The sequence below is a fragment of the Amycolatopsis sp. NPDC031561 genome (assembly GCF_055580625.1).
On sequence record NZ_JBVILA010000038.1, the window covers coordinates 1 to 56,363 of the forward strand.

Sequence of the window (56,363 nt, forward strand, 5' to 3'; positions counted from 1 at the left end):
CCAAGACTGCCCGATCCTCGCTGCTGACCACCAAACCCGACGAAGGCATAACCCATCATCGCAAACCCACGCCCGTAAACTAATTAACGACGCGCGACACTAGAGGACTAATTGCGGTGGGGTACAGGGGTCAGACGCCCAGCGGGTGCCAGACGGTCTTCGCCTCCAGGTACCGGCGCAGTCGCGCCATGTCGGCGTCGGCCGTCCAGTCCGGTTCGGTGTCCGGCACGGTCAGGACCCGCTTGACGGTGCCCGCGGCGTCGCGCGCCAGGTCCGCCCGCGCGGAGGGCTCCGTGCCGGTCGGGTCGAGGGCGTTGACGTCGCCGTGCGAGGCGAGCCACGAACCCAGCTCCGACGCCCGTCCGGTCAGGATGTTCGCCACCCCGCCGGGCAGGTCGGACGTCGCCAGGACCTCCGAAAGCGTGATCGCGGGCAGCGGCCGGTCCGCGCTGGAGACGACCACCGCGGTCGAGCCGGTCGCCAGCACCGGGGCCAGCACGCTCACCAGGCCCAGCAGCGACGACTGCTGCGGCGCGAGCACGCCGACGACGCCGGTCGGCTCGGGCACGGTGAAGGAGAAGTACGGGCCCGCGACGGGGTTGGCCGCGCCGAGCACGGTCGCGATCTTGTCCGTCCAGCCCGCGTACCAGACCCAGCGGTCGATCGAGGCGTCCACAAGGGACTGAGCCTTCTTCGCCGCCACGCCCTCGGACGCGGAAACCTCCGCGACGAACTGTTCGCGGCGGCCTTCCAGCATCTCCGCCACGCGGTACAGCACCTGGCCGCGGTTGTACGCCGTCGCCGACGACCAGCCACCGAAAGCCTTGCGGGCAGCGGAAACCGCGTCGCGGACGTCCTTGCGGGACGCGTGCGAGGCGTTCGCCAGGAACTTGCCCTTGCTGTCGGTGACCGGGTACACCCGGCCGGACTCCGAACGCGGGAACTTGCCGCCGATGTAGAGCTTGTAGGTCTTCGCCACCGAAATACGGTCAGACATCGAGGTAGGCCTCCAGTCCGGTGCGTCCGCCTTCGCGGCCGAAACCCGACTCCTGGTAGCCGCCGAACGGCGCGGCGGGATCGAAGCGGTTGAACGTGTTGGCCCAGACGACGCCGGCGCGGAGCTGGTTCGCCATCCACAGGATGCGCGAGCCCTTCTCGGTCCAGATACCGGCGGAGAGCCCGTACGGCGTGTTGTTCGCCTTCGTCACGGCCTCATCCGGCGTGCGGAAGGTCAGCACCGAAAGCACCGGCCCGAAGATCTCTTCGCGGGCGATACGCATCGACTGCTGGACATCCGAGAACACCGTGGGAGCGAAGAAGAAACCGCGTTCCGGCACCGGGCACGGGCTGGTCCAGCGCTGCGCGCCCTCGGCGTCGCCGGATTCCACCAGGCCCTTGATCTTCGCGAGCTGCTCGGCGGAGTTGATCGCGCCGATGTCGGTGTTCTTGTCCAGCGGGTCGCCCAGCCGCAGCGTCGAGACGCGGTAGCGGAGCTTTTCGAGCAGCTCCTCGGCGATGGACTCCTGCACCAGCAGACGCGAGCCCGCGCAGCAGACGTGGCCCTGGTTGAAGAAGATCCCGTTGACGATCCCCTCGACGGCCTGGTCGAGCGCGGCGTCGTCGAAGACGATGTTCGCGGCCTTGCCGCCCAGTTCCAGCGTGAGCTTCTTCGAAGTGCCCGCGACCTGGCGCTGAATGGCCTTGCCGACGTCGGTGGATCCGGTGAAGGCGACCTTGTTGACGTCGTTGTGACCCACCAGCGCGGCACCGATGTCCCCGGCGCCGGGCAGGATGTTGACCACGCCGGGCGGGAGCTCGGCCTGCTGGCAGATCTCGGCGAACACCAGCGCGGTCAGCGGCGTGGTCTCCGCGGGCTTGAGCACCACGGTGTTGCCGGTGGCCAGCGCGGGCGCGATCTTCCACGCCAGCATCAGCAGCGGGAAGTTCCACGGGATGACCTGGCCCGCGACGCCGAGCGGCCGCGGGTTCGGGCCGTAGCCCGCGTAGTCGAGCTTGTCGGCCCAGCCCGCGTGGTAGAAGAAGTGCGCGGCGGCCGTCGGCACGTCGGAATCGCGCGATTCCTTGATCGGCTTGCCGTTGTCGAGGCTCTCCAGCACCGCCAGCTCCCGCGAGCGCTCCTGGATCAGGCGCGCGATGCGGAACAGGTACTTGGCGCGCTCCGAGCCCGGCATCTTGGACCAGACGTTGTTGTAGGCCCTGCGCGCGGCCTTGACCGCGATGTCCACATCGGACACCGACGCGGTGCCGACCTCGGCGAGCACCTCTTCGGTGGCCGGGTTGATCGTCTTGAGCGGCTCACCGGAGCCGTCGACGAACTCGCCGTTCACGAACGGCCGGTAGTGCGGTTTGAGGTTCGCGAGGTCGCGCGATTCGGGCGCGGGCGCGTACTCGAAGATGCCCATGGATCAGTCCACCGTGACGTAGTCGGGGCCGCTGTAGTGGCCGTCGGCCTGGGTGCGGCGCTGCAGCAGGAGGTCGTTGAGCAGGCTGGACGCGCCGAACCGGAACAGATCCGGGGTCAGCCACTGCTCGCCGGCGACCTCGTGCACCGCGACCAGGTACTTGATCGCGTCCTTGGTCGTCCGGATGCCACCGGCGGGTTTGACGCCGCGCAGTTCACCGGTCTGGGCGAACCAGTCGTGGACGGCCTGCAGCATCACGTGGGTGACCGGCAGCGTCGCGGCGGGCGAGACCTTGCCGGTGGAGGTCTTGATGAAGTCGCCGCCCGCCAGCAGTGCGAGCCAGGAGGCGCGGCGGACGTTGTCGTAGGTGGCCAGCTCACCGGTCTCGAGGATGACCTTGAGGTGCGCGCTGCCACAGGCGGCCTTGATCGCCTGGATCTCCTCGAAGACCGCCAGGTAGCGACCCTCCAGGAACGCGCCCCTGTCGATCACCATGTCGATCTCGGCGGCACCGGCGTCGACGGCGATCTTGGTGTCGGCCAGCTTGATCTCACGGCTGGTGCGGCCCGCCGGGAACCCGGTGGCCACACTCGCGACGTGGATGCCGGTACCGCGCAGGGCCTCGACAGCCGTCTCGACCATGTCCGGGTACACGCAGACGGCCGCGACCTGCGGCGTGTCCGGCCGTTCCGGGTCCGGCCGCTTGGCCTTCGCGGCGAGCGCGCGGACCTTCCCCTGCGTGTCGGCGCCTTCGAGGGTCGTCAAGTCGACCATCGAGATGGCGGTGTCGATCGCCCAGAGCTTGGCGGCCTTCTTGATGCTGCGCGTGCCGAGGCCCGCTGCCCGCTGCTCGACGCCGACCTGGTCGACGCCGGGCAGCCCGTGCAGGAACCGGCGCAGGCTCGCCTCGTCGCGAGTCGCGTCCGTCAGCGGCGCCGGGGTAGCCGTCGCCGCTGACGAGCTGGTCGTAGCTGTCATACGGGTGAGTGTAGGCGGCCTACAAGCTGGGCACCGGGGCCTGGGCGGCGGCCCTGGCCGGGATCACCGGCGAGCAGAACTCGTTGATCATCGGCAGCTGACGCTTGAGCGAGGCGTCCGGCGACGCGGTGAGGTCCACAGTGGCCATCGTGGAGATGTTCTTGCCGGATTCGTCGTGGAAGCTGAGGGTGTTGTAGCCCGGCAAGTCGCCGCCGTGACCCCAGAGGGTGATGTCCTCCGCGCAGGCGCCGAGTTCCTTGAGGTTCAGCTTCATCAGGCCGAGGCCGTACTCCATGCCGCCCGCCGGGACCGTCTTCTTCATCTGCGCGAGTAGATCCGCGGGCAGCAGACGGCCGCCGAACAGGGCCTCGAAGAAGCGGTTGAGGTCGGCGCCCGAGGACACCATGCCGCCCGCGCCGTAGTAGCGCGAGTAGTTGTAGGTGGTGACGTCGGTGAGGCCGCGAGGCGCGTCGTACAGCTGCTCGTAGCCGCGGGCGGCCGCGCCGATCAGGAACGGGAAGTCACGGGGGAGCGAGGTGTCGCGCAGGTGCAGCGGCCTGGTGATGCGCTCGGCCAGCACCCGTTCGAGCGGCTTGCGGGTGGTCTTCTCGACCAGCAGGGCGAGGACGTTGTAGCCGGTGTTGGAGTACGCCCAGCTCGTTCCGGGCTTGAACTGCAGCGGCTGCTTCGACGTGCTCAGGCGGATCTCGTCGTCGCTGTCGAAATGCTCGAAGCGCTCGGTGTCGATCTCCGGCCCCGTCGCCCAGGAGTCCTCGGGGAGCAGGTCACGCGGGAGGCCGCTGGTGTGCTGGAGCACCTGGCGGACGGTGATCGGTTCCGGGTACGGCAGCAGCCCCGGCAGGTAGCGCTGCACGGGCTCGTCCAGCCCGACGCGCTTTTCGGCCACGAGCTGCAGGACCAGGGTCGCGACGAACACCTTGGAAACACTGGCGATCCGCCAGCGTCCCGACGCGGTGGGCTTACCGGGCCGGGTGATGTTCGCGACGCCGCTGACCCCGCGGAAATCGTCGGCGACGGCGACCATGCCCGGGATGCCCGCGGCGACCGCCGCGTCCATCGCGGCCTGGCGCGGATCGGTCTTCCCGGCGGCCGCCGCCGGGAGGGCGGTGACGGAAAGCAGTGCGGCGCAAGCGATCGCTACGAAACTTCGGCGCATCAGACGGTCCCCTGGTTCGGCTCAGCCTTCGAGTTCGGGTGCGTCCTTCTTACGTGGCTTCCGTACGACGGTGACGGCGCCCCAGAACGCCAGTCCGGTGATCTTCACCGTCGGGGCGGTCGGCGGTGCGGCGGGCGTACCCGCGCGGTCCTCCAGCTCGAAAGCGCCCATGAAGCCGATTCCGGTGACGTCCACGTTGATGTCGTCGGGCACGATGATGTCGACCCCGCCCATGATCGCGACCGCGGTGATCGTCGTGTTCTTCTCGGCGAAGCGCGCGTACCGCAGGTCGATGTCGGTCCCGCCCCAGAACGCGAAACTGTTGTGCTGCGGCGGGACGACCCAGCTGCCCTTGCGCGACGCGCCGGACATGACGGCGATCGAGGCGCCGGAGCCCGGATGCCCGCCGATGCGGTCGTCGGGCAGGCCGAGCGCGCGCGACGTCGCCGGCTGGATCGCCGAGCGGGTCTGCGGCAGGTCCGCGGTGACCGGTTTGAGGTCGCCGACGGTCTTGGCCGCGTAGACGATCGTGAGCCGTTCTTCCAGCTCGTTGATGGTGATGCGCCCCTCGGACATCGCCGCGTGCAGCACCTGCGCGACCTGCTCACGGTCGGCGTCGGAGATGCGCATCTGTTCGGGTCCTGGCAGGGCTGGCTCTTCGCTCACGCGCAGGAGCCTAGCGCCGGTGGGAGGGCCGGGCGTCCATCTTATGGCCGACAGTGGGATTCTGCCGTGATGGGGAACTCACTACTTGGTGCGATCGCACTGCCGGACGGTGTCAAGGTACGAGGGCGGGGACTGGGTCGTCCCTGGCCCGAGGGGCCTTCGCCGGACTTCGGCCTGTATCTGGGCGGCGCGAAGCTGCGCCGGAAGCACGACCACAAAATGGACTGGGAGCGGGAATGGATCCGCTGGCCGGACTTCCTGCTGCCGACGGACTGGGCGGACGCGCGGCGGCGGATCGTGACGCTGCACGAGCGGGCCGCGGCCGGAGAAGGCGTCGAGGTCGCCTGTTACGGCGGAGTCGGCCGGACCGGCACGGTCATGTCGTGCTTGGCCACCCTTTCGGGGCTCTCCGCCGACGAGGCCGTGGCGTGGGCGCGGGCGAATCACCACGCGCGTTCGGTGGAGACACCGTGGCAGCGCCGCTGGGTCGGCTGGTTCGCGCGACAGGGCTGACGAGCTAAATTGACCGGCATGGATGTGCACGTCGTTGATCACCCACTGGCCAAGGCCAGGCTTTCCACCATGCGCGACGCGCGCACCGACAGCGCCGCCTTCCGCGCGGCGCTGCACGAACTGACCGTCATGCTGGTCTACGAAGCCACGCGGGACATGCCCGTGCGCATCGACCGGATCCACACGCCGGTGGCGCGCACCGACGGTTACGCGCTGGCGAGTCCGCCGCTGCTCGTGCCGGTGCTGCGGGCCGGGCTGGGGATGGCGGATCAGGCGCACAAGCTGATCCCCGACGCCCAGATGGGCTTCGTCGGGCTCGCCCGCGACGAGGAGACGCTCAAGCCGACGCCGTACCTGGAGTCGCTGCCCGAATCGCTCGCCGACCGGCCGGTGCTGGTGCTCGACCCGATGCTGGCGACCGGCGGGTCGATGGAGTACACGATCCGGCTGCTCACCGACCGGGGCGCCACCGACGTCACCGCGATCTGCGCGCTGGCGGCACCCGAGGGGATCGCGCATCTGGAGAAGACCGGGCTGCCGCTGCGGGTGGTGACCGCGAGCATCGACGAGCGGCTGAACGACTCCGGCTTCATCGTGCCGGGTCTCGGGGACGCGGGTGACCGGCAGTACGGGGCCGTCTGAGCGCGTCACCGCGTCGCGATTAGCCCGCTAAACGCGACGCGGTGACGCGGGTTCGCAACATCTTCGCCGTCGCCGGTCACTGATGGATGTGACCAGAACAGTGACCGGAACGGCGGGGGTGCCGGTGGACTCGTGCGGATCGCCTCCCGACAAGAGCGACACGGAGCTTTGGCGTGCGGCGGCGGGCGGTGACCACGGGGCGTTCACCGAGCTCTTCGAACGGCACGCCCAGTCGGTGTGGAACCACGCCTACCGGCTGACGGGGTCTTGGGCGTCGGCCGAAGACCTGACATCGACGACCTTTCTCACCGCCTGGCGGCGCAAGGCGGACCTCACGCTCATCCGAGACAGCGCGCTGCCGTGGCTGTACGCCGTCACGGGGAACCTCGCGCGCGCCGAACACCGCAGCACCGGGCGGCGGCTCCGGCTCGTCCGGCGGCTGCCGGAACCCCGGTCGGTGTCCGACCACGCCGACACCGTCGTCGACCAGCTCGACGGCGAAGACCGTCTCCGGCAAGTGCTCGCCTTGGTCGCGAAACTGCCGAAGTCGCAGCGCCAGGCCGTCGAACTCTGCCTGCTCGGCGATCTCTCCCTTCCGGACGCCGCCGAACTGCTCGGCGTCGCCGAGGTGACCGTCCGCGCCCACATCTCGCGGGCCCGCGCGCAGCTGCGGGCCGCCCTGGAGGAGAAATGACCGACGACCTCGGCCTGCCCGACAGGCGTGAACTCCCTCCGGAAGTACTCGACAACCTGCGGATGTCCTTGCGGGAGGGGATGGGAAAACCCGCGCGGCGTCGATGGCCGATCGTCGCCGCGGCGGCCGCCGTCGTCCTGGTCCTCGTGGGCGCCCTGGTGACGACCGTGATCATCCGGGACCCGGACGGCACGGGACCCGACGTCGCGAACCCTGACTTCTCCCTCGACCGGCCGAAGGCGGTGGACGCCATGAACCGGTGCTGGGCGGTCGTCCAGTCCGAGAGCAGGAGCGCGAACTTCCCCGACCGGAACGAATGGGTGCCGCAATTCACCGTCGCCGGAGAGGCGGCCGTCACCGTCGTGGCGGTGATGGCGCGTGACAAGCCCTTCTTCTGCGAGACCACGCGGACGACCGCGACCGTTTCCGATCCGGACGACAAGCCGATCTACACCGACGGTGGGAAGACCGCGGCCCTGTTGATGACCGACGGCGGGACTGTCGCCGGCGTCGCCGACCCCAGCTGGCCAAAAGTGGAGATAACCGGGCAGAACGACGCCTCGTCGTCCTTCAGGGACATCCCGGTCTTCCGGCGGGGGAACCTGTTCGTGTACCTGGGGCAGATGAAGCCGATGAAGACCGCCTACTCGGTCGGGCCCACGCCCGGTGAGCAATCCCGGCCTCTTCACTACCAGGCGCCATACCTCCTGCCGCCGGCGTCACTGCCCGCCGCGTCGGCGATCGACCGGCCGGTGACGCCGGAGCGGGAATCGCCGGCGAGTGGGTTCTTCAAGGTCTGCACGGAGGGAGCGTCCGAAGCGGTGCCCGACGTGGATGCCTACCAGGCCGGCGCACTGCTCGAAGGCGACGACGTCGCGGTGGTCGTCGCCCGCCTCGGCGACGAGGTCGTCCTGTGCCAAGGCGGACTCGGATACCGGGACGGGAAGACCGCGTACTACCGGGCCTTTCCTCAGCGGCGGGACCCGTCGTCGATTCGCGCGCTGCGGACCGAGACGGTCGGCAGGGTGGACCGGAACGGCAGAGAGGTGAAGCCCGGGAACGCCTACCCGGGGACCGTTCCCGAGGCCGCGGCCGCCGTGAAGCTCGACTTCGGGACCGGCAAGACGATCGACGCGACGGTCGCGAACGGGACTTTCGCGGCTTGGATTCCGGACGGCGTCAGTCAGGACTACGCGAACGCGAAGGTGGGGATCACCGTCCTGGACGCGGCGGGAAACGTCCTGCACCAGGGCACCCTGCCGCTCTACTGACCGCCGGATCGCGTTTAGCCCGCTAAACGCGCTCTGGGGGTGGGAGCGCGCGTGAAGGCCCCCTTCCCTCGGCTGAGCCGAGGGAAGGGGGCCTTCACGCGGGTCAGGGAAGTACATGAAGGGGGCCTTCATGTACTTGAGCTGGGGTGCCTGGCCACCGGATCGCGTTTAGCGGGCTAAACGCGATCTGTCACCGGCGCAGCCAGCCGGTGGCGTTCGCCCGCAGCGCGATCTCGTAAGCCGGGCTCACGGTGTACGCCTCCGGCAGGTTCCCGTTCAGCTCCAGCGACACGAGGCCGTGCACGGTGCCCCAGCAGCTCACGACGATGACCTCGGGCGGCGCGCCGATGAAGACGCCGTCCGCGACGGCCCTGCGGATCGTCTCCTCCAGCGGCGCCATCGTGGCGCGAGCCTGCTCGGACGTCTCCTCCGCCGGCTCGAAACCCGGCACCGACTTCGTGAACATGATCGCGTAGAGATGCGGGTCGGCCAGCGCGCTTTTCCGGTACGCGACGCCGAGCCGCACCAGGTCTTCGACCGGGTCGCCGCTCAGCGAGACCCTGGACATCCGCTGGCCGAAGCGGCGGAAGCCTTCGGAGAACAGGGCGCTGACCAGGTCCGTCTTCCCGCCGAAGAGTGAATAGACCGCCGTGGTGGACGTGCCGACGTCGGAGGCCAGCTTGCGGAGGCTGAGGGCCTTCGGGCCGTCGGCCGAGATGAGCTCACCGGCGCGGTCCAGCAGTTTCAGCCGAAGGTTCTCGTCGTGCGTCCTGGGGCGGGGCATGAAGCAGAGCGTAACGCAACGCTGTTATCAATCGCGGGAATTCGGAGTTGACCTGGAGCGCACTCCAGGTCGTACTGTCGTTCACATGAGCTACTCGATAGCGGAAGCCGCGCGACGTAGCGGGTTGTCCATCGACACTCTCCGGTACTACGAGCGCATCAAACTCGTCGAGCCCCCGGCGCGGGACGCCGCGGGGCGCCGCGCCTACACCGACGACGACCTCGGGTGGCTGGGGTTCCTGACCAAGCTGCGCCTGACCGGCATGCCCATCAAGCGCATGCGGGAGTACGCCTCCCTCCGTCACCACGGCGCGTCGAGCGCGGGACGGCGCAAGGCGATCCTCGTCGACCAGCGCACGTCGGTCGCCGACCGGATCGCCGAGCTGCAGGCCTGCCTCGACATCCTCGACTACAAGATCGACCACTACGACCAGGTGGAACGCAAGGTGCTCGGCACCGGCACCACCGTGGAGGGAATTTCAGCGTGATCAGCACCAGGAGGCTCGGCGGTCTGGAAGTCGGGGCGCAGGGGCTCGGCTGCATGGGGATGAGCCAGGCCTACGGCGTCCGGGACGACGACGCGGAGTCGATCGCCACCGTCCACCGCGCGCTCGAACTCGGCGTGACGATGCTCGACACCGCGAACGTCTACGGCGCCGGGGCGAACGAAGAGCTGGTCGGCCGCGCGATCGCGGGCAAGCGGGACCAGGTCGTGCTGGCGACCAAGTTCGGCATCATCTGGACCGAAGACGGCGGGATGGCCGCACGGGGCGACGCGGCCTACGTCAAGCAGAGCTGCGAAGAGTCGCTGCGACGGCTGAACGTCGATCACATCGACCTCTACTACCAGCACCGCGTCGACCCGGACACGCCGGTCGAAGAGACCTGGGGCGCGCTCGCGGAGCTGGTGGACGAGGGCAAGATCCGGTTCGCCGGGATCTCCGAGGCCAGTGCCGAGACGATCCGCCGCGCGCACGCCGTCCACCCCGTGACGGCTCTCCAGAGCGAGTGGTCCCTGTGGACCCGCGGCATAGAAGGCGAGATCCGCTCGACCACTCGCGAGCTGGGGATCGGTGTCGTGCCGTTCTCGCCGCTCGGCCGCGGTTTCCTCACCGGCAGCGTGACCTCGATGAAGGACCTGCCGGCGGACGACATGCGCCGCGGGCTGCCCCGGTTCGCCGAGGGCAACTTCGAGCGCAACATGGCGATCGTCGAAGCCCTGCGCGCGTTGGCGGCGGAAAAGGGTGTCACCGCCGGACAGCTGGCGCTCGCGTGGGTGCAGTCGCGGGGCGACGACGTCGTGCCGATCCCGGGCACCAAGCGTCGCAAGTACTTGGAAGAGAACGCCGCCGCGGCGGAACTGGAACTGTCCGAAGTGGATATCGAGGCCATCGAAAAGGCCGCACCCGTCGAGGCGATCGCCGGTGAGCGTTACCCGGAGCGGCTCGCCCGCGCCGCCGGCAAGTAAACCGAAAGAATTGCGAGAGAAATCATGACGGGTTCCACCCTGCCCGCACGCAGGCTCGGCACGCTGGAAGTCGGCGCGCAAGGGCTCGGCTGCATGGGCATGAGCGAGTTCTACGGCCAGGGCGACGACACCGAATCGATCGCGACCATCCACCGCGCCATCGAGCTGGGCGTGACGCTGATCGACACGGCCGACATGTACGGCTTCGGCCGCAACGAGGAACTGGTCGGCCGCGCGCTGGCGGGCAAACGGGATCAGGTCGTGCTGGCCACCAAGTTCGGCATCGTGCGCGACGAGGCCGATCCCGGCAAGCGCGGGATCCGCGGCGACGAATTCTATGTGCGGCAACAGGTCGAGGCCTCGCTGCGACGGCTGAACGTCGATCACATCGACCTCTACTACCAGCACCGCGTCGACCCGGACGTGCCGATCGAGGAGACCGCGGGCACGCTGTCCTCCCTGGTCGAGCAGGGGAAGATCCGCCACATCGGGTTGTCCGAGGCAGGTCCGGAGACGATCCGGCGGGCGCACGCCGTGCACCCGGTGACGGCGGTGCAGACGGAATGGTCGCTGTGGTCGCGCGACATCGAGGACGAGGTCGTCCCGGTCTGCCGTGAGCTCGGTATCGGGCTGGTGCCGTATTCCCCGCTGGGGCGCGGTTTCCTCACCGGCCGCTTCAAGTCCAAAGAGGACTTCGCGGACGGCGACTTCCGTCAGACGACCCAGCCGCGTTTCGCCGACGGCAACCTGGAACGGAACCTGGCGATGGTCGAAGCGCTCCGCGCGTTGGCCGGGCAGAAGGGTGTGACGGCGGGTCAGCTGGCGCTGGCGTGGGTGCAGGCCCGAGGCGAGGACGTCGTGCCGATTCCGGGTACGAAGCGGCGCAAGTACCTCGAAGAGAACGTCGCGTCCGTCGGCTTGAACCTGACCGCCGAGGACATCGCCGCGATCGAGGAGGCCGTCCCGGCCGACGCGGTCGCGGGGGAGCGGTACCCCGAAGCGTCCATGAAGACCCTGTCGCGCTGACAACGAAAAGCCGGCGCCCACTCGAGGGCGCCGGCTTTTCGTCGTCAGAGCAGTGAATTGACGGTTGGAACCACGGCGTCGACGGCGACGGTCTCCTGCTCGCGGGTCTCGAGGCTGCGGACCGTCACGTTCCCGGCGTCCCAGTCCTCCTGGCCGACGATCACCACGGCCCGCGCCCCGGCCTTGTCGGCCCGGGTGAGCTCCTTGCCCAGCTTGCGGAGCTCGACGGGCGTGAGCGTGCGCAGACCGGCCTTCCGCAGCCGTCCCGCGACGTCGCGAGCGGCGTCGGTGAGCTCTTCGACCACCGGGATCACCACGACGTCGGCCTCGCTGCGCGGCTTCGGCGTCAGTTCGTGGGTGTCGAGGAAGTCGATCAGCGTGACGTCGCCCATGCCGAAGCCGATCCCGGGGATCTGCTGCGACGTGAACAACGACGCCAGGTCGCTGTACCGGCCGCCGCCGAAGAGGGCGCGACGGTTCTCCGGAGAGGTGTCGAAGACCTCGAACACGGTCGACGTGTAGTACGCGAGCCCGCGCACGATCATCGGGTCGAACGTGATCAGGTCCGCGGCGCCGCTGTTCAGCACCTTCACCAGGTTCGAGTTCTCCTTGACCTGCTCGGGCAGCTCGTCGAGCAGAGCGGCGCCGGACGACAGGGTCTCGGTCAGCTTCTCGAACTGCTTGTCGGTCAGGCCGATCTCGGCCGCGGTGTCGCTCAGCTTCGTGCGGTCCGACTTCTCCCACCGGTCCACCAGGGTGAACACCTGCGGCAGCTGCTCCGCGGTCACGCCGACGATGTCGGTGAGCGCTGAAGAGAGCAGGTTCCGGTCGTTGGCGCGCACCTGGAACATGTCCGGCGTCGCCCCGAGTGCGCTCATCATGTCGTGGACGAGCTCGAAGATCTCGATCTCGCAGTTCGCGCTGTCCGAACCGAAGATGTCCGCGTTGATCTGCCAGTGCTCGCGGACCCGGCCACGCTGCGGCCGCTCGTAGCGGTGGCAGTTCGGGTGGCTGTACCAGCGCACCGGGAACTGCAGCGACTTCGCGTTGCCCGCGATCATCCTGGCGACCGACGGGGTCATCTCCGGGCGCAGCGCCAGCCGCTCGCCGCCCTTGGTGGTCAGCGTGTACAGCTGCTGGTCCGCGATCTCCTGGCCGGACTTGCGCTCGTAGATCTCGGCGGGTTCGAGGATCGGCCCGTCGTAGCGGAGGAAGCCGCGCAGTTCGAGGACGTCGTAGAGATGGCCGAAAACCTGCGTCCGGACGGACATCTCGGCGGGCAGGAAGTCGCGGGTCCCCTTGGCGGGGGCTGTCGGCAGGTATTCAGGCACGTCAGCAAGCTTAACGAGCCGTCGCCGGCGCTTTTGTCAGGGGAAGGCCACGCCGTACGCGGTGGTCAGCATCGCCGCCCCGAGCATGACGGCTCCGGCGCTGGTGACCCGTCCGCCGAGCTTGCCCTTGCCCGGTGCCAGGTGCAGGAAGAAGCCGCCGGACTGGGCGAGCACGCCGAACAGGAGCAAGGAGCACACGATCCACAACGCGACGTCCGAGAGCCCGGTCTGCCCGAGGATCTGCAGCGCGACGAGCGCCAGAACCAGCAGGACGCCGGCGTGGGCGTGACCCGCGCGGAACATGTTCCGCTGGTGTTCGGTCAGTTTCCGGTCGCGCAGGACACCCATCAGCGCGTACCCGCCGTACATCACCGTCGGCAGTGAGACGAGCGCGATGACCGTGAACAGTCTGATCGGGCCTTCCATGTGATCTTCCCTTCGTGGTGGGAAAGGAGAAGATAACACTGTTTTAAAACGCTGTCACCAAAGTTGCCGTCCCACTTTCGGGAGTCAGACCCGGGCGCCGCGCGAAAGGACCATGCGGAGGTTCCGGAGGGCGGAAAGATCGGCGAGGGGGTCGCCGTCGACCACCAGGACGTCGGCGCTCAGGCCGGGGGCGAGCCGTCCGGTGACGTCGCCCAAGCCGAGTCCTGTCGCGCTGTCCTCGGTGGCGATCTCGAGGATCCGGCGACGGCCGAAGCCCAGCCATTCGTAGAGTTCGAGGGCGCCGACGGGATCGTCGAAGACCGAACCGGGCAGCCCGGCGTCGGTCCCCGACAGGAGCGGCACGCCGAGCTCTTCCAGCCAGGAAAGCCTGCCGTAGACGGTCTTCGCGAGCTCCTCGCCCATGCGCTCGGCCATCGTCCGCCAGTTGCGGCTGCTCGTCGAGCAGGCCGCGATGCCCTCGTCGGCCATCCGTTTGGCGACGCCGTCACGCCGGTCCTGCCGCTGCGGCCCGGTCATCCAGGTGCAGTGCTCGATCGTGCGGACGCCCGCCTCGACCGACGCCTCGATCGCGTCGGCGCCGTGGGCGTGCGCCGCGACCGGCAGCCCGTGGCTCGCCGCGTGCTCGACGATCAGGTGGAGTTCCCGGACGCCGAACTGGGATTCCCACATGTCCGCGCCGCCCTCGGTGATCTGGCCGCCGCTGGCCATCACCTTGATGACGTCCGCCCCGGCGGCCGCGTTGGCGTCGACCATGGCCCGGATCGCGCCGTCGTCGGCGACCTCTCCGCCGAAGAAGTGGCAATGTCCATTGGGGACTGTCAGGGGTGCGCCCGCGGTCAGTAACCGTGGAGCGGCGATCTTTTCGACTGCCAGCTCAGCCCGGACCCGCGCGCCCAGAGCGTCACGATCGCCGAGGTCCCGCACCGTCGTGACGCCGCTGCGCAGCAGTTGTCCCAACCGGTCCTTGGCACCGGCGCGGAGAGCGGCGTCGTCGCTCGCCAGGAAGTTCGGCAGCATCTCGCGGGTGGCGTCGAACGCCAGGTGCACATGCGCGTTGAACAGGCCGGGCATCAGCGTGGCGCCGGGGAAGTCGAGCCTCTCGGCGTCCGGCGACGTCTGTGCCTCGACCTCGGCGCGGGGGCCCGCCGCGACGATCCGGTCGCCCTCGACGAGTACGGCGCCGTCCTCGACGGGGGTGCTCGGACGCGGCAGGATCCGTTCCGCGGTAAGGAGAAGCTGCAAGGTCATGCCTCGTTCCGGGATACCGCGGCCGAGAGCGCGAGCAACGGCCGCACGTCGGATTCGATGTCGGCGCCGCCGCCGGGCAGCACGAGTTTCGCGCGCCCGTCGTTCTCCTCGCCCGCGGCCTGCCGGGCGATCGCCGTCTTCAGCGCCTCCGCCGCCGCCAGCGGATCGTCGACGGCGAGCGCGGTGAGATCGGTTTCCAGATAGGGGCTCAGCTGCACGAGCCCGTCCCGGATCTCGATCACGCGGCGGTAGTAGTGGCGGTGGACCGTGCGCGGGCGCCACCGCTCCCACGGTCCCTGCGGCGTGGTCCGGAGCACGATGTTCGGGTAGATCTCGGCCAACACGGTCCACAACGGCGTCAGCCGCTCGTGGTGAAGCCGGTGCTGGCGACGACGTCGCAGCGCGGCGAACCGCGCGCGTACGCCCGGATAGGTGATCCCCGCGAGGAAGAGCACGATCCCGAGAAGTACCAGAGGGACGGCGACGGTGAGCAGGAGCGGGATCGACGGTCCGAACGCCCAGGCGATCACGATGTAGAGCGCGCGGAAGACGCTGCCCACCGAAAGGCAGAGCAGTCCGGCGGCGCTCAGTTTCAAGCCCGTCCTCAGATGGCGGTCCGCGGTGCGGATGTACCGCAGGATCCACCAGGCACAGGCGGACAGGCCGTAGATCAGGTAGAGCCCGGCTCCCAGGTAGAACAGCGCCACACCGGGCTCGTGCACGAGTTTCGGGCTCAGCGCGAGCCCGCGTGCCTGCGGCGGGGTGACGGCCATGGCGATCAGCATCAGCGCGATCGCGCCGGTCAGCGGGATCAGCTCGAAGAGGACCCGGCGCGGTCTGCGCGGGCCCAGCGCGGAGCCGAGGAAGACGATCAGCAGCGCGCAGACCCCGATGGCGAGCAGGATGTTGTTGACGAGACGGCCGGTGCCCTTGCCCGTCAGCCCGTCGAGCCAGCCGGAGATGAGCTTCTGCTGGGCGAGGAAGGAACCGGCGACGCAGACGATCGTGATGGTGATCGCCCAGTTCGGCAGGACCCTCGGCGCCCGGTACGTCTGGTAGATCCGCCAGGCGAGCGCCGTCGCGAACAGCACCATCGCCACGACGTTGAGAGGGGAGAACAGCGAGTTCACATCCACCCTTGATGGTCGCCCAGCGCGCCTTGGACACGGCGGACGTCATCGTTGTCGGCGCGACGGGGAATCGTGTAGTTCAAGACCGACGCCCATTCGAGGATGATGGTCGCCACGGTCTCGGCTTCCCATTCGTGCGCCTCATCGTAGGAGGTGCGGCGTAAGGCGCGGTGGACGGCGTCGCCGTCGAACCCGGGCGCGGGGCCGCGCAGGAAGTCGGCGGGTTCGGCGTCCCCGCCGGGATGGTGATCGGCGAGCATGTGCCCGAGTTCGTGCAGGATGATGTGGTCCTGGTGGGACTTCGTGGTCTCCTGCTGGAAGAAGATGTAATCCGCCGATCCGGTGGCGATCCAGCAGCCGAACGGGCCGGGGACCTCCAGCGGATACGGCATCAGCCGGATCGGCCTGCCGCGCTGCTCGCCCAGCCGCTCGCAGAGCACGCCGACGTCGAGCGGTGGTTCGATGTCGAGCTTGTTCAGCATCTTGCGGCAGCGTTTGCGGAGCTCGCGTTCCTTCATCGGCTTTCGCCCGGCTGATCGCGCTCGGCCCGTTCGTATCGTTCGACGAGTTCCAGCAGATCCATGACCTGGCGGCGGCCCTGCGGGGAGAGCTCCTGCGCGCGCATGGCCATGAGCTTCGCCTCACCGACGGGCTGCGCTTCCTGTTCTTCGAAGAAGTAGGTGATCGGGACCCCGAAAAGCCGCGCCAGTGCCTCGACGTAGTGGATCTTCGGATTGATCCGTTTGCCCGTCGCGAGCTGCTGGAGGTACGCGGGCGACATGGCGGGCCCGCCGGCGCGATCGATCGCCGCGGACAGCTCGCGATAGCTGTGCGGGGCGCCTTCGTCCGCGCGCACGGAGTCGATCAGTGCGCTCAATTTCTGGGCGAAGGTCTGGTGCGGCGACATGACCCCCCGTTCGTTCGTCGTCCCGTTCCGTAGTGGGAGTGTAACGCGATTCGGCCTGTCCGCAGCTGTTGACAGCGTATGTATGCAGTGGTTTACAGTTGTGAGCGGTTTCGTGCCGTGTCCTGGCCTCTCGCTCCGGATTCCGTGCCCTGGGGGTGTACGGACGCCGGAGTGAGAGGCGTTTTCCCAGGCGGGTGCACAAGATCGTGCTCCATGTAGTACGCTTGGGCAGCCAAGGTTGATCGCCATCACGGCGAACCCTTGGCCTAGGCCTGTTGCCGGAGGTCGACCCCCAGGGCTTCCGGTGACAGGCCCCTTTACTTTTCACTCCCCCCGCATTTAGAGGACTAATTGCGAGGGGTGTCAGGGCATGAGCGTGGCCGCGAGGGTGCCGCCCAGTTCGAAACAGGCGGCCAGATCCTTTTTGCCCGGTTCCCCGGTGACGAGGACCGGCGAAGCCGCGCGTTCCCAGCCGAGGCCCGTGGTGATGCTCTCGATTCCGCGCACGGTGCCGGCGGTGTCGTTGTTGCCGTGCACGAAGAACCCGAACGGACGTCCGCGCGTGGCGTCCAGGCACGGGTAGTAGACGGTGTCGAAGAAATGCTTCAGCGCACCGGACATGTAGCCGAGATTCGCCGGGGTACCGAGCAGGTAGCCGTCCGCGCCGAGGACGTCGGGCACGGTCGCGCCCAGTGCCGGGCGCCGCACGACGTCGACGCCCTCGATGTCCGGATGGTTCGCGCCGGAGAGGACGGCTTCGAACATCGCCTGCGTCGAGGGCGACGGCGTGTGGTGGACGATCAGCAACCGGGCCACGGTCGTCAGGCCAGCCGGGACTCGATGTCGGCACGGAGCGCGGCCAGCCGGGCGTCCGCGGCGGTGCGCGCCTCGGCGAGGTCACCGGTCACCGCCTGCTTCACCTGCAGGTACGCCTTCAGCTTCGGCTCGGTCCCGGACGGCCTGACGACCACGCGCACGCCATCGCCGGTCAGGCGGAGGACGTCGGCGTCGGGCAGGAGGTCCTCCATCGTGACGCCGGTGCCGCCCAGCGACGCCGGGGGATCGGCGCGCAGGCCCGCCATCAGCTTCTCGCGCACCGAAAGATCGGTGACCCGCAACGAAACCTGGTCCGTCACGTGCACTCCGTGCTTCGCGGCCAGTTCGTCGAGGACGTCCAGCGGCCCGCGGCCCGCCGCGCGCAGGGAAGCGGTCAGTCCCGCGGCGAGCACGGCGGCGGAGATGCCGTCCTTGTCGCGGACGAAACCAGGGTTCACGCAGAGGCCGAGCGCCTCTTCGTAGGCGAACACGAGACCGTCACCCGCGCGGACCAGCCATTTGAACCCGGTCAACGTCTCCGCGTAGCGCGCGCCGAACTCCTTCGCGATTTCGCCGAGCATCGACGACGACACGATCGTCGTGGCCACCAAAGGATCCGCACCGACTGTGCTGTCTGTGTTGTCTACAGTGGACAACACGTGCCAGCCGAGGAGGACGCCGGTTTCGTCGCCCCGCAGCATTCGCCACGAACCGTCCCGCTCGCGGACACCCAGCGCGCACCGGTCGGCGTCGGGGTCGAGCGCGATCGCCAGGTCGGCGTCCACCTCGGAAGCCAGTGCCAGCAGGAGATCCGTCGCGCCCGGCTCCTCCGGGTTCGGGAAGGCGACCGTCGGGAAGTCGGGATCCGGTGTGGCCTGCTCGGCCACCACGTGGAGATCGGTGAAACCGGCGCGGGCGAACGCGGCGCGCAGGGTCTCCGCCCCGACGCCGTGCAACGCCGTCGCGGCGACCTTGACCCCGCGTTCCGGGCCGCGCGGGAGAAGCGCGACCTTGGCGAGGTAGGCGTCCAGGAGTTCGGCGCCCAGCACCTCGGCGCCCGGCTCGCGCGGCACGCTGATCGCCGGGGGAGCGGCCTCGATGGCCCGCTCGATCTGGCCGTCCGACGGCGGGACGATCTGGCCGCCTGTCGCGTCGTAGAGCTTGTAACCGTTGTCGGCGGGGGGATTGTGCGACGCGGTGATCTGGATGCCCGCGACGGCGCCGAGCTCCAGGACGGCGAACGCGAGCACCGGGGTGGGCAGCGGACCGGGCAGCACCTTCACCGCGAAACCCGCGGCCGTCAGCACCTCGGCGGCGGCCTCGGCGAAGGCCTCCGAACCGTGCCGCGCGTCGCGGCCGATCACCACGACTCCGCCGGAATGTCCTTGCGCGGTCAGCCAGGCCGCGACACCGGCCGTCGTGCGGGTCACCACCGCGACGTTCATGCCCTGCGGGCCGGCGCGCACGGGACCGCGCAGCCCGGCGGTGCCGAACTCGAGCGGGCCGGACATCCGGTCCGCGAGTTCGTCGGCCGCACCGGCTTCGCCGCCCATCGCGCGGGCGAGGATGTTCTGCAGCTCGACACGGGAATCGTCGTCCGGATCGTCGGCGATCCAGCGGAACGCCCGATCCCGCAGTTCCGGGGTCAAGGAAGTCGTCACCGAGTCAGCCTACGGGTACGTTGGAAAGGGTGCGATTGATCTTCACTTCTTTGGTGAGTCATGGTCATCTCTATCCCCTACTACCGCTCGCCGTCGCCGCTCGCGACGCCGGGCACGAAGTCGTGTTCGCCACCGGTGACGACATGCTGACGGTGGTCGAAAAGGCCGGTCTGGCAGTGGAAACCGCTGGATTCGGGATGCGGGAGGCGTACGAGTCGGTCGTCGGGCCCGACGCTCCCAAGCCCAACGCCTCCGATGCCCCGCCCGAGTCGTTCCATCCGATCATCGGGGAAGTGTTCGGGAATGTGATGCCCCGGCGGTTCGTCGCCGATCTCACGCCGTTGCTGGAGCGGCACCGGCCCGATCTCGTCGTCTACGAAAGCGGCAACGCCGGGGGCGCCATCGCCGCCCGCCTCGCCGGCATCCCCGCGATCGGACACGGTTTCGGCCGGTTCTCGCCGGATGACCTCATGGACGTCATTTTCGGCCGTCTCGCGGAATTCGCCGCGGAGGTCGGTTTCGAAGGCGCGAACCTGCCGTCCTTCGGGGATCCCGTCGTCGACATCTGCCCGGCGTCGGTGCAATCACCCGACTTCCTGGCCGGGGCGAACAGGATCCCGCTGCGTCCCGTCGGCTGGGCCGAACCGGGAGACCTCCCGGCGGGCGTGGCGGGCCGGGACAAGAGCCGTCCGCTGATCTACCTCACCCTCGGCACCGCGTTCGGGGACGAAGACGTGTTCAAGCGGGCCATCGCCGGCCTGGCGCGGATCGAGGCGGACGTCATCGTCGCGGCGGGTCCGGCGGTGGATCCGGTGCTGCTGGGCGAAGTCCCCGGCAACGTCCGGGTCGAGACCTGGGTGCCGCAGAACGATCTGCTGCCGCACGTCGACCTCGTGGTCCACCACGGTGGCAGCGGGACGACGCTCGGTGCCTTCGGCGCGGGGCTGCCGCAGCTGGTGCTTCCGCAGGGGGCGGATCAGTTCACGAACGCCCAAGCCGTCGTCGCGGCCGGGGTGGGCACGCAGCTGATCGGTGCCGAAATCGTCGAGGACGCCATCCACGAGCAGGTACGAACGCTGCTCACCGATGAGGCTGTCCTCGGGGCGGCGCGGCGACTCGCCGACGAGGTCGCCGCGATGCCGTCACCGGCGGAGGTCGCCCAGCGGCTTCCCGAATTCGCGGGCTGAGTTTCTCCGGATGTCAGGAAAGGGGCTTTCAAGACGTTTTTTGTCCTGAAAGCCCCTTTCCTGACACTTCTCAGGCGCGGGCGACGAGTTCCCTGAGCAGGGTGCCCATCCGCGTCGCCGACTGACGGCCCGCTTCGAGGACCTCTTCGTGGTTCAGCGGTTCCCCGGTCATCCCGGCCGCCAGGTTGGTCACCAGCGAAAGCCCGAACACCTCGACCCCGGCGGCGCGGGCCGCGATGGCCTCCAGCACCGTCGACATGCCGACGAGGTCGGCGCCGAGCGTCCGCAGCATGTGGATCTCGGCCGGGGTCTCGAAATGCGGCCCGGTGAGTCCCGCGTAGACGCCCTCTTCCAGCGAAGAATCGATGGTCCGGGCGATGTCGCGCAGCCGCTTCGAGTAGAGATCCGTCAGGTCGACGAAGTTCGCGCCGACGATCGGCGAACGCGCGGTCAGGTTCAGGTGGTCGGAGATCAGCACCGGCTGCCCGACGCGGAAGCCTTCGCGCAGGCCACCGGCCGCGTTGGTCAGCAGGACGGTCTGGGCGCCCGCGGCGGCGGCGGTGCGCACGTTGTGCACGACCGGGTCGATGCCCTTGCCCTCGTAGAAATGCGTGCGGCCCAGCATGATCAGCGCGCGCTTCTCGCCGACGCGGACCGACCGGACGGTTCCCCCGTGCCCGACCGCGCCCGGCGCGACGAATCCGGGCAGTTCGCCCAGCGGGATCTCCGCCTCGGGCTCCCCGATGACGTCCGCCGCCGGGCGCCAGCCCGAACCGAGCACGACGGCGATGTCGTGCTTCTCGACGCCGGTGCGTTCGGCGATGGCGGCGGCCGCCGCGACCTCGTTCTCACTCATGCCGACGAGCGTATCCGGACAGTTCGCACGAGCAGGAACGCCACCAGCCCGAACGGGGACAGGAAGATCGTGAGCGCCAGGATCGGGCCCGTCACCAGCGGGTGGATGCGGTGCTCGCGGGCTTCGAGGTACATCCACCGCGCGATGAACAGGTCGAAGGCGATCAGATGGGCCCAGATCGTGGCCGCCCCGTACGGCGAACCGGTGAACGCGCTGAGGACGTCCAGATCCGGCTTGCTCACCGCCGTCCAGAGTTCGCCGAGATGCGGGATGGCGAGCGCGAAGTACGGGAGCAGCGGCACGAGCGGCACCCACGGCGAGGCCATGATCCGGCGGGTCCACGACCAGCCAGGCAGGAAGATCATCAGCAGCCAGAACGGCGTCGCCAGCGGAAAGGTCCAGGTGAACAGGGTCTCGACGCTCATCGGACGGAGCCCTCCAGCTCCCGGGCCCTCGACGGCCGCCCGATCGCGATCAGCCCGCTAAAGGCGACGACGGCGACGAGCAGGGCGAAGGCGGCCAGGGTGAGGCCGTCCGGGGCGACGATCGACTGGCCGCGGAGAGCCTGCCAGGTGAGGAGCGCGAGAAGGCCCGCGTAGCCGACGCCGGCGATCACGACCAGCCGCAGCCGGACGGCGTCGTCGCGAAGCCGCGGGTAACGCGCGGCCAGGACACCGAGCGCGAGCGCGAGCAGCGGAAGCACTTGAAGTCCGTGCAGTCCGATGAAGTGCGGGATCCGCAGATCGCCGCCGACCGTGCTCCAGCCGAGGATCGGCAGGCCAGGGCCGCCGTCGGGGAGACCGACCGTATGCGCGCCGATCATCGCGGACTGGCCGGTCGCGTCGAGCAGGACCTGCTGGTCCGGGGTGGGACTGCTCATCAGCGTCGCCAGCGAGATCCCGATCATGCCGAGGACGGCGCCGATCCTGGCCGCCCACGTCGTCGCGCGGTCGGGGAGCCGGGTGAACATGACGGCGATCGTCAGGACGAGGTTGATCATCCACAGCACGGCGATCATCCCGCCCATGACCTGGAAGATCGTGTTGTCCAGCGGGGTCTCGTTGTTGAAGTGGCTCGCCCGGACGCGGACGGCCTGGAACACCACCAGGACGTACTCGGCGGCGAAGATCACGACGAGCACGTTCGCCAGCCAGTTCGCGGTCCGCCGGAACTTCGGCAGCAGGGAGACGAGCCAGCTCCAGGTGAAGAAGTACAGCGCGGCGGAGACGGCGAACTTGAACGGTTTCGCCCAGAGCGGCGCGCCGTTCAGCGTCCGCTGGTCGATCAGCATCGCCAGCACGCACAGCACGGTGATGACGGCGAAGGCTTGGGCGAGCCGGTACGAACCCCGGTGCCAGGTGCGGGTTCTCTCGCGGAGATCGGTCAAGATGGTCATGGGTCCTCCCGGGATGGATAGTCAAGCTCTCCGTTATGGGAAGCTAAGCTATCCATCCTGAGAAATCTTCAGGGATGACCCTGGAACCGTCCCCGAGATCGGAGTGACAACGCGTGCGGATGGCGGAGCTGAGCGAAAAAGCCGGGGTCCCGGTCGCCACTATCAAGTACTACCTGCGGGAGGGGCTGGTCCCGCCGGGCGAGCGGACGAGCCCCAATCAGGCCAAGTACGACGACGGTCACGTCCAGCGGATCAAGCTGATCAGGGCGCTGATGGACGTCGGCGGCCTTTCGCTCGCGACGGTCGGCGAGGTGCTGGCCGCGGTCGACGAAGGAACGGCCAGCCCCCATCGCATCCTCGGCCTGGCCCAGGAAGGCATCACGAGCTCCCGCCAGGTCGTCGACGGCGAAAGCCGGGAATGGGCGCTCGCCACGGTCCGGGACCTCGCCGAGCGCCGGAACTGGCCCTGCAAGGACCACGACGACCTGATCATCCAGGCCCTCGTCGGCGTCCTGTGCGCGATCCGGGACGTCGGGCACGGCTGGTATCTCGAGAAACTCGACGCCTACGCCGAGATCGCCGACCGGACCGCCGACCTGGACCTCGAAGGCATCGCCGGGGTCGAGTCACTGGAGCGGATCATCGAGATCGCCGTCGTGGAGACCGTTCTCGGCGACAGGCTGCTTTCGGTGTTGCGGAGGCTGGCGCAGCAGCGTGCGTCGAAGGAGCACTTCGCGCGGCTAGCCGTCGACGACGAGTGACCGCGCGATCGGCTCGAAGACCGCGGTCTTCGCGGTCGTCTCCTGCTCGATCGGCGACGTCACCGAGAGGATCCACAGGTCCGTGCCCCCGCTGAACAGGTCCATGAACGTCGTGCGCCTGATCGTCTCGTTCGTGGCGTCCCTGGTCTCGGCGGAGCGCTCGGTCGTCCGGTAGGTGTACCGCATGCTGTTGTCGCCCCGGCCGGGCACGACGTCGGGCTCGCCGATGGGGTCGATGTCCGGATGCTGGCTCTTCAACCAGCTGAAATAGGTGGGCGGCGGGCTGTCGGCCAGGAAACCGCTCAGCCGCTCGACCCGGACGACCTGACGGCCGTCGGGCGAGACGTACTGGACCACCGTGCTCGGCACACCCCTGGTGACGTGCGGCGCGACGAACTTCTGCCAGCCTTCCGGGACGCTGATGCTGAACCGGCCGCCCTTGATGCCGTTCACCGTGCTGGCGTCACCCTGCTGAGTGATCAGCTTCGGCGGCGGCTGAGTGACGATCGTGTCGCCCTCCTGCATACCCTCCGGCGGCCGCAGATCCTGCCCGCCGACGGTCCTGGCCAGCACGAACCCGCCTCCCGCGGCCAGCAGGAAGATGACGATCGACGCGAGCGCCAGCAGCACGTTGGCCGCCGGGGACCGTCCCGGCGGGCGAGGCGGCAGCGGGACGACCGTTGGCATCGGCGCGAGTTCGGCCGGAGGTTCCGGAGCCGCGGCCGGCTGGTTCAGGAACGGCAGCGGGCCCGGGTCGGCGGCGAGTTCGGAACTCGTGCCCTCACCGGGCTTGTCGGGAACGACCGGCTTGATCACCTGGGTGTCGGTCGCGTCCAGGTGCGCGGTGGTCTTCTTGCCGTCGGGCGTGTGGAACAGCTCGGCGGGGAAGAGGTCGATCAGCGTCTTGGCCTGCAGCGGGTACAGGCGGCGCCGCACCTCGCGCAGGGTGATCCGCTTCGACGGCTCCTTCTTCATGAGCGCGCCGATGACGTCGGACAGCGGACCGGGGCCGGGCTTCGGCACCTTCCCGTTGACGACCTTGCCGACCGTTTCGAGCGGGTCGCCGTCGGCGTCGTAGGGCGGTGAGCCCTCGACGGCCGCGAACAGCGTCGCGCCGAGACCCCACAGGTCGGCGGCGGGGACGACCGCGCCGCCGGAGGCGACTTCGGGCGCGATGTAGGCGGGGGAGCCCAGCATCATCCCGGTGCGGGTCATGGTGGCTTCGGAGACGTTGCGCGCGATGCCGAAGTCGGTGAGCTTGATGCGGCCGTCGCCCGCGACCAGCACGTTCCCCGGTTTGACGTCACGGTGGGTGATCCCGGCGGCGTGCGCGGCTTCGAGCGCCGACGCCACCGCGATGCCGACCGCCGCGGCCTGCTCGACCGTCAGCGGCCCGTGGTCGCGCAGGATGTGCGCGAGGCTGCGCGACGGCAACAGCTCCATGACCACGAAAGGCTCGTCGTTCTCGCGCGCGACGTCGTGCAGGATGATCACGTTCGGGTGACTCAGGACGGCGATCGCGCGGGCTTCGCGCAGGGTCCGTTCGCGCAGTTCATCGGCCTGCGCCGTCGGGACGCCGGGCGGGAGGCGGACCTCTTTGACCGCGACCGGGCGGTGCAGGAACTCGTCGTAGGCCGACCAGACCGTGCCCATCGACCCTGATCCGATGACCGAGCGCAACCGATATCGCCCGGCGACGACACGCTTCTCGTCGGCGGGGCTCTCGCTGGACTCGGGGGTGTCGGACGGCACGGCCCCAATTGTGGCGTATGCCCCCGTGGCGGGCCTATGCACCGTGCCCTGGCGGAGTGAACGGACCTCTCGTGAGTGGTCGGTCCGGTTGGTCGTGGGGGGGGGGGGGGTTTTTTTCCCCCCCCCCCCCCCCCCCCCCACGACCAACCCGACCCACCCCGCTCCGGCACCCTGGTCACTCGAAAGTACGTGAACGGACCTTTCACGGCGCTAGACGCAGTGAAGGACCCCTTCACGCGCTGTCGTCGTGGCTGGTGATGCCGCAGGGGGCTAGAGGTGCAGTTCAGGCCGGGTGAGGGGAACTTCGAGGGACCCAGAGTCCCTCAAGGAGTCCTTCACGGACTACGTGGTCCGAAAGGTCACTCAAGACCACTCCTCGGCGCGACTAGCGTCACAGGTAGGTCCTGTTAAGGGCCGTTAACATCGTGGGTTATGACGGAAGTGGCCGAGACGGAGTCAGTGCCGACACCCGACGAGCCGGACGCTCCGGACGAGTTGAAGCTGGCCGCCGAGTTCCCGGAAGTGAGCCGTGAGCAGTGGCGCGAGCTCGTCGCCGGTGTGCTGCGCAAGAGCGGCGCGATCGATGACGGGTTCGAAGGCCTGCCCGAAAGCAAGCTCGTCACCCGGACGTACGACGGCCTCGAGATCCAGCCGCTCTACACCGCCGACGACACGGTCGAGGAAACCGGTTTCCCCGGTCTGCCGCCGTTCGTGAGAAGCGCCCGGCCCGAGGGTTCCGTGACGACCGGATGGGACATCCGCGGCCGGTACGCGCGCCGCGACGCCAAGGTCACCAACACCGCGATCCTCGCCGACCTCGAAGGCGGCGTCAGCTCGATCTGGCTGCGCGCGGGCGGCACGGGGGTCCCCGTCGTCGACCTGGCCGACGCGCTGAACGAGGTCTACGTCGACCTCGCGCCTGTCACCCTCGACGCGGGCGAAGAGTACGAAGCCGCCGCGAACGAGCTGTTCACCCTCTTCGCCGAACGGGAGATCCCGGCGAGCGCGGTCACCGCGACGCTCGGCGCCGACCCGATCGGCCTGACCGCGCGCACCGGTTCGGCGCATCCGCTCGCCCCCGCCGCGGAACTGGCGGCGCGCGTCGCCGTCAGTCACCCGAAGGTGCGGACGATCGTCGCTGACGGCCTGCCGTTCCACGAGGCGGGCGGCTCGGACGCACAGGAACTCGGCGCGACCATCGCGGCGGGCGTCGCGTACCTGCGGGCGCTGACCGAAGCGGGGCTGGACGTCGACACCGCGGCAGGTCAGGTCGAGTTCCGGCTCGCCGCCACGGCCGACCAGTTCCTCACGATCGCCAAGTTCCGCGCCGCGCGGCGCCTGTGGGCCCGCGTCACCGAGGTTTCGGGCGGCAAGGGAGCGGGGATGCGGCAGCACGCGGTCACCTCGCCCGCGATGCTCACCCAGCGTGACCCGTGGGTGAACATGCTGCGGACCACGCTCGCCTGTTTCGGTGCCGGGGTCGGCGGCGCGGACGCGATCACCGTGCTCCCGTTCGACGCCGCGATCGGCCAGCCGGACGCGTTCTCCGCGCGGATCGCGCGCAACACGCACGCCGTCCTGCTGGAGGAGTCCAAACTCGCCGGTGTCATCGATCCCGCGGGCGGATCCTGGTACGTCGAGAAGCTCACCGAAGACCTGGCCCAGGCCGCGTGGCGCGAGTTCACCGCGATCGAAGCGGCGGGCGGGATCGAGGCCGAGCTGGCGTCCGGCGCGCTCGCCGGACGGCTCGCCGAAACCTGGGAAAAGCGGTCGAAGCGGCTCGCGACCCGTCGCGATCCGATCACCGGCGTCAGCGAATTCCCCAATCTGACGGAGAAAGCGGTCGTTCGCGATCCCGTCGAGGACCTGCCGGAGGGCGGCCTGCCCCGGCATCGGTACGCCGAGGCGTTCGAGGCCCTGCGGGACCGGGCGGACGCGCACCCCAGCCGTCCCCGCGTCTTCCTAGCCACGCTCGGCCCGGTCGCGGCGCACACCGGACGGGCGAGTTTCGCGGCGAACCTCTTCCAGGCGGGCGGGATCGAGGCCGTGAACCCCGGCGCCCCCGAAGACGTCGTCGCGGAATTCCGGGCCAGCGGAACGAAGGTCGCTTGTCTCTGCGGAAGCAACACTTCCTACGCGGAAGAAGCGGACAGCGTCGCGAAGGCGTTGAAGGAAGCAGGCGCCACGTCAGTGCTTCTCGCCGGAAAACCCGGCGACCACGCGGACGTCTCGGGCTACCTCTTCACGGGCTGTGACGCCCTCGAAGTCCTGACCGGCACGTTGACCGAGCTCGGAGTGCAGTGATGACCATCCCGAACTTCGCAGGCGTCGACCTCGGCGCCCCGGACCCGGTCGACCGTCCTCAATGGACCGAGGCGCTGCACGCCGCGACCGGCAAGGGTCCCGACGCGCTCGCCTGGGAGACGCCGGAGGGCATCGGCGTCAAACCGGTCTACACCGCCGACGATCTGTCCGGAGTGGACTTCCTCGGCACGTATCCCGGTGTCGCGCCGTACCTTCGCGGCCCGTATCCGACGATGTACGTCAACCAGCCGTGGACCATCCGCCAGTACGCGGGTTTCTCCACCGCCGAGGAGTCGAACGCCTTCTACCGCCGCAACCTCGCCGCCGGGCAGAAGGGCCTTTCGGTCGCCTTCGACCTCGCGACGCACCGCGGTTACGACTCCGACCACCCGCGCGTCGCCGGTGACGTCGGCATGGCGGGCGTCGCGATCGACTCGATCTACGACATGCGCCAGCTCTTCGACGGCATCCCGCTCGACAAGATGAGCGTTTCGATGACGATGAACGGCGCCGTCCTGCCGGTGCTCGCGCTCTACGTCGTCGCGGCCGAGGAACAGGGTGTCACGCCGGACAAACTGGCCGGGACCATCCAGAACGACATCCTCAAGGAGTTCATGGTCCGCAACACCTACATCTACCCGCCGCAGCCGTCGATGCGGATCATTTCGGACATCTTCTCGTTCACCTCGCGGAACATGCCGAAGTACAACTCGATCTCCATCTCCGGCTACCACATGCAAGAAGCCGGGGCGACCGCCGACCTGGAGCTGGCGTACACGCTCGCGGACGGCGTCGAGTACATCCGCGCGGGCACCGAGGCCGGGCTGGACGTCGACAAGTTCGCACCGCGCCTGTCCTTCTTCTGGGCGATCGGGATGAACTTCTTCATGGAGGTCGCGAAGCTGCGCGCGGCGCGCCTGCTGTGGGCGAAGCTGGTGAAGGGCTTCGAGCCCAAGAGCTCCAAATCGTTGAGCTTGCGGACGCACTCGCAGACCTCGGGCTGGTCGCTGACCGCGCAGGACGTCTACAACAACGTCGTCCGCACCTGTGTCGAGGCGATGGCGGCGACCCAGGGCCACACCCAATCGCTGCACACCAATGCCCTCGACGAGGCCCTCGCGCTGCCGACGGACTTCTCCGCCCGCATCGCGCGGAACACGCAGCTGTTGCTGCAGCAGGAATCCGGCACCACGCGCGTCATCGACCCGTGGGGCGGCAGCGCGTTCGTCGAGAAGCTGACCTACGACCTCGCGCGCAAGGCATGGGGCCACATCACCGAGGTCGAGCAGGCGGGCGGGATGGCGAAGGCGATCGACGCCGGCATCCCGAAGCTGCGCATCGAGGAGGCCGCCGCGCGGACGCAGGCGCGGATCGACTCAGGCCGTCAGCCGGTGATCGGCATCAACAAGTACAAGGTCACCGACGACGAGCAGATCGACGTGCTCAAGGTCGACAACGCCGGCGTGCGCACGCAGCAGCTGGAGAAACTGCGGCGGCTGCGCGAAGAGCGGGACGAGGACGCGACGCAGGACGCGCTGCGGCGGCTCACGGCGGGCGCGCGGTCCGACGGCAACCTGCTCGCGCTGGCCATCGACGCCGCCAGGGCGAAGGCCACGGTCGGCGAGATCTCCGACTCGCTGGAGAAGATCTGGGGGCGCCACTCCGGGCAGATTCGTACCATCTCCGGTGTGTACCGCGAGGAGGTCGGCAAGGCCGAGAACGTCGAGCAGGCGCGCGAGCTGGTCGAGAAGTTCGCCGAGGAGGAAGGCCGTCGTCCCCGGATCCTGGTCGCGAAGATGGGCCAGGACGGCCACGACCGCGGCCAGAAGGTGATCGCGACGGGCTTCGCCGACATCGGTTTCGACGTCGACGTCGGCCCGCTGTTCTCCACTCCCGGCGAGGTCGCGCGGCAGGCGATCGAGGCGGACGTGCACGTCATCGGCGTTTCGTCGCTGGCCGCCGGGCACCTCTCGCTGGTCCCCGCGCTGCGCGGGGAACTCGCCGACCAGGGCCGCGAGGACATCATCGTGGTGGTCGGCGGCGTCATCCCGCCGCAGGACTACGAGGAGCTGCGCGCGGCGGGCGCGGCGGCGATCTTCGGTCCCGGCACGGTCATCGCCGACGCGGCGATCGACCTCATCGGACAGCTGACCGCCCAGGAGTCCTGAACCTTGCCGCGCAAGATCGACGTCGGCGAGCTGGCCAAGGGCGTCCTCGCGGGCGACCGCGGGGTGCTGTCGCGGGCGATCACGCTCGTCGAGTCGAACCGCGACGACCATCGGGCGCAGGCGCAGGAGCTCCTCGTCGAGCTGCTTCCGCACGCGGGCGGGGCGCAACGTGTCGGCATCACCGGCGTCCCCGGTGTCGGCAAGTCGACCTTCATCGACCAGCTCGGCACGGATCTGACCGAGGCCGGGCACAAGGTCGCCGTGCTGGCCGTCGACCCGTCGTCGACCAAGACCGGCGGCTCGATCCTGGGCGACAAGACCCGGATGGCTCGGCTCGCGGTGGACCCGAAGGCGTTCATCCGCCCTTCGCCGACTTCGGGGACTCTCGGCGGTGTCGCGCGGGCGACCCGCGAAACGATCGTGCTGATGGAAGCGGCCGGATACGACATCGTGCTGGTGGAGACGGTCGGGGTCGGGCAATCCGAGGTGACCGTGGCCAACATGGTCGACTGCTTCCTGTTCCTGACCCTGGCCCGCACCGGCGACCAGCTGCAGGGGATCAAGAAGGGCGTCCTCGAACTGGCCGACGTCATCGCGGTCAACAAGGCCGACGGCGACCACGAACGCGACGCGAAACGCGCGGCCCGCGAACTCTCCGGCGCGTTGCGGATGATCTACGGGCGTGACGCCGAGTGGACCCCGCCGGTGCTGACGTGCAGCGCGCTCACCGACGTCGGGCTGGACGAGGTGTGGGCCGAGATCGGCCGTCACCGTGACGTTTTGACCGCGTCCGGGGAACTGGACGGACGGCGACGGCGGCAGCAGGTGGAGTGGACCTGGGCGATGGTCCGCGAACAGCTTCTCGGACGGCTCGCCGCGCATCCCGAAGTGCGAGCGGTCGTTCCGGACGTCGAACGGGCGGTCCGGGACGGTGAACTGACCCCGACGCTGGCCGCCCAGCGGATCTTGGCGGCGTTCTCCGGTCCTCCGCGTGGCGGCTGACGCCGGAACCCGGCACAGTGCAGAATCGAAAACGCGCGTCGCCGATGAAAGGGAGTCATGGCTACAAGGTCTCGTCTCGGGCAGCTGGCCGGGCTTCTGATCGCCGGGCTGGTCGTCTGCGCGCCGGTCGCGCAGGCCGGTGAGATCCAGGCGCCCGCGCCGGTGATCATGCAGGCAGCGGCGGTGCAGGACGTGCTTTCGCAGGCACCTCCGGGACCGGTGCTCGACCCCGCCGAGACCGACAAGGCCAACAGCCAGGAGACCAAGAACAAGGTCATCGCGGGCATCGTCGCGGCGATCCTGCTGGGCCTGGTGATCCTCGGCCGTCGCTCCCGCTCCAAGAAAAAGAAGTCCTGAACCGCTACCGGTAAGTAGAGAGACTCTCCGCTTAGCCCGGGCCGAATTCCTCCAAGCCGTTCAACGCAGATCCACTACCGGCCGTCTAGGGCTCGATCACTCGACGAGCGGCTTGTCATCTGCATGGTGCACGATCTATCGCAAATGCGTATCACAGATCGAACGGCACCCAGCGTGTCTTCAGTGATCACTCGTACGGTGGTAGACGAAGGCAACTGTGTTGCGGGAGGAGGTGCGGCGTGACGGTGCTCGATTCACGTCCGGACATTCCAGGCGACCCGGAGGGTCGCGTCATTGCCCCTAAAGAGGCGCCCACCGCGCTGATTTCCGAGGCCGGCGTCAGCATGGCACCTGTGCATGATCTTGGTGCCGGACGCGGCCCTTTTTGGCTCGATGACTGGCTCCGCGCGAACGCCACCGACGTCCTCGCGTGGCGCCGGCACATCCACGCGCACCCGGAGCTCTCCCGCCACGAGTTCGCCACGACCGAAATGGTCATGTCCCTGCTCCGCTCGGTCGGGCTCAAGCCCTGGGTACTGCCGGTCGGCACGGGTGTCGTCTGCGACATCGGCAGCGGCGACCGTTGTGTCGCGCTGCGCGCCGACATGGACGCCCTGCCGCTGACCGAGGCCACCGGGCTCCCGTACGCCTCCAAGACCGACGGCGCCGCGCACATGTGCGGCCACGACGCGCACACCGCGATCTTGCTGGGCGCGGCGCGGGCGCTGGCGGGCGCACCGGAGCTCCCCGGACGGGTGCGGCTGATCTTCCAGGCCGCCGAGGAGGTCATGCCCGGCGGCGCGCTGGACATGATCGCGGCGGGCGCGATGGAAGGCGTCGAGCGGATCTACGGGCTGCACTGCGACCCTCGGCTCGAAGTCGGCAAGGTCGGCCTGCGCGAAGGTGCGCTGACGTCCGCCGCCGACCTCATCGAGCTGCGGCTCACCTCGCCCGGCGGGCACACCTCGCGGCCGCATCTGACCGCGGACCTGGTGCACGCGCTCGGCACGGTGATCACGTCGCTGCCCGCGGTCCTCTCGCGGCGCGTCGACCCGAGGTCCGGGACCGTCCTGGTCTGGGGCGCGGTGCACGCCGGGCAGGCGGCCAACGCCGTCCCGCAGGACGGGGTGCTGCGCGGCACGCTCCGCACCGCGGACCACGAGGTCTGGACGATGCTGGAACCGCTCGTCGCGTCTTCGGTCGAGTCGCTGCTCGCGCCGACCGGCGTCGGGTTCTCGCTCGACTACCGCCGCGGGGTCCCGCCGGTCGTCTCCGACCCGGAATCGACCGCGCTGATGCGGGCCGGTGTCGAAGCCGCACTGGGCGAGTCCGCCGTGGCCGGTACCGAGCAGTCGTCCGGCGGCGAGGACTTCGGGTGGTATCTGGAGCACGTCCAGGGCGCCTTCGCGCGGCTCGGCGTGTGGCCGGGTGAAGGCCCGATGGCCGACATCCACCGCCCGACCTTCACCCTCGACGAGCGGTCGCTGCTGTGCGGCGTCCGCACCCTGGTCCACACCGCTCTGGCCACCCTGGCCTGACCGAGTTATCCACAGTTCGCAGAGTTATCCACAGGCCCCCGGAAAAGCTTTCCGGGGGCCTGTGCTGCGCGCTGATTTCGGGGTGGTAGCAGGCGAAAGTCCGATTTTTCACCAGGTTGGGTGAAAGCTGTGGACGGCCGTAGAGGCCGAGGTATCCACAGGGTGGGTGTCAGCCGCTGATCCCATGGCAGGGACGGGTGCGGAGCGCGTCGGCGTAGTCCGCGGGCGCGCCCGCGGCTTCGGCGGCGTCGGCGAGAACGCCGAGATACCGCGCCGACGGGAGTCCGCCCTCATAGGCGTCCAGGACGTACAGCCAGGGCAGGACGGAGCCCTCCATGGTCTGCACGCGCAACCGGAGTTTGGTGTGCATGCCGAGCTCGCCGCCTTCCCAGCGGTCGAGGCCGTCCTCGTCCAGCGGGGTGACGTCGTAGAGCACCACGAAGACCCGGGAGCCCGGATCTTCGACGATGGTCGCCAGCGCGCCTTCCCAGCCGATGTCCTCGCCGCCGAAGGTCAGCCTCCAGCCTTCCAGCCAGCCGGTGCCGGCCATCGGCGAGTGCGGAGCGCGCTCCAACATCTGGGCGGGCTCCATATTGGATCCATACGCGGCATACAACGGCACGGCGACAGCCTAGCGACCCGGCGGTCACCCGGCTGGACGCACATGCCGTGTCCGGCCACTCAATCCGCCCAACGGTCGCCCGCGTACGGTAAACGCAGTCACAGACACCGCTGCGAGGAGGAGACCAGTGACCAAGATCGTGATCATGGGCGGAGGCCCCGCCGGTTACGAAGCGGCACTGGTCGCGGCCCAGCACGGAGCCGACGTCACCATCGTCGAACGCGACGGTCTCGGCGGCGCCTGCGTGCTCTACGACTGCGTTCCGTCGAAGACCTTCATCGCCTCCTCCGGCGCGCTCGCGAACATGCACGACCTCCGCGAACTCGGGATCAACACCGACATGGCCGACACCAGTGTCGACCTGCCGACCGTCCACGGCCGCGTGAAGGGCCTCGCCCTCGCGCAGTCCGCCGACATCCGCGCCCGTGTCCAGCGCGAGGGCGTCCGCGTCGTCATCGGCCAGGGCCGGTTCGACGACGAAGAGACCGGTCTCGCCACGCACAAGGTCGCCGTCACCGCCCACGACGGCACCGTCGAGACCCTCGACGCCGACGTCGTCCTCATCTCGACCGGCGCCACCCCGCGGGTGCTGCCCGGCGCGGTGCCGGACGGCGAGCGCATCCTCGACTGGCGTCAGCTCTACGACCTGCGCGAACTGCCCGAGCACCTGGCCGTCATCGGCTCGGGTGTCACCGGCGCCGAGTTCGCGTCGGCCTACACCGAGATGGGCGTCAAGGTCACCGTCGTGTCCAGTCGCGACCGCGTGCTCCCGCACGAGGACGCCGACGCCGCCGCCGTGCTCGAAGAGGTCTTCTCGCAGCGCGGCACCACGGTCGCCAAGCAGGCCCGCGCCGACAAGGTCGAGCGCACCGAAAAGGGCGTCGAGATCCACCTCGCCGACGGCCGCGTGATCGAAGCCAGCCACGCGCTGATGACCGTCGGCTCCGTGCCCAACACCGTCGACATCGGCCTGGAGAAGGTCGGCATCGAGCCCGGCCCCGGCGGCTTCATCGGCGTCGACCGGGTTTCCCGCACCAGCGCGCCCGGCATCTACGCCGCCGGAGACTGCACCGGGGTGCTCATGCTCGCCTCGGTGGCCAGCATGCAGGGCCGCATCGCGATGTGGCACGCGCTCGGCGAAGGTGTCGCGCCGATCAAGCTCAAGACTGTCGCCGCCAACGTGTTCACCCACCCCGAGATCGCGACCGTCGGCATCAGCCAGCAGGCGATCGACTCGGGTGAGGTGCCCGCCCGCACCATCATGCTCCCGCTCGCGACGAACGCCCGCGCGAAGATGGAAGGCCTGCGACGCGGTTTCGTGAAGCTGTTCTGCCGTCCCGCCACCGGCGTTGTCGTCGGCGGGGTGGTCGTGGCGCCGAACGCGAGCGAGCTCATCCTTCCCATCGCGCTCGCCGTCCAGAACCAGCTCACAGTGGAACACCTGGCACTGACATTTTCGGTGTACCCGTCGCTCTCGGGATCGATCACCGAAGCGGGCCGTCAGCTGATGCGCCACGACGACTTGGACTGATCTTCTCCGGCGAAGCAACCCTCGCGGGGGTGACCGCGTCTAGCGCGTGTCGGTGTTTCGTTGACAGCTAGGGGTTTTTCGTGATTCGCAGGGTTCTCGCCGGAGTGGTGGCGATCGGTGCGGCGGTGCTGGCGGGGCCGGCGACCGGTCTCGCTCAGCAACCCCAGCCCGATCCCGGCGTCACGGTGCAGCTCAATGACAACACCGCTTACGAACTCGGGCTGGTCAACAAGTACGTGCACGGAGATTCCAATGTGGCGCTGGCGCAGTGCCCTGGCGACGGGCTGAAGGCGCCGACGTCGACGACGTTCTCCTCGCCGGTGCTGAGCGTGGGGAAGTACGATTACGGACCGCTCATCGGGGTCCCGGCGAACGTCAGCGCGGAGGTCGAGCTCAAGGAGGGCACCGCGCCCGGGAGCTACCCACTGACCGTGAACTGCAACGGAAAGTCTTATACCGCAACGTTTTCCGTTCCTGCCCGGCAGGTGGGCGCGGTTCCTTCCGGTGGCGCCCGCGCGGGTGACGGCAGTACAGCGTCCTGAGTTACCAAGTACGTGAAGGCCCCCTTCATTGCGTCTAGCGCAGTGAAGGGGGCCTTCACGTACTTCTGGTGACCAGGGTGCGAATCGAGGCGGTAGTTCCCTCGCCCGGATTTCGCGACCTTTTCGTGATGAAACCGGGCAACCCGGCCCCCGGCCGGGGCGTCATGAGGGTGTCGGAGAAACAGAGAACCGCCACTGGGGGAACAGGGGCGCGGGATTCTTCTTTCCGATTTCCATCCACATTCCTTTTCAGGGGTAATCCAATGAAGCGCACCATCATGCTCACCGCCGGTACCATTGCCGGATTCCTTCTTCTCGCGCCCGGAGCCGCTTTCGCGACTTCTCCGACGGGCGTTCCTTCACCTTCTTCTTCGTCGGTGTCTCCCTCCCCGTCCCCATCTTCGTCCCCGTCGCCGACCGAGGACGTGGACGGGCCGGGGCCGCACGGCGCTCTGTACGGACTCAAGAAGCCGTTGAGCATCTCGCCCGCCAAGGGGCGCGCCGGTGACCAGGTCAAGCTGGACTTCGACTGCAGGTACCGCGAGGACGACAACGGTGGTCCGGCGATCTCCTCGGCGGTGCTCACGGCCGACGTCACGAAGAAGACCGCCGTGGTCAAGAACGTCAAGCCGGGCAAGTACAAGGTCACGCTGAGCTGCTGGATCGACAAGTCGACGGTGACCTTCGAGGTGCTCCCGCAGAAGGGCCAGGTCGCGAAGGTGCCGGCCGGTGCCCCGCAGACCGGCGGCACCGAGGGGCCCGCCGACCACGTCGGTGTCCTCGCCGCCGTCACGGGTGGTCTCGCGCTGGTGGTGGGCGGGGTCGGCGCGGCCGCGTACCGTCGTCGTGCGGACCGGGCGTAGCGATCGCGATCATTTCGTGACCTGGGCGGGCAACCGTCCGGCCGCGCTTCGCGTCAGGCAGGCGTGGGGGTGAACGACGAGCCGGTTCCGGTCTGGGGGCCGGGACCGGCTCAGTCACCGCCACGCCGTTTCACTACAGGGGTGAACATGAAGTCGACATGGTGGCGAGGACGCCGGGCACCGCTGGTGCTCGCGGTCGTCCTGCTCGCTGTACTGGCGACGCTGGCGTTCGTCCTGTCCGGTCCGGGGGAGACCGGCCAGGACGCGGCGCCACAGGCGGTCGCGAGCCAGGCGGAGACGCCGTCGGCCGAGCCGAGCGAACCCGAGGCGCCCGCCGCTGACGGCGGGGCCGCCGCCGAGGGGATGCCGAAGGCGGAGCCGGTCTCGATCGACGTGCCGAAGATCGGCGCGAAGTCCACCTTGGTCCCGCTGGGGCTCAACGCGGACAACACCGTCGAGGTGCCGCCGGTGACCCAGCCGATGCAGGCGGGCTGGTACGTGAACGGGCCGACCCCGGGGGAGGTCGGGCCTTCGGTGGTCCTCGGGCACGTCGACGGGAACAAGCAGCAGGGCATCTTCTTCCGGCTGAAGGAGCTGGCGCCCGGCGACAAGGTCTCGGTCGCCCGCAAGGACGGCAAGACGGCCGAGTTCGCGGTCACGAAGGTCGAGCGGGTGGCGAAGGACAAGTTCCCCACCGACGCGGTCTACGGCGACACCACCGCCCCGGAACTGCGGCTCATCACCTGCGGCGGGGTCTTCGACAAGGCATCGCACAACTATCTCGACAACATCATCGTCTTCGCTCGGCTGATCCAGAGGTGAGTTCCATGATCAGGTACCGGTCCGCCCTGATGGTGGCGGTGGTGGCGTGCGGAATGGCCCCGGCCGCCGCGTACGCCGAGGACGTCTCGGCCACTCCGACGACGTCTCCCAGCCCGCCGCCGATGCAGTACCCGTTCGTCGCCCTCTCCCCGACGAAGTCGACTCCGGGGGAGGAGCTCCTGGTCTCGGTCGGCTGTCCGGTCGCCGACCTCGGCGAGGTGAAGTCCATGGCGCTGGACCGCATCGCGAAGTTCGAGGTGACTTCGGAAGACCCGGTGATCCTCGGTGCCGTCGCGCATATCGGCGACAAGGTGAGACCAGGTTTCTACGCGGTCAAGGCGACCTGCAAGACGACGACGGTGACGATCAATCTCGAAGTGGTCGCGCTGCCGACTTCGTCGAGCAAACCGCCGAAGCCGAAGCCGGTGCCGCCGAAAACGAGCTCGGTTTCGCCGGTGAAACCCGCGGCGGGTCGTCAGGTTTCGAAGATTCCGGTGGGGGCGCCGCAAACCGGTGGCGGCGGAACCGCGTTTTGATCTCGTGAGTGGTAAGGACGGTTAGAACCGTCCTTACCACTCACGAGGTTTTTGTCGTGAAAGGCAACCTTTTCCCATTCCCGGAAGTGTTCTTGATGCGAGGGCTCGCACTGAGGGAGAAAAGATCATGGGAATGAAGAGAATCGTCGCGGGCGCGGGTTTGCTCGCGATGACGGCGGGAGTGATCCTCGCGCCGCAGGCGTCGGCGACCGCGCCACCGCCGAAACTGTGGATCAGCCAGGCGACGGTCGCGCCCGGGCAAGCGCTGGAATTCACCGCCAGTTGTTACGGCACGCGCACCGCGGTGACGTCGGCGGGCCTGACCGGTCCGGTCACGCTCCAAGTCCAGTCGGGCTCGGGGAATCAGGCGCCGTACATCGGGCACGGCAACGCGGCGGGGAAGACGGGCAAGTACAAGGCGAGTTTCCACTGCGACGGCGGGCCGAACCTCCCGGCCGCCAGCGGGACGGCGACCGTCGAGTTCGAGATCGTCTGCCTGCCACCGACGACGACGCCCACCGCGCCGCCGTCCAGCAGTAAGCCGCCATCGAGCAGCCAGCCGCCGTCCAGCAGCCAGCCGCCGTCGAGTTCCAGCGCGCCGCCCGGCAGCAGCTCGCGGGCCGTCGTCCCGGCCGCGTTGACGAAGCCGTGCGGGACGCCGCCGCCGCTCTCCGGCAAGAAGCCGCAGGTGAAGGTCACGCCGAAGGGCGCTCCGCAGACCGGCGGCGGCGCTTTCGGCTGAAACCCAAGCGCGTGAAGGCCCCCTTCCCTCGGCTCAGCCGAGGGAAGGGGGCCTTCACGCGAACCGCGAGTCTCAGTCTTCGCCCTCGACCCAGTCGAAGGTCTTCGTGACGGCCTTCTTCCAGTTGCGGTACTCGGACTCGCGGCGGGCCTCGTCCATCGACGGGTCCCACTGCTTGTCCTGCGCCCAGTTGTTGCGGATGTCGTCTTCGCTCTTCCAGAAGCCCACCGCGAGACCGGCCGCGTACGCCGCGCCGAGCGCGGTGGTCTCGTTGACCACCGGGCGGATCACGGGCACGCCGAGGATGTCGGCCTGGAACTGCATGAGCAGTTCGTTGACGACCATGCCGCCGTCGACCTTCAGCGACTTCAGCGGGACACCGGAGTCGGCGTTCATCGCGTCGATCACCTCGCGCGACTGGAACGCCGTCGCCTCCAGGACCGCCCGCGAAATGTGCCCCTTGTTGACGAACCGGGTGAGGCCGACGATCGCGCCGCGGGCGTCGGAGCGCCAGTACGGCGCGAAGAGGCCCGAGAACGCCGGCACGAAGTACGCGCCACCGTTGTCCTCGACGGTGCGGGCGTGCTGCTCCACCTCGGCCGCGGAGCCGATCAGGCCGAGGTTGTCCCGCAGCCACTGCACGAGCGAACCGGTGACCGCGATCGATCCTTCGAGCGCGTACACCGTGTCGTTCGAGCCGATCTTGTAGCAGACCGTGGTGAGCAGCCCGTTGTCCGACATGACCTTCTCGGTGCCGGTGTTGAGCAGCATGAAGTTGCCGGTGCCGTAGGTGTTCTTCGCTTCACCCGGCGAGAGGCACGCCTGCCCGAAGGTCGCCGCCTGCTGGTCGCCGAGGATGCCCGAGATCGGGACCCCGGCCAGCGCGCCCTTCTCGCGGACCTTGCCGTACTCCTCCGACGACGACCGGATCTCCGGGAGCATCGACAGCGGGATCGTCATCTCCTTGGCGATCTCGGCGTCCCATTCCAGCGTGTCGAGGTCCATCAGCATGGTCCGCGAGGCGTTGGTCGGGTCGGTGACGTGCACGCCGCCGTCGACCCCGCCGGTCATGTTCCACAGCACCCAGGTGTCCATGTTGCCGAAGATCAGGTCGCCCGCTTCGGCCTTGGCGCGGGCGCCGTCAACGTTGTCGAGGATCCACTTGATCTTCGGTCCGGAGAAGTAGGTCGCCAGCGGCAAGCCCACCTTCTCGCGGTAGCGCTCCTGCCCGCCGCCGAGCGCGCCGAGGTCGTTGACGATCTTGTCGGTGCGGGTATCCTGCCACACGATCGCGTTGTAGACCGGCTTGCCGGTGGTGCGGTCCCAGACCAGCGTGGTCTCGCGCTGGTTGGTGATGCCGACCGCGACGATGTCGCTCGCGACCAGGTCCCCCTTGGCGAGCGCGCCCGCCGCGACGGCCCGCGTGTTCTCCCAGATCTCCTCGGCGTTGTGCTCGACCCAGCCCGCCTTCGGGAAGATCTGCTCGTGTTCGCGCTGGTCGACGGCGACGACCCGGCCGGAGTGGTTGAAGATCATGCAGCGGGTCGACGTGGTGCCCTGGTCGATCGCGGCTACGTACGAAGTCATCGAAGCTCCAGTCTCAGGTCAGGTTGTGGACGGCGAGGAACACACACGCGGCCAGGGCACCGCCGATGAGCGGACCGGCGACCGGGATCCAGGAGTAACCCCAGTTCGGGTTGGCCTTGTTCTTGATGGGCAGCAGGAACGCGTACGCGATGCGGGGGCCGAGGTCTCGGGCCGGGTTGATGGCGTAACCGGTCGGGCCACCGAGGGACTGGCCGATGACCAGCACGACGAACGCTACACCCGCGTAGCCGAGCGCGGAGTTGCCGAAGTTCGGCGTGCCGCCTTCACCCGTGGCGTTGGCGTAGACCGGGCTGAGCAGGATCCACGCGACCAGCACGAAGGTGCCGATGATCTCGGTGACGAGGTTCCAGGCCTTGTTCGGGATCTGCGGCGCGGTCGAGAAGATGCCGAGCGTCTCGTCCCGCTGGGGGTGGTCGTCGAACTGCAGCTTGTAGGCGGCCCAGCAGAGCACTGCGCCGAGGATCGCGCCGACCATCTGCCCGGCGAAGTAGATCGGGACGTCCGCCCACTTCGTCTTGTCCGCGATGGCGAGGCCGAGCGTCACGGCGGGGTTGAGGTGCGCACCGCTCGGCGCGGCGATGCTGGCACCGGCGAAGACCGCGAACGCCCAACCGAGGGTGATCATCACGATGCCACCGTTGTGGCCGTTGTTCTTCCGCAACACGTGGTTGGCGACCACGCCGTTACCCAACAGGATCAGGACCGCTGTTCCCAGCAGCTCCCAGACGAAAATGGCTCCCACACTCACCGTTCGACCTCCACATTGGACAATCCGCGCAGGGTCGTACACGGTGTGCTACGGCGCCCTTGCCGACCCACGTCCGACGCACGTTACCGCCGCGTATTTGTTCCTTCCAGGCGTTGAGCGGACGAATTCTTTCAAGATCGACGAGGGTTACGCCACACGTGTCACCCGCACAACGGACCGGTCGCGGCCGATCGTGCGATGCTGGAGCCACAGCGGCCCCAAGGAGGAATGTCACGTGGCAAGCTCTCATCGCGAAGCCGAAAACAGCCCCGCCAGGCTGGGACCGCTCAAGCGGGAAGAGTCGTGGCAGCGGCTGGGCAAGGACAAGTTCGACCTCGTCGTCATCGGTGGCGGAGTGGTCGGCGCGGGTACCGCCCTCGACGCCGCCACGCGCGGCCTGCGGGTCGCCCTCGTCGAAGCGCGCGACCTCGCTTCGGGCACGTCGAGCCGGTCCAGCAAGCTTTTCCACGGCGGGCTCCGTTACCTCGAACAGCTGGAGTTCGGCCTGGTGCGTGAAGCTCTGCGTGAACGCGAGCTGATGCTGACGACGATCGCACCCCACCTGGTGAAGCCGGTCAGCTTCCTGTACCCGCTGACCCACCGGATCTGGGAACGCCCGTACACCGCGGCCGGCCTGCTGATGTACGACACGATGGGCGGCGCACGGTCGGTCCCCGGCCAGAAACACCTGAGCCGCGCGGGCGCGCTGCGCATGGTCCCGGCGCTGAAGCGGTCCGCGTTGATCGGCGGGATCCGTTACTACGACGCGCAATCCGACGACGCCCGCCACACGATGACCGTCGCCCGCACCGCCGCGCACTACGGCGCCGTGGTGCGCACCTCCACCCAGGTGGTCGGTTTCCTCCGCGAGGCGGACCGCATTTCCGGTGTCCGCGTGCGCGACGTCGAAGACGGCCGTGAAACCGAGATCCATGCTTCCGCAGTGGTCAACTGCACCGGCGTCTGGACCGACGAACTGCAGCGGCTTTCCGGTGGCCGCGGCCGGTTCCGCGTCCGGGCGAGCAAGGGCGTGCACATCGTCGTCCCGCGCGACCGGATCGTCTCGGAAGCGGGCATGATCCTGCGCACCGAGAAGTCCGTGCTGTTCGTCATCCCGTGGCGCAATCACTGGATCGTGGGAACCACCGACACCGACTGGAACCTCGACCTCGCGCATCCCGCCGCGACCAAGCACGACATCGACTACCTCCTCGAACACGTCAACACCGTGCTCGCGACACCGCTGACGCACGACGACATCGAGGGCGTCTACGCGGGTCTTCGGCCTTTGCTCGCCGGGGAAAGCGAAGAGACGTCGAAGCTTTCGCGTGAGCACGCCGTCGCACGGGTCGCGCCGGGACTGGTCGCGATCGCGGGCGGCAAATACACCACCTACCGGGTGATGGCGGCCGACGCCGTCGACGCCGCGGCCGTCGACCTTCCCGGCAGGCCGCAGTCGTCCATCACGGACAAGGTGCCGCTGCTGGGTGCCGACGGCTACCACGCGCTGGTGAACCAGGCCGACCACCTGGCCAGCGAGCACGGGCTGCACCCGTACCGCGTCCGCCACCTGCTCGACCGGTACGGCTCGATGGTGCACGAAGTCCTCGCGCTCGGCGAAGGACGGCCAGAACTGCTCAAGCCGCTGGAGCACGCGCCGGACTACCTCGGTGTCGAGGTCGTCTACGCGGCCAGTCACGAGGGCGCGCTGCACCTGGAAGACGTCCTGGCCCGCCGGACGCGGATCTCGATCGAGTACGCGCACCGCGGGGTGGACTGCGCCGCGCAGGTCGCCACGCTGGTGGGCGAGGTGCTCGGCTGGTCGAAGGACGAGGAGAAACGCGAAGTCGAGGTGTACAAGGCGCGGGTCGACGCGGAACGGGAGTCGCAGTCGCAGCCGAGCGACGAAGCCGCGGACGCGTTGCGTTCGGCCGCGCCGGAAGCACGCTCCGGGATCATCGAACCGGTGAGTTGATCAGGTCCGCCCAGCGCTGTGCCACGCGCGCAAGGATCATTGCCTGATCGGGTGAATCTGGCATAGCGTCGGCCGTCCCAGCCCGCGCGGCCGAAGGCCCCGCTATCGCGGTGGCAGGGCCTTTGACCGCGAACGGGAGAAGTTTGATCAGCGCCCTGCCGACGTCGATCGCGGCCGCGGGCTCCTTGATCAGGCACAGACGGAAGGCGGCCTTGTGGTGTTTCTCGACTCGTCGACGTGGACGGACCGGATCTTCGCCGGAGGCGCGTGGGTGCCCGGCACCGGTGGCACCCGTGACGTCACAGAGCCCGCGACCGGTGCGGTCTTGGGCAGCGTCGGGATGGCCTCGGCCGAAGACGCCGCGAAGGCGGCGGAAACCGCGGCCGAGGCGCAGCGGGCCTGGGCGGCGACACCGCACGTCCAGCGCGCCGCCGTCCTGCGCAAGGCCGCCCGGCTGTGGTCCGAGCACGCCGACGAGATCAGCTGGTGGAACGTGCGCGAGGTCGGCGCGGTGCCGGGTGTGGCGGGCTTCTCGCTGCACGTCGCGGAGCAGGAGTGCTACGAGGCGGCGGCCTTGCCCGGCCGCCCGTACGGTGAGCTCCTGCCCAGCGAGGAACCACGTCTTTCGATGGCGCGCCGGGTGCCCGCCGGCGTAGTCACGGTGATCTCGCCGTTCAACATGCCGATCATCCTGGGCATCCGCTCGGTCGCCCCGGCGCTCGCGCTCGGGAACGCGGTGATCTTGAAGCCGGATCCGCGCACCGCCGTCACCGGCGGCGTGGTCCTCGCGCGGATCTTCGAGGAAGCGGGCCTGCCGCCGGGAGTGCTGCAGATGCTGCCGGGCGGCGCGGACGTCGGCGAAACGCTGGTGACGCATCCGGCGGTCCGGGTCATCTCCTTCACCGGCTCGACCGGGGCAGGGCGGAAGGTCGGCGAACTCGCCGGGAAACACCTGAAGCGGGCACATCTGGAGCTGGGCGGGAACTCCGCGCTCATCGTGCTCGACGACGCGGATGTCGACGAAGCAGCCGGAGTCGCCGCCTTCGGCTCGTTCTTCCATCAGGGCCAGATCTGCATGACCACCGGACGGCATCTGGTGCACGAGCGGCTCTACGACGACTTCGTCGAGCGGCTGGCGGCGAAGGCGACCGCGTTGCGGGTCGGCGATCCGGCGCGGGACGAGGTCGCGCTCGGGCCGATCATCGACGCCGGGCAGCGGGACAAGATCCACGAGCTGGTCACCGCCAGTGTCGCCGCGGGTGCGCGGGTCGCGGCCGGTGCCGAATACGACCGGCTGTTCTACGCCGCGACGGTGCTCGCCGACGTGCCGCCGGACGCGCCGGCCGTCGCCCAGGAGATCTTCGGCCCGGTCGCGCCGGTCGTGCGGTTCTCCGACGCGGAAGAAGCCGTACGGCTCGCCACGGCGAGCGAATACGGGCTGTCGCTGGGGATCATCACCCGCGATGTCCTCAAAGGACTGGAGCTGGCCGACCGCGTCCCGACCGGGATCGTGCACATCAACGACCAGACGGTCAGCGACGAGGCGAACAGCCCCTTCGGCGGCGTCGCCGCTTCGGGCACCGGAAGCCGCTTCGGCGGTGCGGCGGCGAACATCGAGGCCTTCACCGAGACGCGCTGGGTCACCGTCCGGAACCCGCCGCCCGCTTACCCCTTCTGACCACCGCAAGTCGTCCTCTAGTTGCGGTAGTTCGCACGACGTACTACCGCAACTAGAGGACGAAACGCGGGGGAGGTCAGGCGGTGCGGCGCCAGCGGATGAGGCGTTCCCCGGTCGGGGCCGGGTCCAGTTCGGGCCCGACCAGGGTGAACCCGCATTTCCGGGCGACCGAGGCCGAAACCTCGTTCGTCTCCTCGTAGCGGTAGCTGACCTCGCGCAGGCCGAGGCCGCCGAAACCGAACCGCAGGGCCGCGTTGAGCGCGGTGCTCGCGACGCCCTTGCCCCGGGACGCCGCGCGCACCCAGACCGACGCCTCCGCGTACCCGACGTCGAGGTCGAGATCCCGCAGGCCGACCTCGCCCAGCAGGTCCCCGGTCGTCGGCTCGGCCACCGCCCAGGAGCAGCGTTCGTCACCGGCCCATTGGGCCGCGCGCAGCGCGACGTACTCGGTCGCCTCGTCGAGGTCCCGCAAGCGGTAGTTCAGGACGTACTTGCGGTGTGTCGGATCGGCGAAGGCCGCGACCAGCGCCGGACGGTCGTCGAGGGCCTTGTCCGCCCGCAGCTGTCGCAGGTAGTACTCGCCCGCGTTGATCTCCACCGGTTCCACTCTTCGAGGGTAACCGGATCTTCAGCGACGGCGGCTCATGATCAGCGCCACGGCCAGCGGGAGCAGGAACACGATGAACGTCCCGCGGGTGAAGAAGAACAGCGCGATCGCGACCGCCGCGGCGATCGGCACGGCACTGGCCGTCAGCCATTTCGACGGCGGGGCCTCGTTCTTCGCGGACGCCTGCGCGACGCCGGGCATCGGCGGCAGGGGGAGCAGCGCGCTGGGCCGGGGTGAGGGCAGGTCCGTGAACAGCGGCTCGAGGTCGCTCGCCATCCTCGCGGCGCTGACCTTAGCCGAGCGCGTGCCGAACTCGTCGAGGTCGAGTCTGCCGGTGCGGACGTGCTCCTCCAGCGCGTCGAGCGCGTCTTGGCGTTCGGCGTCGCTCAGCCGCATGTCCGGTCTCTCGGCACTCACGTTCCGAGTCTACGGGCGGATCAGCCGTCCAGTTCCCGGCGGCGTTGCTTCGTGAGCTTCTTGTGGGCGTTCTCCCAGCCCTTGCCCCAGATGCCCTCGCCGAGGGCGCTGATCCCGATCGGGACGAGGATGAACCACCAGGTCACACCGGTGGTGACGATGAGGGCGATGGAGGCGATGAAGAGGATCGGCAGGATCGCGCCCATGACCCGCTGAGCCGGGGAGATGCCCGCCAGCGGTGACGGCGGCTTCACCGGTTCGCTCACGGCTGGCTTGGGAGTGTCGAAAAGCGGGTGCGGCTCGGGCAGGTCGAGGAAGACCTCGGACAGTTCGCCGCGCGTCTTGGCGGCGGTGACCTGAGCGGACCGCTCGCCGAATTCGTCGATGTCGATCCTGCCCACGCTCATGTGCTCGCCGAGCGCGGTCAGCGCGGACTCTCGATCCTGGTCACTGATCCGCAGCTGCGGAGACGGCGCTTCGCTCACCCTTGCGATGGTAGGCCGAGCGAGGCGCCGTCAACCACGACATCCGTCAGTCTTTGAGCTCGAACAGCTGGGTTCCCTGCGTCACAGCGGCGCCGACCTCGACCGAAAGGCCGGTCACGGTGCCCGCTTTGTGCGCGGTGACCGGGTTCTCCATCTTCATCGCCTCGAGCACGACGACCAGCTCGCCCGCTTCGACCCGCTGGCCTTCTTCGACGGCGACCTTGACGATGGTGCCCTGCATCGGCGCGGTGACCGCGTCACCGCTGACCGCGGCCTTGGTGCCGCCCGCCCGCTTGCGCGGCTTGGCCTTGACGGCCGTGCCGCCACCGCCGTCGAGCGAGAACCCGCCGGGCAGCGACACTTCGAGACGCCGTCCGCCGACCTCGACGACGACGTTCTGACGGGGCTGCTCTTCCTCGGCCTCGGCGGCTTCCGGGGCGACGAACGGCTCGATCTTGTTCTCGAACTCAGTCTCGATCCAGCGGGTGTGCACGCTGAAACCGTTCTCGTCGCCGATGAACGCCGGGTCGTCCACGATCACGCGGTGGAACGGCAGGACCGTCGCCATCCCGTCGGCGACCATCTCGGCCAGCGCCCGGCGGCTGCGCTCGAGCGCGTTCTGCCGGTCCGATCCGGTGACGATCAGCTTCGCGAGCATCGAGTCGAACTGGCCGCCGATGACGCTGCCGGACTCGACCCCCGAGTCGACGCGGACGCCGGGGCCGCTCGGCGCGACGAACTTCGTCACGGTGCCGGGCGCGGGCAGGAAGCCGCGGCCGGCGTCCTCACCGTTGATGCGGAACTCGATCGAGTGGCCCCGCGGTTCCGGGTCCTCGGTGATGCGGAGCTTCTCGCCGCGCGCGATGCGGAACATCTCGCGCACGAGGTCGAGGCCCGTGGTCTCTTCGGACACCGGGTGCTCGACCTGCAGCCGCGTGTTGACCTCGAGGAACGAGATCGTGCCGTCGACGGCCACGAGGTACTCGACGGTCCCGGCGCCGTAGTAGCCGGCTTCCTTGCAGATCGCCTTCGCGGACTCGTGGATGCGCTTGCGCTGCTCGTCGGTCAGGTACGGCGCGGGCGCCTCCTCGACCAGCTTCTGGTGACGGCGCTGCAGCGAGCAGTCGCGGGTGCCGACGACGATGGCGTTGCCATGCTGGTCGGCGAGGACCTGGGCCTCGACGTGACGCGGCTTGTCCAGGTAGCGCTCGACGAAGCATTCGCCGCGGCCGAAGGCGGAGATCGCTTCACGGGTCGCGGATTCGAAGAGCTCCGGGATCTCCTCGCGGGTGCGGGCGACCTTGAGGCCGCGGCCGCCACCGCCGAACGCCGCCTTGATCGCGACCGGCAGGCCGTGCTCGTCGGCGAAGGCGACGATCTCGTCCGCGTTCTTGGCGGGGTCCTTCGTGCCGGGCACGAGCGGGGCGCCCGCGCGCAGCGCGATGTGGCGCGCGGTGACCTTGTCGCCGAGGTCGCGGATGGCCTGCGGGCTCGGGCCGATCCAGGTCAGCCCGGCGTCGATCACCGCCTGGGCGAAGTCCGCGTTCTCGGAGAGGAACCCGTAGCCGGGGTGGACCGAGTCCGCGCCCGAGCGCTTGGCGGCGTCGAGCAGCTTGTCGAAGACGAGGTAGCTCTCGGCCGCGGTGGTGCCGCCGAGGGCGAAGGCCTCGTCGGCGAGACGGACATGGGGTGCGTCACGGTCCGGATCGGCGTAGACGGCCACGCTGGTCAGCCCGGCGTCCTTCGCCGCCCTGATCACCCGTACCGCGATCTCGCCGCGGTTCGCGATCAGGATCTTGGTCACCGGACCACCTGTGCCGGCCTGCTCGGTCACGCCGTACCTCCTGCGTTCGCACGTCGGGCCGCCCCGATGCGGCTCCGCAGCAGTTTACGGAAGTTCCCGCCCCGATTGATGAGAGCAAGGCCACCCAGTGACACTGTTTATAGCAGCGTTTCGCGGCCTCGCAGTTCTCCTGGAAAGGCTTACACCAGCGCCTCACGGTGCCGCAGTTCTTCCGGAAGGTCTGAATCGAGCACGATCAGGTCGTACGGCTGGACCTGGTAGACGCGGCCGAGGTGCTCGGCCTTGACCAGTGCCCACGGCTGGTGCTGCCCGCAGCATTCGACCAGGCGCTGCACCGAACTGAAGGCGATCAGTGCCATCCGGCCGTCGCTGGTCCGGCGGAGCTCGATCTCGGCGCTCGTGAAGTCCTTCGGCTTTTTCGCCGTGGGGAGGAACAGGGCGTTGGGCAATCCGGGGTTCGTCACGGGAACAACATAGACGTGCACTCTGTGCTAGATCACTTACGCTCTCGGATATGCGGACTCAGGAAGCGCGGACATCGCGATCGGTGCTGCTCACCGCGCTGCTGGCCGTGGTGGTCACGGCCGGGGTGATCGTGACCGTGATCCTGCTCCGCCCGTCCGCTCCGGTCCCCGCCGGTGAACCCGGAGCGGCTCCTTTGCCCGATGGCGCCCCGAGTGCGCCGAAGGTCAACTGCGGTCACTCGGCCTGCCGGGAGATCGGCGCGATGACCGTCGGCGGGGTGCCCGTCGTGCTGCTGGCCGACGAAGCGGGGAAGCAGGGCGTGGTCCGGATCGGGGCGGACGCGGTGTTCCCGTTGATCATCAACGACCTGGGGGTCACCCTCAAGGGCGATTCTTTGCGCTGCGTCGACGGCGCGACGCCGGTCTGCCTGGTTCGCGGTGAGACCGGCGGTGGTTCGGCGGGCGAGCTGTTCGTCGCGCGCGGCGGGGTCTGGCGGGACCCCGGGAAGCCGTACTACTCCGACGCCGGGACGATCGCCCTGAACGACGTGACCGCCGACGGCGTCGCGGACGTCATCGTCGTGCGGCACGAATGCCCCGGTGCGCAATCCGGCTCGGCCCGGTGCCAGGCGGCGCCGGTGCTCGCGGAGGTCTACGAGGTCGCCAGCGGCTCGGTGGGCTGCACGCGCCGGTACACCTCGCCTTCGGAGCTGAGGGGCTGGCCGGACGTGCGGCTCACGAAGGCGGACCTGCGCGCCTGTCCCTGAGGCGATAGCAAGGGACCTTTGCTCACGTTGCTTAGCACGCTAACTAACGTGAGCAAAGGTCCCTTGCTATCACCTGCTTAGCGTGCCTAAGTAACCGGTCGGCAGCGCGTGAAGGCCCCCTTCCCTCGGCTCAGCCGAGGGAAGGGGGCCTTCACGCGCTTGGAAAGCTACTTCGAGCCCGCCGCGACAGGCTCCTTCTCCGACGTAGCCGCTTCGCCGTTGTCAGTGGGCGAAGGGTCCGTCAGCGAGTTGAGCACTTCGTCGTCCAGCAGGCCTTCGCTGCGGGCGACGATGACCGGCACGACGATCTGGCCCGCGACGTTGGTCGCGGTCCGGATCATGTCCATGATCGGGTTCACCGAGTAGATCAGCGCGATGCCGAGCGCGACCTGCGCCGGGTCGAGCCCGATGAGCGACGCGGTCAGGGTCAGCGCGGCCAGCCAGCCGGTGACGCCCGCGGTCGCCAGCGCGCCGAACACGGCGGCCGCGATGATCCCGAGGTACTGCCAGAAGTTCAGCGAGACACCGGACAGGTTCGCGATGAAGATCGCGCCGATCGCCGGGAACACCGCCGCGCAGCCGTCCATCTTCGTGGCGCTCGCCAGCGGGGTCGCGAAACCCGCGTAGCCGGGCTGGACGCCCAGGTTCACCGCGGCCTGGCGGGTCAGCGGCAGCGTGGCGCCCGAAGACGACGACGCGAACGCGAACTGGATCGCCGTGCCCGCCTTGGAGAAGAACTTCAGCGGGCTGACCTTCGCCACGAACTGCAGCAGGATCGGGTAGACCACCAGCAGCACCAGGAAGCAGCCGACGTACACCGCGAGAGTGGCGGTGAACAGCGGCTTGAACAGCGCGTCACCGTAGGTCGACACGGCCTCGCCGATCAGGCCGATGATGCCGATCGGGGCCAGGCGCACGATCCAGCCGAGGTAGCGCTGGATGATCTCGAAGACGCTGCTCGTGAAGTCGACGAACGGCTTCGCCTTGTCGCCGAGGCTGTAGGCGGCCGCGCCGATCAGGACGGCGAGGAACAGCACCTGAAGCGTCTCGCCCTCGGTGAAGGCGGTGAAGAAGTTCTTCGGCAGCAACCCGTTGATGAAGTCGCTCCACGATCCCCACGTGGCCTTGGCGGCCCTGTCCGTGTTCTTCGCGGTCGCGGCGACGCCTTCGCCGAGGCCGCCGCTGCCCGGGTTGAACAGCTTCGCGACGGCGATGCCGATCAGCGACGCGATGAACGAGGTGATCGCGAACCACAGGACGGTCTTGCCACCCAGCCGGGCGGCCTTCTTACCGCCACCGAGATTGCGCAGGCTGCTGATGCCGACCACGATCGCCGTGAAGACCAGCGGGATCACCGCGATCTGCAGCAACGTGGTGAAGATCGTGCCGATCTGGCCGAGCAGTTCGGTCAGCCAGCTCGTTTCGGTGCTCCTGGCGAGGAGGCCGAGAAGGGCACCCACGACGAGCGAGCCGAGAACTGCCACCGCGAAGACTTTTGGCCTGGTGTAGGTCCGAATGAAAGACACGGGGCGACTCCGGTGCGTGAAAGTTTCCTGATTGGCCGAACGTGAAGAACGTTCGGCAAGGCAGGACTCTTCCGGATCACCCGATCGTGTGGGAGCTGTCTCAGGATGCGGGACGCGTCCAGAGATCGATGACACTCACGCCGACCTCGGTCAGCAAACGCCGGGTCAGCGGCAGGCTGATGCCGATGACGCTCGAGAAGTCGCCGTCGATGCCCTCGATGAACCAGCCGCCTAGCCCGTCCAGCGTAAAACCGCCTGCCACCTGAAGCGGTTCGCCGGACGCGATATAGGCCTCGATCTCCTCCTGCGACGGTGTGCCGAAGCGAACAGTGGTGCCCTCGGTGCCTGAGGTTTCCTTCGTCCGCTCACCATTCTCGACGCGGATGATGGCGTGGCCGGTCAGAAGTTCACCGGTTTCGCCCGCCATCGACGCCCAGCGCTCGCGCGCGGCTTCCGGGGTGATCGGCTTCCCGACCATTTCGCCCTTGATCGACAGCATCGAATCGCAGCCCACGATGACCATGTCGGCGTGTCCGACATGGTCACTGTGAGAGCCGGTGAGCGTCTCGAAAACCGCTTCGGCCTTCGCCGCGGCGAGCGCGCGGACCAGCTCTTCCGGGGCCGGGTCGGTCAGGGACGCGGCCACCGCGTCCTCGTCGACGCCGGAGACGACGACGCTGGGATCGAAGCCGGCGGAACGCAGGACGCCGAGGCGGGCGGGGGACTGGGAAGCGAGGACGAAACGCACTTGAGGAAGGTACTCGACGGCCCGCCGTTGCCTAATTGTGACCGGGGACACCCGGACGTGGAGCTAGTTTGTTGTGGCGCGCAACATATGGATTGTTCGAGCTACGGAGGAAACAATGTCGTCCCGCCTCCGCGTCAGAAGATCACTTCGCACGACGCAAACCACTCTGCTCGCAGGCCTGCTCCTGGCCGGTTCGGCCCTGGCACCGGCGGCGTCCGCCGGCCCGGGGCCCGTGTACAAGAATCCTCACGCTTCGACGTCCGCGCGGGTGAACGACCTGCTCAAGCGGATGAGCCTCGACGACAAGATCGGCCAGATGACCCAGGCCGAACGCGGTGCGGTCACCCCCGACCAGGCCGCCGCTCTCAAGCTGGGGTCCTTGTTGTCCGGCGGTGGTTCCGTCCCCGCCTCCAACACTCCGGCCGGCTGGGCCGACATGGTCGACTCGTACCAGAAAGCGGCGGTTTCGACGCCGCTCGGCATCCCCACGATCTACGGCGTCGACGCCGTGCACGGCCACAACAACGTCTACGGCGCGACGATCTTCCCGCACAACATCGGCCTCGGCGCGGCCAACAACCCGCGTCTGGTCGAGAAGATCGGCCGCGCGACGGCACTGGAAGTCGCCGGAACGGGACCGCAGTGGGACTTCTCGCCGTGCCTGTGCGTCGCCCGTGACGACCGCTGGGGCCGTACTTACGAGTCCTTCGGCGAAACCCCGCGCGACGCCATCGCCAACGCGTCGGCCATCACCGGTCTCCAAGGTCGCAGGCTCGGCGAGAAGCCGGGCTCGGTGCTCGCGACCGCGAAGCACTACATCGGCGACGGTGGCACCACGAACGGCGTCGACCAGGGCAACACCGAGGTCAGCGAACGTGAGCTGCGCCAGATCCACCTGCCGCCGTTCCGCGAGGCGATCGACCGCGGCGTCGGCTCGGTGATGATCTCGTTCTCCAGCTTCCAAGGGGTGCGCATGCACGCCCAGAAGTACCTGATCACCGACGTCCTCAAGAAGGAACTGCGGTTCTCCGGCCTGGTGATCTCGGACTACAACGCGATCAACCAGATCGACGGTCAGGAAGGCTTCACGCCCGAAGAAGTGCGGCTTTCGGTCAACGCGGGCATCGACATGTTCATGGTCCCGTGGGATGCGCCGCAGTTCATCTCCTACCTCAAGGCCGAGGTCGAGGCGGGCCGTGTCTCGCGCGACCGGATCGACGACGCGAACCGCCGCATCCTGGCGGAGAAGTTCAAGCTCGGCCTGTTCGAGCATCCGTACACCGACCGTTCGCTCCAGAAGACGTTCGGCAGCAAGGAACATCGCGAACTGGCCAGGCAGGCCGTCCGCGAATCCCAGGTGCTGCTGAAGAACGACGGTGTGCTGCCCCTGGCGAAGAAGAACAACAAGATCTTCGTCGCGGGCAAGAACGCGAACGACATCGGCAACCAGGCGGGCGGCTGGACGCTCACCTGGCAGGGCCAGAGCGGCCCGGTCATCCCGGGCACCACCGTTCTCGACGGGCTGAAGTCGGGCGCGGGGAAGGGAACCACGGTGACGTATGACCGTGCGGGTAACGGAATCGACACCAGCTACAAGGTCGCTGTCGCAGTGGTGGGCGAAACGCCGTACGCCGAAGGGCAGGGAGACCGGCCCGATGGCTTCGGGCTCGACGCCGAAGATCTCGCCACGATCGCCAAACTGAAGGGTTCCGGGGTCCCGGTCGTCGTGGTGACCGTGTCCGGGCGTCCGCTCGACATCGCTTCGCAACTGCCGGGATTCAACGGCCTCGTCGCCGCCTGGCTCCCGGGTAGCGAAGGCGCCGGTGTCGCCGATGTGCTTTACGGCGACTACAACCCGACCGGGAAACTGACGTTCAGCTGGCCGACGAGTGCGGCTCAGGAACCGGTGAACGTCGGTGACGGCAAGAAGGCGCTGTACCCGTACGGCTTCGGCCTGCGGTACCGACGGTAGGAAGCTTCCGCCCTCCCGCGGATGAAAGGAAAGGCCCGTTCCTTGCGAAATTTGCAAGGAACGGGCCTTTCCTTGTACTGGGGAGGGGTGCTCCGATGTCATGAAAGGGGCTTTCAGGACGAAAAATGTCCTGAAAGCCCCTTTCATGACATGCGCGACCGGGGTCAGGCGGCGCTGGTGACAGGTTCCGGAGCCGGAGCGGGAGGCACACGCGGAGCCGGACGACGCATCGTCAGCGCCGCGAGCACGCCCAGCAGCAGCACGGCCGCCGGAAGCAGCAGTGTCACCCGGGCTGCGTCCGTCAGTCCATTGTGGACGGCGTCGAGAGCGAGCCGCTGGGCCTGCTCCGCCACGTCCGCGGGAAGTCCCGAAAAGCCCGACTGCCCGGAGGAACCGAACTCCCCGGTCGATTCCGCGGCCTTCGCGACCCCTTCCGCGAACGGCGCGCGGTACTGCTCCGGCAACGCTGTCGCGGCCGATGCCGCCTCGTCGGCGATCGAGGCGCTGATCCGCGCCTGCAGCAGCACGCCGACGGCGGCACTGCCGAGCACGCCGCCGACCTGGCGCGCGGTGTTGAAGATGCCCGACGCGGTCCCGGTGAGTCGCGGCTCCACCGAACTCATCGCGATGTTGCCCATCGGCGCGAAGATGAACCCGATCCCGGCGCCCGCCACCAGCAGCGCCGGGGTGAGCGTCCACGCGTTCGCGCCCGCCCGGGCGATCAGGGCCACCAGTCCCATGCCCGCCGCCAGCGCGGTCAGCCCGATGATCAGCAGGACCTTGCCGTTGACCTTGTCCGAAGCCCGGCCGACGAACGGGCCGATCATGCCCGCCAGCAAGGACATCGGCGCGAACAGCAGGCCGGACATCGTCGGTGACTCGCCGAGGACGGCCTGGATGTAGATCACCAGCGGCAGGAACATGCCGGTCATCGCGAAGCCGACGGTGACCGAAGTCAGTGTCCCGGCCGAGAAGTTGCGGTTCGAGAAGACACTCAGCGGCAGAAGCGGTTCGTTGCGGTTGAACCGTTGCCACACCACGAAAGCGACGAGCAGGGCGAGGCCGGCGCCGATGATTTCGAACACGGTGATCGGGCCGAGCACGCGTCCCCAGTCGTACTGCTGTCCATTTTGGACTCCGTACACGACGAGGAACAGTCCCGCGCCGGAGAGCAGGATCCCGGGAACGTCGAAGGAATGTGAGTGTTTCGGCTGCCAGTCCGGCACCTTGAGCAGCGCCAGCGCGAGCGCGACCACGCCGACCGGCAGGTTGACGAAGAAGATCCATTCCCAGCCGAGATGGTCGACGAGCACGCCGCCGAGCAGCGGGCCGACGATCGCCGCGATCCCGGCGACACCGCTCCAGAGTCCCATGGCGGGGCCGCGTTTCGACGGCGGGAACAGATGGCTGATGAACGCCAGGGTCTGCGGCGTCATCAAAGCGGCGCCGAGGCCCTGCACCGCGCGGGCCGCGATGAGCATCTCGACCGTGCCGGACAGCCCGCACCACAGCGAGGCCAGCGTGAAGACCACGAGTCCGGCCAGGTAAACGCGTTTCGGGCCGAAGCGGTCGCCGAGGCGGCTGGCGAACAGCATCGGCACCGCGTAGGCCAGCAGGTAGACGCTGATCACCCAGACGATCGCGTTCAGTCCGGCGCCGAGTTCGCGCAGCATCGCGGGGATCGCGGTCGAAACGATCGTGGTGTCCAGCAGGATCATGAAGAAACCGAGGCACAGCGCGGAAAGCGCGGCCCAGGGATTAGCTTGTCTTACGTTCATCGGTGTCGTCCTTGGTGACCAGGTTCAAATGAGGCTTGCAATGGTCCGGGAAGTCGATACGGCCGGATTCCAGGTCTTCGACCAGTTTTTGGGTCCACTCGAGCTCGAAGGCTCGCCGCGCGGTGGCGTAGGACCAGTCGAGCAAGTAGATCTCGGGGAGTTTGTGCTCTTCGGCCAGGCTTTCGAGGACGACCTGGTCGGAGGCGACGGAGGCCTGCAAGCGCAGGACACGGTGCTTGAGCTGGATGATCGACATTTCGGGGCCGAGTTCGTCGATGACGGCGAGGGCGCTGAGGTACTCGGGGTACTCCTCGGCAGGCGTACTCAGCATGTCCTGCGCGCGGTCCACGAACTCGTCGCGACCGGCGTCCGTCATCGCGTACACGGTGCGCTCAGGGCGCTTCCCGTCGCGCTGCGTTTCGACGATCTCGACGAAACCGTTCTGCTGCAAGCGATCCACCGTGTGGTAGAGCGATCCGGCCTTCACCTTGACTCGCGTGCTGACATAGCGCTCCTTCATCAGCTGCGCCATCTCGTAGGGATGCATGGGCCGCTCGTGAAGGAGCTCCAGCACCGCCATGGCGAGCGGAGTGAGTTTCGCGGCCATGCATGATCCTCTCGGAAGATTCCGTATCGATTATTCCGCGTGGACTATATGGCACGGCTCCGGCCCTGTTCAAGCGACCCTGCTTCTTGCGCACGACGATCGCTTGTGCGTACAGTGTGCGCAAGACGAGAACGACGTACGCAACGAAGGGGAAAGCCATGACGAACACCGTGAACTGGGACGCCGGCCGCTGGCAGGCCAAGCTGGACGAGCTTCGCGCCGCCCACCACGTTCCGGGCGCCGTGCTCGCCGTGCTGGCGGACGGCGAGATCCACGAACTCGCGAGTGGCGTCCTGCACCGCGGGACCGGCGTCGAGACGACGACCGATTCGGTGTTCCAGCTCGGTTCGATCGCCAAGATCTACACCGCGACCCTGGTCATGCGGCTGGCCGAAACCGGCGCGCTGGACCTCGACGCACCGGTCGTCGAGGTGCTGCCGGAGTTCGAGACGATCGATCCCGAGGCGACCAGGGCGATCACCATCCGGCAGCTGCTGAGTCACACCAGCGGCCTCACCTGCGATTTCCACCTGGACACCGGCCGGGGTGACGAGTGCATCGCCCGCTTCGTCGAGGCGAGCAAGGGCATCGCGATGGACTGCCCGCCGGGGACCGCGGTCTCCTACAGCAGCGTCGGGTACCAGGTGCTCGGCCGCATCGCCGAAGTGGTGACCGGGCTGACCTGGGATCAGGCGCTCAAGGAGCTGATCTTCGAGCCGCTCGGGCTGAAGCAGTCGATGACCCTGCCCGAGGAGGCGCTGAGTTTCCGCGCGGCGATGAGCCACCTCGGCGAACCTGGGCAGGATCCGGACCCCGCGCCCGCCTGGGATCTGATGCCGCGGTCTGCGGGACCGGGCGCGCGGGTGATCGCCTCCGCCGGTGACGTCGTCCGGCTCGCGCGGATGCACCTCGACGGCGGCCTGGCGCCCGACGGGACCCGTGTCCTGGCACCGGAAACGGTCGAAGCGATGCAGCGCCGCGAAACCGACGTCCCCGACAAGTGGACGGTCAGCGCGGAC

Annotated in this window: 55 protein-coding genes (1 of these 55 running past the window's edge); 25 read left to right on the forward strand and 30 right to left on the reverse strand. The window is 68.7% G+C overall.

The features are described from left to right. Positions 1-130 precede the first annotated feature (130 nt). From ACZ5IK_RS41720 to ACZ5IK_RS41740, 5 genes are read right to left on the reverse strand one after another with little or no spacing between them, the layout of a single operon-like run. Positions 131-997 (reverse strand): aldehyde dehydrogenase family protein, encoded by an 867-nt coding sequence (locus ACZ5IK_RS41720; RefSeq protein WP_465492764.1) that lies wholly within the window; start codon positions 995-997, stop codon positions 131-133. Beyond that, entirely contained in the window at positions 990-2,423 is a 1,434-nt protein-coding gene (locus ACZ5IK_RS41725; RefSeq protein ID WP_465492765.1) for an aldehyde dehydrogenase family protein, read from the reverse strand. Before ACZ5IK_RS41725 ends, ACZ5IK_RS41720 begins: the two co-directional genes overlap by 8 nt. Positions 2,424-2,426: 3 nt before the next feature. Continuing rightward, positions 2,427-3,401: a deoxyribose-phosphate aldolase gene (gene deoC / locus ACZ5IK_RS41730; RefSeq protein WP_410663059.1), complete on the reverse strand. Its 975-nt coding sequence runs from the start codon at positions 3,399-3,401 to the stop codon at positions 2,427-2,429. A gap of 19 nt (positions 3,402-3,420) precedes the next feature. Further along, positions 3,421-4,578: a serine hydrolase domain-containing protein gene (locus ACZ5IK_RS41735; protein ID WP_465492766.1), complete on the reverse strand. Its 1,158-nt coding sequence runs from the start codon at positions 4,576-4,578 to the stop codon at positions 3,421-3,423. A gap of 21 nt (positions 4,579-4,599) precedes the next feature. After that, entirely contained in the window at positions 4,600-5,208 is a 609-nt protein-coding gene (locus ACZ5IK_RS41740) for a DUF1707 SHOCT-like domain-containing protein (RefSeq protein WP_465492820.1), read from the reverse strand. A gap of 105 nt (positions 5,209-5,313) precedes the next feature. Here ACZ5IK_RS41740 and ACZ5IK_RS41745 point away from each other — a divergent pair, with 105 nt between their 5' ends. The 4 genes from ACZ5IK_RS41745 (at position 5,314) to ACZ5IK_RS41760 (ending at position 8,364) form a co-directional block, all read left to right on the forward strand. After that, positions 5,314-5,757: a protein-tyrosine phosphatase family protein gene (locus ACZ5IK_RS41745; RefSeq protein WP_465492767.1), complete on the forward strand. Its 444-nt coding sequence runs from the start codon at positions 5,314-5,316 to the stop codon at positions 5,755-5,757. Positions 5,758-5,775: 18 nt separating this feature from the next. Beyond that, positions 5,776-6,399, forward strand: coding sequence for a uracil phosphoribosyltransferase (gene upp, locus ACZ5IK_RS41750; RefSeq protein ID WP_101612332.1), 624 nt, complete (start codon positions 5,776-5,778; stop codon positions 6,397-6,399). A gap of 100 nt (positions 6,400-6,499) precedes the next feature. Further along, complete coding sequence (locus ACZ5IK_RS41755) at positions 6,500-7,093, forward strand: RNA polymerase sigma factor (RefSeq protein ID WP_465492821.1); 594 nt, start codon at positions 6,500-6,502, stop codon at positions 7,091-7,093. Next, positions 7,090-8,364, forward strand: a complete 1,275-nt coding sequence (locus tag ACZ5IK_RS41760) for a hypothetical protein (protein WP_465492768.1) — start codon at positions 7,090-7,092, stop codon at positions 8,362-8,364. Before ACZ5IK_RS41755 ends, ACZ5IK_RS41760 begins: the two co-directional genes overlap by 4 nt. Before the next feature lie 190 nt (positions 8,365-8,554). Here the strand turns inward: ACZ5IK_RS41760 and ACZ5IK_RS41765 are convergent, their stop codons facing one another. Then, complete coding sequence (locus ACZ5IK_RS41765) at positions 8,555-9,148, reverse strand: TetR/AcrR family transcriptional regulator (RefSeq protein WP_465492769.1); 594 nt, start codon at positions 9,146-9,148, stop codon at positions 8,555-8,557. Positions 9,149-9,233: 85 nt separating this feature from the next. On the opposite strand from ACZ5IK_RS41765, the gene ACZ5IK_RS41770 reads away from it, so the two are divergent. From ACZ5IK_RS41770 to ACZ5IK_RS41780, 3 genes are read left to right on the forward strand one after another with little or no spacing between them, the layout of a single operon-like run. Continuing rightward, the gene (locus tag ACZ5IK_RS41770) at positions 9,234-9,635 is read left to right on the forward strand and encodes a MerR family transcriptional regulator (protein ID WP_465492770.1); all 402 of its coding nucleotides are present in this window, start codon (positions 9,234-9,236) and stop codon (positions 9,633-9,635) included. Further along, entirely contained in the window at positions 9,632-10,615 is a 984-nt protein-coding gene (locus ACZ5IK_RS41775; RefSeq protein WP_465492771.1) for an aldo/keto reductase, read from the forward strand. The genes ACZ5IK_RS41770 and ACZ5IK_RS41775 overlap by 4 nt, the downstream gene beginning before the upstream one ends. A 24-nt stretch (positions 10,616-10,639) precedes the next feature. Then, entirely contained in the window at positions 10,640-11,641 is a 1,002-nt protein-coding gene (locus tag ACZ5IK_RS41780) for an aldo/keto reductase (RefSeq protein ID WP_465492772.1), read from the forward strand. Positions 11,642-11,685: 44 nt separating this feature from the next. Here ACZ5IK_RS41780 and hisS read toward each other — a convergent pair whose 3' ends face one another. From hisS to ACZ5IK_RS41820, 8 genes are all read right to left on the reverse strand, one after another. Beyond that, a complete protein-coding gene (gene hisS / locus ACZ5IK_RS41785; RefSeq protein ID WP_465492773.1) occupies positions 11,686-12,972 on the reverse strand; it encodes a histidine--tRNA ligase in 1,287 nt (428 codons plus the stop codon). A 36-nt stretch (positions 12,973-13,008) separates the two neighbouring features. Further along, complete coding sequence (locus ACZ5IK_RS41790; RefSeq protein ID WP_465492774.1) at positions 13,009-13,398, reverse strand: hypothetical protein; 390 nt, start codon at positions 13,396-13,398, stop codon at positions 13,009-13,011. 84 nt (positions 13,399-13,482) lie between these two features. Next, the gene (locus tag ACZ5IK_RS41795; RefSeq protein ID WP_465492775.1) at positions 13,483-14,667 is read right to left on the reverse strand and encodes an amidohydrolase family protein; all 1,185 of its coding nucleotides are present in this window, start codon (positions 14,665-14,667) and stop codon (positions 13,483-13,485) included. Next, positions 14,664-15,797 (reverse strand): MAB_1171c family putative transporter, encoded by a 1,134-nt coding sequence (locus tag ACZ5IK_RS41800; RefSeq protein WP_465492776.1) that lies wholly within the window; start codon positions 15,795-15,797, stop codon positions 14,664-14,666. Before ACZ5IK_RS41800 ends, ACZ5IK_RS41795 begins: the two co-directional genes overlap by 4 nt. Beyond that, positions 15,794-16,315, reverse strand: coding sequence for a hypothetical protein (locus tag ACZ5IK_RS41805; protein WP_465492777.1), 522 nt, complete (start codon positions 16,313-16,315; stop codon positions 15,794-15,796). Before ACZ5IK_RS41805 ends, ACZ5IK_RS41800 begins: the two co-directional genes overlap by 4 nt. After that, entirely contained in the window at positions 16,312-16,704 is a 393-nt protein-coding gene (locus ACZ5IK_RS41810) for a helix-turn-helix domain-containing protein (protein WP_101612343.1), read from the reverse strand. The genes ACZ5IK_RS41805 and ACZ5IK_RS41810 overlap by 4 nt, the downstream gene beginning before the upstream one ends. Positions 16,705-17,067: 363 nt before the next feature. Beyond that, positions 17,068-17,520, reverse strand: a complete 453-nt coding sequence (locus ACZ5IK_RS41815) for a flavodoxin family protein (RefSeq protein WP_465492778.1) — start codon at positions 17,518-17,520, stop codon at positions 17,068-17,070. A gap of 5 nt (positions 17,521-17,525) precedes the next feature. After that, positions 17,526-19,181, reverse strand: coding sequence for a phospho-sugar mutase (locus ACZ5IK_RS41820; protein ID WP_465492779.1), 1,656 nt, complete (start codon positions 19,179-19,181; stop codon positions 17,526-17,528). Between the two features lie 29 nt (positions 19,182-19,210). On the opposite strand from ACZ5IK_RS41820, the gene ACZ5IK_RS41825 reads away from it, so the two are divergent. After that, positions 19,211-20,368: a glycosyltransferase gene (locus ACZ5IK_RS41825; protein WP_465492780.1), complete on the forward strand. Its 1,158-nt coding sequence runs from the start codon at positions 19,211-19,213 to the stop codon at positions 20,366-20,368. Between the two features lie 70 nt (positions 20,369-20,438). Here ACZ5IK_RS41825 and ACZ5IK_RS41830 read toward each other — a convergent pair whose 3' ends face one another. Genes ACZ5IK_RS41830 through ACZ5IK_RS41840 form a run of 3 tightly spaced genes read right to left on the reverse strand, consistent with a single transcriptional unit; the run spans position 20,439 to position 22,620 of the window. Continuing rightward, entirely contained in the window at positions 20,439-21,224 is a 786-nt protein-coding gene (locus ACZ5IK_RS41830) for a purine-nucleoside phosphorylase (protein ID WP_101612347.1), read from the reverse strand. Next, on the reverse strand, positions 21,221-21,649 hold the full coding sequence (locus ACZ5IK_RS41835) for an ABA4-like family protein (protein WP_465492781.1): 429 nt from the start codon (positions 21,647-21,649) through the stop codon (positions 21,221-21,223). The genes ACZ5IK_RS41830 and ACZ5IK_RS41835 overlap by 4 nt, the downstream gene beginning before the upstream one ends. Then, positions 21,646-22,620 carry a hypothetical protein gene (locus tag ACZ5IK_RS41840; RefSeq protein ID WP_465492782.1) on the reverse strand — a complete coding sequence of 325 codons (975 nt, stop codon included), beginning with the start codon at positions 22,618-22,620 and terminating at the stop codon, positions 21,646-21,648. The genes ACZ5IK_RS41835 and ACZ5IK_RS41840 overlap by 4 nt, the downstream gene beginning before the upstream one ends. Before the next feature lie 119 nt (positions 22,621-22,739). Between ACZ5IK_RS41840 and ACZ5IK_RS41845 the strand changes: the two genes are divergently transcribed. Further along, positions 22,740-23,381: a MerR family transcriptional regulator gene (locus ACZ5IK_RS41845; RefSeq protein WP_465492783.1), complete on the forward strand. Its 642-nt coding sequence runs from the start codon at positions 22,740-22,742 to the stop codon at positions 23,379-23,381. On the opposite strand, the gene ACZ5IK_RS41850 is transcribed toward ACZ5IK_RS41845, so the two are convergent. Next, positions 23,361-25,133 carry a serine/threonine-protein kinase gene (locus ACZ5IK_RS41850; protein WP_465492784.1) on the reverse strand — a complete coding sequence of 591 codons (1,773 nt, stop codon included), beginning with the start codon at positions 25,131-25,133 and terminating at the stop codon, positions 23,361-23,363. The two genes, ACZ5IK_RS41845 and ACZ5IK_RS41850, sit on opposite strands and share 21 nt — an antisense overlap. Before the next feature lie 432 nt (positions 25,134-25,565). On the opposite strand from ACZ5IK_RS41850, the gene ACZ5IK_RS41855 reads away from it, so the two are divergent. The 5 genes from ACZ5IK_RS41855 to ACZ5IK_RS41875 all read left to right on the forward strand — a co-directional run bounded on the left by ACZ5IK_RS41855 (position 25,566) and on the right by ACZ5IK_RS41875 (position 32,502). After that, on the forward strand, positions 25,566-27,437 hold the full coding sequence (locus ACZ5IK_RS41855; protein ID WP_465492785.1) for a methylmalonyl-CoA mutase family protein: 1,872 nt from the start codon (positions 25,566-25,568) through the stop codon (positions 27,435-27,437). Then, positions 27,437-29,605 (forward strand): methylmalonyl-CoA mutase, encoded by a 2,169-nt coding sequence (gene scpA, locus ACZ5IK_RS41860; RefSeq protein ID WP_465492786.1) that lies wholly within the window; start codon positions 27,437-27,439, stop codon positions 29,603-29,605. The genes ACZ5IK_RS41855 and scpA overlap by 1 nt, the downstream gene beginning before the upstream one ends. Before the next feature lie 3 nt (positions 29,606-29,608). Further along, the gene (gene meaB / locus ACZ5IK_RS41865; protein ID WP_465492787.1) at positions 29,609-30,607 is read left to right on the forward strand and encodes a methylmalonyl Co-A mutase-associated GTPase MeaB; all 999 of its coding nucleotides are present in this window, start codon (positions 29,609-29,611) and stop codon (positions 30,605-30,607) included. A gap of 57 nt (positions 30,608-30,664) precedes the next feature. After that, positions 30,665-30,964 carry a hypothetical protein gene (locus tag ACZ5IK_RS41870; RefSeq protein ID WP_465492788.1) on the forward strand — a complete coding sequence of 100 codons (300 nt, stop codon included), beginning with the start codon at positions 30,665-30,667 and terminating at the stop codon, positions 30,962-30,964. A 239-nt stretch (positions 30,965-31,203) separates the two neighbouring features. Next, positions 31,204-32,502, forward strand: a complete 1,299-nt coding sequence (locus ACZ5IK_RS41875; RefSeq protein WP_465492789.1) for an amidohydrolase — start codon at positions 31,204-31,206, stop codon at positions 32,500-32,502. 169 nt (positions 32,503-32,671) lie between these two features. Here the strand turns inward: ACZ5IK_RS41875 and ACZ5IK_RS41880 are convergent, their stop codons facing one another. Then, positions 32,672-33,124 carry a gamma-glutamylcyclotransferase gene (locus tag ACZ5IK_RS41880; RefSeq protein ID WP_465492790.1) on the reverse strand — a complete coding sequence of 151 codons (453 nt, stop codon included), beginning with the start codon at positions 33,122-33,124 and terminating at the stop codon, positions 32,672-32,674. A gap of 127 nt (positions 33,125-33,251) precedes the next feature. Between ACZ5IK_RS41880 and ACZ5IK_RS41885 the strand changes: the two genes are divergently transcribed. From ACZ5IK_RS41885 to ACZ5IK_RS41910, 6 genes are all read left to right on the forward strand, one after another. Then, on the forward strand, positions 33,252-34,655 hold the full coding sequence (locus ACZ5IK_RS41885; protein ID WP_101612358.1) for an NAD(P)H-quinone dehydrogenase: 1,404 nt from the start codon (positions 33,252-33,254) through the stop codon (positions 34,653-34,655). Positions 34,656-34,759: 104 nt separating this feature from the next. Then, positions 34,760-35,197 carry a hypothetical protein gene (locus ACZ5IK_RS41890; RefSeq protein WP_465492822.1) on the forward strand — a complete coding sequence of 146 codons (438 nt, stop codon included), beginning with the start codon at positions 34,760-34,762 and terminating at the stop codon, positions 35,195-35,197. A gap of 377 nt (positions 35,198-35,574) precedes the next feature. Then, positions 35,575-36,060 (forward strand): hypothetical protein, encoded by a 486-nt coding sequence (locus ACZ5IK_RS41895; RefSeq protein WP_465492791.1) that lies wholly within the window; start codon positions 35,575-35,577, stop codon positions 36,058-36,060. A gap of 147 nt (positions 36,061-36,207) precedes the next feature. Next, positions 36,208-36,882: a class F sortase gene (locus ACZ5IK_RS41900; RefSeq protein WP_465492792.1), complete on the forward strand. Its 675-nt coding sequence runs from the start codon at positions 36,208-36,210 to the stop codon at positions 36,880-36,882. Between the two features lie 5 nt (positions 36,883-36,887). Next, positions 36,888-37,418: a hypothetical protein gene (locus ACZ5IK_RS41905; RefSeq protein WP_465492793.1), complete on the forward strand. Its 531-nt coding sequence runs from the start codon at positions 36,888-36,890 to the stop codon at positions 37,416-37,418. A 127-nt stretch (positions 37,419-37,545) separates the two neighbouring features. After that, positions 37,546-38,160, forward strand: coding sequence for a hypothetical protein (locus ACZ5IK_RS41910; RefSeq protein ID WP_465492794.1), 615 nt, complete (start codon positions 37,546-37,548; stop codon positions 38,158-38,160). Between the two features lie 72 nt (positions 38,161-38,232). Here the strand turns inward: ACZ5IK_RS41910 and glpK are convergent, their stop codons facing one another. Continuing rightward, the gene (glpK, locus tag ACZ5IK_RS41915) at positions 38,233-39,747 is read right to left on the reverse strand and encodes a glycerol kinase GlpK (protein ID WP_465492795.1); all 1,515 of its coding nucleotides are present in this window, start codon (positions 39,745-39,747) and stop codon (positions 38,233-38,235) included. A gap of 13 nt (positions 39,748-39,760) precedes the next feature. Further along, the gene (locus tag ACZ5IK_RS41920) at positions 39,761-40,516 is read right to left on the reverse strand and encodes an MIP/aquaporin family protein (protein ID WP_465492796.1); all 756 of its coding nucleotides are present in this window, start codon (positions 40,514-40,516) and stop codon (positions 39,761-39,763) included. A 235-nt stretch (positions 40,517-40,751) separates the two neighbouring features. Here ACZ5IK_RS41920 and ACZ5IK_RS41925 point away from each other — a divergent pair, with 235 nt between their 5' ends. Together ACZ5IK_RS41925 and ACZ5IK_RS41930 are read left to right on the forward strand one after the other, a co-directional pair. Beyond that, entirely contained in the window at positions 40,752-42,491 is a 1,740-nt protein-coding gene (locus tag ACZ5IK_RS41925) for a glycerol-3-phosphate dehydrogenase/oxidase (protein ID WP_465492797.1), read from the forward strand. Between the two features lie 214 nt (positions 42,492-42,705). Next, on the forward strand, positions 42,706-44,169 hold the full coding sequence (locus tag ACZ5IK_RS41930; RefSeq protein WP_465492798.1) for an aldehyde dehydrogenase family protein: 1,464 nt from the start codon (positions 42,706-42,708) through the stop codon (positions 44,167-44,169). A gap of 76 nt (positions 44,170-44,245) precedes the next feature. On the opposite strand, the gene ACZ5IK_RS41935 is transcribed toward ACZ5IK_RS41930, so the two are convergent. The 5 genes from ACZ5IK_RS41935 to ACZ5IK_RS41955 form a co-directional block, all read right to left on the reverse strand. Further along, positions 44,246-44,776: a GNAT family N-acetyltransferase gene (locus tag ACZ5IK_RS41935; RefSeq protein ID WP_101612367.1), complete on the reverse strand. Its 531-nt coding sequence runs from the start codon at positions 44,774-44,776 to the stop codon at positions 44,246-44,248. A gap of 21 nt (positions 44,777-44,797) precedes the next feature. Beyond that, positions 44,798-45,172 carry a DUF1707 SHOCT-like domain-containing protein gene (locus tag ACZ5IK_RS41940; RefSeq protein ID WP_465492823.1) on the reverse strand — a complete coding sequence of 125 codons (375 nt, stop codon included), beginning with the start codon at positions 45,170-45,172 and terminating at the stop codon, positions 44,798-44,800. A 41-nt stretch (positions 45,173-45,213) separates the two neighbouring features. Further along, the gene (locus ACZ5IK_RS41945) at positions 45,214-45,678 is read right to left on the reverse strand and encodes a DUF1707 SHOCT-like domain-containing protein (protein ID WP_465492799.1); all 465 of its coding nucleotides are present in this window, start codon (positions 45,676-45,678) and stop codon (positions 45,214-45,216) included. A gap of 46 nt (positions 45,679-45,724) precedes the next feature. Then, a complete protein-coding gene (locus ACZ5IK_RS41950) occupies positions 45,725-47,512 on the reverse strand; it encodes an acetyl/propionyl/methylcrotonyl-CoA carboxylase subunit alpha (protein ID WP_465492800.1) in 1,788 nt (595 codons plus the stop codon). Between the two features lie 149 nt (positions 47,513-47,661). Then, the gene (locus ACZ5IK_RS41955) at positions 47,662-47,946 is read right to left on the reverse strand and encodes an SAV_915 family protein (protein WP_101612371.1); all 285 of its coding nucleotides are present in this window, start codon (positions 47,944-47,946) and stop codon (positions 47,662-47,664) included. A gap of 83 nt (positions 47,947-48,029) precedes the next feature. Between ACZ5IK_RS41955 and ACZ5IK_RS41960 the strand changes: the two genes are divergently transcribed. Then, entirely contained in the window at positions 48,030-48,713 is a 684-nt protein-coding gene (locus ACZ5IK_RS41960) for a hypothetical protein (protein WP_465492824.1), read from the forward strand. Between the two features lie 167 nt (positions 48,714-48,880). On the opposite strand, the gene ACZ5IK_RS41965 is transcribed toward ACZ5IK_RS41960, so the two are convergent. Both ACZ5IK_RS41965 and ACZ5IK_RS41970 read right to left on the reverse strand, forming a co-directional pair. Then, complete coding sequence (locus ACZ5IK_RS41965) at positions 48,881-50,239, reverse strand: dicarboxylate/amino acid:cation symporter (protein WP_465492801.1); 1,359 nt, start codon at positions 50,237-50,239, stop codon at positions 48,881-48,883. A 100-nt stretch (positions 50,240-50,339) separates the two neighbouring features. Next, positions 50,340-50,987 carry a Maf family protein gene (locus ACZ5IK_RS41970; protein WP_465492802.1) on the reverse strand — a complete coding sequence of 216 codons (648 nt, stop codon included), beginning with the start codon at positions 50,985-50,987 and terminating at the stop codon, positions 50,340-50,342. Positions 50,988-51,153: 166 nt separating this feature from the next. On the opposite strand from ACZ5IK_RS41970, the gene ACZ5IK_RS41975 reads away from it, so the two are divergent. Then, positions 51,154-52,959: a glycoside hydrolase family 3 protein gene (locus ACZ5IK_RS41975; protein ID WP_465492825.1), complete on the forward strand. Its 1,806-nt coding sequence runs from the start codon at positions 51,154-51,156 to the stop codon at positions 52,957-52,959. 164 nt (positions 52,960-53,123) lie between these two features. Here ACZ5IK_RS41975 and ACZ5IK_RS41980 read toward each other — a convergent pair whose 3' ends face one another. Beyond that, on the reverse strand, positions 53,124-54,737 hold the full coding sequence (locus tag ACZ5IK_RS41980; RefSeq protein ID WP_465492803.1) for a DHA2 family efflux MFS transporter permease subunit: 1,614 nt from the start codon (positions 54,735-54,737) through the stop codon (positions 53,124-53,126). Beyond that, positions 54,718-55,344, reverse strand: a complete 627-nt coding sequence (locus tag ACZ5IK_RS41985) for a PadR family transcriptional regulator (protein WP_465492804.1) — start codon at positions 55,342-55,344, stop codon at positions 54,718-54,720. Before ACZ5IK_RS41985 ends, ACZ5IK_RS41980 begins: the two co-directional genes overlap by 20 nt. Before the next feature lie 158 nt (positions 55,345-55,502). Here ACZ5IK_RS41985 and ACZ5IK_RS41990 point away from each other — a divergent pair, with 158 nt between their 5' ends. Then, on the forward strand, positions 55,503-56,363 hold the 5' portion of the coding sequence (locus ACZ5IK_RS41990; protein ID WP_465492805.1) for a serine hydrolase domain-containing protein. It continues 519 nt past the right edge of the window; 861 of the gene's 1,380 nt are visible here — the first part of the coding sequence; the start codon lies at positions 55,503-55,505; its stop codon lies off the right edge, out of view.

Excerpts from the sequence above, each read along its gene's own strand:
- ACZ5IK_RS41720 (WP_465492764.1), bottom strand. The coding sequence starts at position 997 with ATGTCTGACCGTATTTCGGTGGCGAAGACCTACAAGCTCTACATCGGC.
- ACZ5IK_RS41725 (WP_465492765.1), bottom strand. The coding sequence starts at position 2,423 with ATGGGCATCTTCGAGTACGCGCCCGCGCCCGAATCGCGCGACCTCGCG.
- deoC (WP_410663059.1), bottom strand. The coding sequence starts at position 3,401 with ATGACAGCTACGACCAGCTCGTCAGCGGCGACGGCTACCCCGGCGCCG.
- ACZ5IK_RS41735 (WP_465492766.1), bottom strand. The coding sequence starts at position 4,578 with ATGCGCCGAAGTTTCGTAGCGATCGCTTGCGCCGCACTGCTTTCCGTC.
- ACZ5IK_RS41740 (WP_465492820.1), bottom strand. The coding sequence starts at position 5,208 with ATGCGCATCTCCGACGCCGACCGTGAGCAGGTCGCGCAGGTGCTGCAC.
- ACZ5IK_RS41745 (WP_465492767.1), top strand. The coding sequence starts at position 5,314 with ATGGGGAACTCACTACTTGGTGCGATCGCACTGCCGGACGGTGTCAAG.
- upp (WP_101612332.1), top strand. The coding sequence starts at position 5,776 with ATGGATGTGCACGTCGTTGATCACCCACTGGCCAAGGCCAGGCTTTCC.
- ACZ5IK_RS41760 (WP_465492768.1), top strand. The coding sequence starts at position 7,090 with ATGACCGACGACCTCGGCCTGCCCGACAGGCGTGAACTCCCTCCGGAA.
- ACZ5IK_RS41765 (WP_465492769.1), bottom strand. The coding sequence starts at position 9,148 with ATGCCCCGCCCCAGGACGCACGACGAGAACCTTCGGCTGAAACTGCTG.
- ACZ5IK_RS41770 (WP_465492770.1), top strand. The coding sequence starts at position 9,234 with ATGAGCTACTCGATAGCGGAAGCCGCGCGACGTAGCGGGTTGTCCATC.
- ACZ5IK_RS41780 (WP_465492772.1), top strand. The coding sequence starts at position 10,640 with ATGACGGGTTCCACCCTGCCCGCACGCAGGCTCGGCACGCTGGAAGTC.
- ACZ5IK_RS41790 (WP_465492774.1), bottom strand. The coding sequence starts at position 13,398 with ATGGAAGGCCCGATCAGACTGTTCACGGTCATCGCGCTCGTCTCACTG.
- ACZ5IK_RS41795 (WP_465492775.1), bottom strand. The coding sequence starts at position 14,667 with ATGACCTTGCAGCTTCTCCTTACCGCGGAACGGATCCTGCCGCGTCCG.
- ACZ5IK_RS41805 (WP_465492777.1), bottom strand. The coding sequence starts at position 16,315 with ATGAAGGAACGCGAGCTCCGCAAACGCTGCCGCAAGATGCTGAACAAG.
- ACZ5IK_RS41810 (WP_101612343.1), bottom strand. The coding sequence starts at position 16,704 with ATGTCGCCGCACCAGACCTTCGCCCAGAAATTGAGCGCACTGATCGAC.
- ACZ5IK_RS41830 (WP_101612347.1), bottom strand. The coding sequence starts at position 21,224 with ATGAGTGAGAACGAGGTCGCGGCGGCCGCCGCCATCGCCGAACGCACC.
- ACZ5IK_RS41835 (WP_465492781.1), bottom strand. The coding sequence starts at position 21,649 with ATGAGCGTCGAGACCCTGTTCACCTGGACCTTTCCGCTGGCGACGCCG.
- ACZ5IK_RS41840 (WP_465492782.1), bottom strand. The coding sequence starts at position 22,620 with ATGACCATCTTGACCGATCTCCGCGAGAGAACCCGCACCTGGCACCGG.
- ACZ5IK_RS41845 (WP_465492783.1), top strand. The coding sequence starts at position 22,740 with ATGGCGGAGCTGAGCGAAAAAGCCGGGGTCCCGGTCGCCACTATCAAG.
- ACZ5IK_RS41855 (WP_465492785.1), top strand. The coding sequence starts at position 25,566 with ATGACGGAAGTGGCCGAGACGGAGTCAGTGCCGACACCCGACGAGCCG.
- scpA (WP_465492786.1), top strand. The coding sequence starts at position 27,437 with ATGACCATCCCGAACTTCGCAGGCGTCGACCTCGGCGCCCCGGACCCG.
- ACZ5IK_RS41870 (WP_465492788.1), top strand. The coding sequence starts at position 30,665 with ATGGCTACAAGGTCTCGTCTCGGGCAGCTGGCCGGGCTTCTGATCGCC.
- ACZ5IK_RS41900 (WP_465492792.1), top strand. The coding sequence starts at position 36,208 with ATGAAGTCGACATGGTGGCGAGGACGCCGGGCACCGCTGGTGCTCGCG.
- ACZ5IK_RS41905 (WP_465492793.1), top strand. The coding sequence starts at position 36,888 with ATGATCAGGTACCGGTCCGCCCTGATGGTGGCGGTGGTGGCGTGCGGA.
- ACZ5IK_RS41910 (WP_465492794.1), top strand. The coding sequence starts at position 37,546 with ATGGGAATGAAGAGAATCGTCGCGGGCGCGGGTTTGCTCGCGATGACG.
- glpK (WP_465492795.1), bottom strand. The coding sequence starts at position 39,747 with ATGACTTCGTACGTAGCCGCGATCGACCAGGGCACCACGTCGACCCGC.
- ACZ5IK_RS41940 (WP_465492823.1), bottom strand. The coding sequence starts at position 45,172 with ATGCGGCTGAGCGACGCCGAACGCCAAGACGCGCTCGACGCGCTGGAG.
- ACZ5IK_RS41980 (WP_465492803.1), bottom strand. The coding sequence starts at position 54,737 with ATGAACGTAAGACAAGCTAATCCCTGGGCCGCGCTTTCCGCGCTGTGC.
- ACZ5IK_RS41985 (WP_465492804.1), bottom strand. The coding sequence starts at position 55,344 with ATGGCCGCGAAACTCACTCCGCTCGCCATGGCGGTGCTGGAGCTCCTT.